A 53,638-nucleotide genomic window follows, 5' to 3' on the forward strand; every position below is an offset into this window, starting at 1 on the left:
GGTTGAAGATAGCCAAGTCTGGTTGGATTAATTTATCTTTAAGATAAAGATTCAATCATTGTCATTGACAAAATGACAAAAAAGAGGCATATTCCCGACCTTTAAAATATCTAACCCTATTTAGGAGTTGCACCTTGGCTAATAGCAAGTCTGCAAAGAAGCGCGCGCTTCAATCTGAAAAACGTCGTCAGCATAACGCTAGTCGTCGTTCAATGTTACGTTCATACGTAAAGAAAGTTATCGCAGCAATTAAAGCTGGCGATCACAAAGCGGCTACTGAAGCATTTAATGCTGCACAACCAATTGTTGACCGTATGGCGACTAAAGGCATTATTCACAAGAATAAAGCTGCTCGTCAGAAGTCTCGCCTAAACACTAAGATCAAAGCACTTGCTGCTTAGTCTTTAAGTTTATGCTTAAAAAAACCGGCCTTGGTCGGTTTTTTTATGTCTAAAATTTGGTGGAATTGATATTAACAAATTTCAGGCATAAAAAAGCAGAGCCTTCAGGCTCTGCCAATTTGATTCCCTTCACTGTTTTTAATGACAGTATATGTTATTAAGCAACTTGATAATCTCCGATACCTCTTTACTCTTCAAAGAGTAAAACACCGTCTGAGCTTCCTTACGGGTCTCAACTAAATTATCTTTTCGTAGCCAGGCTAGATGCTGAGACAGAGCCGATTGACTCAAACCCAGTTTCTTATTCATCTCACCTACACACATCTCTCCTTCACTAAGAAGATAGCATAGGATAAAGAGACGGCGTTCGTTTGCCAAAGCCTTCAACATCACAACGGCTTGATCTGCCCGCTGCTGCATTAATTCAATATTCATTACGAGCAATTTCTCCTAAAACAATCCCCGGGACTAATATAGCGTTGCCTTACAGATATAGTCGGGACATAAAGCACACTTTTTGCTAGATTGTTTTCAAAAATGGGACATGAGTAATAAAAACAAAGGAAACTTATGAAAAACACACTCCGTACCTTGGTCATTGGACTCCTCTTTGGAAGCCTTATTGGTTGTCAGCACACGCCAGCAGAAAAATCCGCAATTCAAATACCTCAGCAATTACAGCAAAAAGCCTTGAACTCAAATTTGGCATATGAGTTAGTCGAATCCCTCACGGTAGAAGTTGGCCCAAGATTGGCTGGCAGTGAGAAAGACCTGATTGCCGTTCAATGGGCGCAGGACAAGCTCAATAGCCTTGGATTCGACAGAGTCTATAAGGAAGCAGTTCAAGTTCCGGTCTGGAGTCGAGGGGAAGCGAAAGCGAAAATCCTATCTCCTTACGGTCAGCCTATCGTGATAACCGCTCTTGGCGGCAGTATTGCGACGCCAAAAGCTGGAATACAAGCCTCCATCGCCCGATTCGATAGTTTAGCGGCATTGAAACTGGCCTCTAAAGCAGAAGTCGAAGGCAAGATAGTCTTTATCGACCACATCACCGAACGCCATATCACAGGCAAAGGTTATGGGAAAACCGTAGGCGGCCGTTCTCGCGGTGCTATCACGGCGGCGGAGAAAGGTGCACTGGCTATCGTGATCCGCTCCATAGGGACAGATCATGACCGCATGGCACACACTGGCATGATGCGCTACAAAGAGGGTGTGACTAAGATCCCTGCCGCGGCTATGTCTAACCCGGATGCAGATCTGATCAAGTTAATGCTCAAGCGCGACCCCAATGTGGTGCTGGACCTGTTCATGTCTCCTAAGCGTTTAGGGTACGCGACCTCCTACAATGTCATCGCTGAAGTCACCGGCAGCAGCAAACCTGATGAGATCGTACTCATAGGGGCTCATTTAGACTCATGGGATGAAGGTACGGGCGCCATCGATGATGGCGCAGGCGTGGCCATTGTCACATCGGCAGGTAAGCTCATTCAAGATTTACCAGTCAAGCCTGCACGTACGGTTAGAGTCGTACTCTATGCCGCCGAAGAAGTAGGCCTGGTCGGTGGTAAAGCTTACGCTAAGGCACACCAAGACGAGCTAGCCAAACATTACATCGCTGCCGAATCTGATTTCGGTGCAGGTCGCATCTATCAGATCGATTATAGGGTCAATGAAAAGGCCTTCACTGCATTACAATCCCTCAGCGCCCCCATGACTCAGAATGGTGTAGTCCTGGGCAGCAATACGGCCTCAGGCGGCCCTGATGTCTCTATGTTGCCAAAGCAAGGCGTTCCTGTGGCATCCCTAAGACAAGATGGCCGTGATTACTTCGATTATCACCACACACCCAACGACACCTTAGATAAGATAGATCCAGCTGCACTACAGCAAAACGTAGCAGCCTACGCTCAGTTTGCGTATCTGATGGCCCAATCAGAAGTTGAGTTAAGACCAATTGAGGTCGCTAAATAGCTGTTAGCAGTTCAGCTGGTTTGGGCCTTGGCTCGATTCAGCCTTCTATTGGTAATCTACTAGGCCACTGTTTATCGTAACAGTGGCCTTTTTGCTTCGAATGAAGCTTGAGTACATTTTAATTTGCTTCATTTGGCTGTTTTGGTGTTGGCTGGTGTATTGAAAGTTTAATCTTCATGGTTATCTATCGCCTGCAGCGTGCTTAAGTGCAGATACTTCTACGGCAAGCTGTGAATATATCCCTATACGCTCTGCGGTTTCATCCCTGAAACCGAAGTCCGCAGCCGCATATATGGACCCATCCCGTTTGCATCTATTTAAACTTCGGCTCACCTTAAAGTGGGGTGAAAGAAAGCGGAACAAAGCACTGATTGGGGCTTTTGATACCACAGTAAACGAGTACCGAAAGCTTCAAGGCTCAGAGTTTGGTGCGTCAAAAAAGATATTCAATATATCGTTATTTTTCCTGTTGGCTGAACGTGACTTACAGGCTATAAAAATCGATGCTTTCTCTCACCCTGATCCTTGGAAAAGAAACCTATCAGTAAGAATTATGCTCCTTATCATTCATGAACGAGATATGAGCAAGGTTGCATCAGGTAAAATCATGAAGGAAATATATGAAGAAGCGAAAATTAGTGGCGAGCTAAGAAGTTCCATGGTTCAAGCCGTTCGGGGAATATCCAAGGCGCAAAAGAGAACTCAAAAAATACTCTCTAAAATAAGAAATAACACTATTGCGCATCGAGATTCAGATGCAATGCTACAGTATGAGCTGATAGATAAAGTAGATATAAATTCAGCCAAGGAAACTATCGAAAAGTATTTTGAAGCATCGCATATTTTTTTCGGTATATTGCCAGCCTTACTACTTGAGGCAAGTACACTTCCGTCACTATTATCACAATATTCAAGCTCAGAGCCTAACAAATCAAGCAAGCAGGATACCGTAACTGGCGCCCCTTCTTGAGGCGTTACGGCATATTCGATTGCCATATATTCCCTAATACCAATGGCTATATTTAGAACATCGACTCTAAACCGTTTCAGTCCAGAAACGAGTTATTAGCCAATAAAGCTCAAATCGAAGAGATGGATAATCTGGTGTGAACGCGGCTGTGACCTTCGACATAAGGGATGATGTCGCAGAGCCCACAGGGATTGTGCTCGCGGCGTGTCACAGAAGTGTTTGCACATACGCCTGCTGCAAGCAATAAACACCAATGATGCCATGGTACTTAGTAAACCACCAAGTACTAAACCAGCTAAATGAAACCATTAAAAAAGCTATTTGAAACTTGCTAGCTGGCAAGTACTCAATGCCTGTTGCAAGCAATAAACACCATTGAAGCCATGGTACTTAGCAAACCACCAAATACCAAACAAGCCCAATGAACCCAATCTACAAAGCTATTTGAAACTTGCTAGCTGGCAAGCACCACATTAGCCAAATAAAACCAATCAAAAAATGTAATCAAGCTTCATTCGAAGTCTTGCCTAAAGCTGTTCTTCGCGGAGGAATACCGGTGCCATAGCTGACGATTCAGCTTCACAGTAATGATATCCAGCGCTGTCAAACTTGATCAGTTCAGCAAGGGTACTCACCTTGTTATCGAGGATATAGCGAACCATCATGCCGCGGGCTTTCTTGGCGAAGAAACTGATCACCTTGTACTGACCGTTTTTACGATCTTTAAACACTGGCGTTATGATACTGCCCTTCACCAGCTTAGGCTTAACCGCCTTGAAGTATTCGTTTGAGGCCAGGTTGACAAGGATGTCGTCTCCCTGCTCATCCAGGGCTAGATTAACCTCATCGGTAATGGTATTGCCCCAGAACTGATACAGGTTAGTGCCTTGCTTATTCGCTAAGCGAGTTCCCATCTCTAAACGATATGCCTGCATGAGATCCAGAGGACGCAAGAGACCGTATAAGCCTGAGAGTATTCTAAGATGCTTCTGAGCACGTGCGATGCCTTCAGCGGGCAAAGAGTCTGCATCTAAGCCAGTATAGACATCACCGCGAAATGCATACAAGGCTTGTTTGGCATTTTCGGTAGTGAAGATCGGGCTCCAGGTCTCGAAACGAGCCGCATTCAAACCAGAAATTTTATCGCTCACCTTCATTAATGAAGCGATTTCTGCTGGCGTCAATTTACGGCACTCTTCGATTAACTGAGCGCTGAAGTCGACAAGCTTAGGCAAGGTATATTCAGCCGTCCCTGCGGGGTTGTCATAGTCTAATGTTTTTGCTGGTGAAACTAAAACTAACATAGCTAATCCTTATTGAACTTTATTGCTTGCTATCATACTGATGCAAACATAAAAAAACCACGCTAATTAGCGTGGTTTTTTAGATAGAGCCGATTCAGTTTACCGAATCAGTTCAACGAAAATTATGCCTTTTCAGCCATTTTCGCCGTTGACCACTCACCTTCCTCAATACCCTCAATCTCAGGGAATTGTTTAGGATCGAACGTTGGGCTAAGCCCTTTTTTCATCTGTTTTTCATAATCTTTAATCACTGCGAATGCCACCTTAGATAACATGGTAATTGCCGCGATATTCACTAGTGCCATCAATCCCATAGAGACATCGGCAAAGTTCCATACTAGCTGTAGTGATGCTACAGAGCCTGCCATAACCATAGCCAAAACCAAGCCACGGAAGATGTAAAGCACCTTCTTGCTCTTAGTTAAGAACATGATGTTGCTTTCTGCATAACTGTAGTTCGCAATGATTGATGTGAAACAGAACAGCAAAATGGCAAAAGAGATGAAATACGCTGACCAGCCACCTAACTCATTCGTCAGAGCCAATTGTAGTAGCCCAATCCCTTTCTGCTCCCCAGGGTTATCTAACACGCCAGATAGCAAGATAATCGCGGCCGATGCAGTACAGATAACTATCGTATCGACAAACACGCCTATCATCTGCACAAAGCCTTGAGATGCCGGATGATTAGGGTTCGGTGTAGCTGAAGCCGCAATATTAGCCGCACTACCCATGCCCGCTTCGTTAGAGAACAGACCACGAGCAATACCCGCCATCATAGCGCCCATTGCGCCACCAGCAGCCTCTTCCCAACCAAATGCGCTCTTAACGATTAAGCTCAGTGCTGCAGGCACTTGTTCAATATTCAATACCAGAACAACCATAGCTATCGCTAAATAAGCCACAGCCATCACAGGCACTATCAGCTCGGAAGCACGAGCGACCTTCTTCAATCCGCCACAGATGATATAGCCTGAAGCGAGTACTATCACGATTCCAACAATCGTCTTATCGAAACCGAAGGCATTATTGAGGGCATCAGTCATGGTATTGGCTTGAGCCGCATTGAAAGCGAAGCCAAACGCTATGATAAGTAAAATGGAGAACAGGGTTCCCATCCAACGCTTACCTAAGCCTTGTTCCATGTAATAGGCTGGGCCCCCACGAAACTGGCCTTCGCTGTCTTTAACTTTATAGACTTGAGCTAAGGTTGACTCAATGAATGCCGTCGCCATACCTAATAATGCGATTAACCACATCCAAAAAATAGCACCCGCACCACCTACAGTAATAGCGACGGCAACACCGGCCATATTTCCTGTACCGACACGAGCAGCCATCGACGTACAGAAGACCTGGAATGACGAAATCCCATCGACCTTTTCACGGCCTTGAATGACCAGCTTGGCACCATGACCAAATAAACGGAACTGAATAAAACTCAGACGAAGTGTAAAAAAGACACCCGCTGCGACCAGTACATATATAAGCACGCTACCCCATAACATGCCATTAATGGCATTCACTACAGATTCAATAGCGCTAATTAATGATTCAAACATAGTTCTTACTCTATCCCCATGATAATCACGGCAGCTTATACAATCAGCTACGAGACTAACGTGTTTTAGTTTTCTTCTATCGATTCAATAAAAATTGGTAATTTTCTTTTAGAATTTTACTTTCGTGAATTTATTACATCACGCCCACCAATTCTCGCTGCGGCAAAATAGCATACCATCAAAAGCATCTCGCGTGATCAAGATCACAGTTAATCATTTACATAACACCATCATCACAGGTTAAAACAAAATTAAGTTAGGCTAGCAACTGATTACACAAGTTTTTCACCTAAACATCGCAACAAAATTGAAATGTTATGACTTTACAAAAACAAGATGCAGGACACATTCTTGTAATAAAATTACAAATATAGTGTCTAGCATGAGCTTTGATTAACTTTTTGCTTACTATAAATGGGGTTATTTATGTCACAACCGCAAGAGATCAGCGCATTAAAGAAATTTGTAAGAGCCACAAACTTTCTAGCGACATCGCAAATTTATCTAAAGAAGAACGTACTGCATAAGCGTGCACTTGCACACACAGACATCAAGCCTAGACTGTTAGGTCACTGGGGTACTTGCCCTGGTATCAACTTTGTCTACGCTAACATCAACCGTCTCATCGTTAAAAACAACCGCTCATTCGTCTACCTTGTAGGCCCAGGTCACGGCTTCCCAGCAGTTCAGGCTAACCTTTTCATGGAAGGTTCTCTAAGTCATTATTACCCTGAAAACATTCCATACAATGAAGAAGGTATCACAGATATCTGTCAGAAGTTCTCAGCAGCTTATGGCTACCCTTCACACGCAAACCCGGAAGCACCTGGACAAATCTTAGAGGGTGGTGAACTAGGTTACTCACTTTCAGTTGCTTGGGGGGCAGTATTAGATAATCCAGATCTTATTGCGGCATGTCTAATTGGTGATGGCGAATCAGAAACAGGGCCTCTTGCCGCTTCTTGGTATGCCAACCGTTTAGTAGACCCTGCCACTAACGGTGCGGTACTACCCATAGTTCATATCAACGGCTACAAGATCTCTGGTCCGACTCGTATGGGCCGTATGAGCCACGAAGAGTTAGATCTTGAATTCCGTGGCCTAGGTTACCACCCAATCATAGTTGACGATGAGCTCGAAGAAGACGTCTATGTGCAGATGGTAAATGCTATGGATAAGTCATATGAGATGATCACAGACATTCAGAAACGCGCGCGCAGCGGTGAAGATGTTGTTAAGCCACGCTGGCCTGTCATCTTGATGCGTACCGCTAAAGGTTGGACAGGTACTGCGCAGTACAACGGCAAGAAGCTTGAAGGTAACTGCGAATCTCATCAGGTAATCGTCAATAAGTGTGCTACCGATAAGGGTCACCTAGACGCACTAAACACTTGGTTAGCCAGTTATAATTTCAATGAACTTTATTCGATTAACGATAAAGGCGAGCTCATCTTCGATGAAGAAATCCAATCTCTACTTCCACCTAAGCAGTTAACTTGTGGTCAGCAACACTTAAGCTACGGTGGTGAGGTGGTTCGTGCACTGACTAACCCTGATCTATCTAAACTAGCCTACGGTCCAGAAACACCTCGTGGTACGCGTGGTCACTCAATGTACAAGATGGGTGAGTGGATGCGTGATGCGATGAAACTCAACCGAGATCAACGTAACCTGCGTATCTTTAGTCCTGATGAAACTTACTCGAACCAGCTTCAAGCCGTATTCGAAGAGACTAACAGAGCATGGCAGTGGCCCATTGAAGAGTGGGATACCGACATGGCCCGTGACGGTCGCGTCATCGAGCTATTATCCGAGAACTTGCTCTTCGGTATGATGCATGGTTACACAGTGACGGGTCGTCACGCCATGTTCCCTACTTATGAAGCATTCTCACAAGTTGTCTCCTCGATGGCTGACCAATACTGTAAGTATGTCTATGCCAGCCAGGGCGTTCACTTCCGTAAGCCAGTACCAGCCTGTAACGTGGTACTCTCTTCGCTTCTAGAACGCCAAGATCACAACGGTTACTCGCATCAGAACCCATCATTCTTAGGCGCCATGCTTGAGAAGCACCCAAAGATTATCTCAGCATATCTGCCTGCAGATGGTAATACCACTCTGGTTTACACAGAACGCGCCTACGCGGATCGTGATAAGTTAAACATCATAGTTGCCGGCAAGAAAGACTTGCCACAATGGTTATCACTCGATGAAGCACGTGAACAGGCTAAAAACGGAGTCATGGTTTGGGACTTCGCTTCCGATGAAAACCCAGATGTGGTTCTGGTTGGTTGTGGTGATTACGTTACCCAAGAAGCCATGGCCTCTTTGGTCTTAATCAGAGAGATCTTACCACGCGTTCGTATCCGTTTCGTCAGCGTTACTGAACTCACCAGCAGCGGTCTTGGTAGCTTAGACTTCCAGAGCAAGCCTTGGTTGATGGATGAAGTTTTCACCTCAGACAAGGGCGTTATCTTTAACTACCATGGCTACCCGAACACCATCAAGAAACTGGTATTCGATTATAAAGGCAGTGACAGATTCAGAATCAAGGGCTATGAAGAGGAAGGATCTACCACAACGCCATTCGATATGGGTGTCAGAAACGGAACCTCGCGTTACCATCTCGTTATCGACATGGCCTACAAGCTGTTCCAGCAAGGTGTTATCGATGAGACACAACATGTCACCATCACCACAGACATGCTTCAGCGTCTGGTGGAACACAGAAATTATATCAAGGCAAACGGTGTCGACCCCATCAGCCTGGACAACTGGATCTGGACTCGCTAGTAAGGATCATTAAAGCAACAAGATAAAAACACGTTAACAACATAACTAAGTGCATTCTTTTAGAATGCACTTTTTTTATGCCTTAAAACTATAAACGTAATGATTTAAATCATATTTACATTGAAAATAGATCGCAATCCCGTAGATAATAGCGACAGCTAGCGATAAAACTAAAGGAATCCCCTCTCAAAGTGCTGGCAGTGTTTCACCTCCAGGTGGAACAGCATTGGGGAAAGATAAATAACAAAGGATTTGAAATGATGAACAATACATTGAAAGCTATTCTGCTGACTTCAATGCTCCCTTTCGCTGCTAACGCGGCACAAGAACTCACTCCTTGGTATGTCGGTGGCGGTCTTGGCGTAAACAATTACGAGCCAAACTGCGACATGAAGACCATGAAGAGCTGTGGCAAAGATGATCCTTACGCATGGGATGTGTTTGGTGGTTACCTTTTCAACGACTATTTCGGCGTTGAATTAGGCTACCGTGATCTTGGACGTGCCGAGTGGGTCGATTACGCCAACAAGATGAATGATGTTGGCGCTAAAGGATTAACCTTAGGTGTTGTCGGCTTCTGGCCAATCGCTGACCGCTGGAGCCTATCGGCTGAAGCCGGTGCGATGAATTACATACTGTCGAACAATAAAGAATATGGCAGTGAGTATTACAGTGACAGCGGTATTGCACCATACATTGGCGCAGGTATCGGATATAACATCACCGAAAACTTGAAACTTCAGGCTAAGTATCGTCGTTATGAGAACTTAGATGAAGACAAGTGGAACACACTGGCCATGGAAAGCAACTACTGGGGCCTTGAGCTTAGCTACCGTTTCGGTACTCCAGCACCCGCCGTTGTTGCTCCATTGGTTCTAGCTCCTATTGACTCAGATAATGATGGCGTCACCGATGATATGGATCAGTGTCCAGACACTCCAGTCAATCACAAGGTTGATGCGAAAGGCTGTACTGTTTACATTGAGACTACCGAGCAGCGTGATGTAGGTTCTATTCAGTTCGCGAATAACTCATCTGTGGTAAAGACTGAGTCTTTTGAGCGCATTGAAAAGCTGGCAACATACATGAACAAGAATCCTAAATCGACAGTGTTGATTTCGGGTCACGCTTCTGATGTAGGTAGAGCCGACTACAACATGACCATATCGGACAAGCGTGCGAACGCCGTTGCTAAGATTCTTGTCGAGAAGTATGGCATTAGCCAAGATCGCGTAGAAGCTAAAGGTTTCGGTATCACACAACCTGTTATCCAAGGTAATAGCGTCGAAGCAAACAAGGCTAACCGTCGTATCGAAGCTCACGTCACTGGCGTAAAAAGAGAAGCACTGATCAAGTAATCACTCTCTCTTGTCGATACATAAAAATCGCTGCCTGGTGCAGCGATTTTTTTATGATGCAAGAACAATCTAAATAATGCCACTCATGATACTAAGGCCAATTGGTATCAGTACGAATTTTTCACTCATTCTGTCCAGAGTGTAATCATGCTGTAATACCATTCCGAGTAAGTATCTGATCATTCAGCGGGAGTTCAAAGCACTGTAGGCAAGGCGGATGTTTGAAGCTAATAGTTATTCTCGGCAACAAGCTCCTGCGTTGCTCTACCTCCTGCATCCATGCAGTCGTATATCGAGAACATTCAACGTAGCATAAAGGGCTTTGAAACCCGCACTGCGTGAGGCCCTCAGAGTTTCCACTTCGCTGTTGCATTGACTTAAAAGGGAATAACCATTTTCTCATCAATGCGCCTTGAATTGAAAAAACTGAGAGTCTCTGAACTGACCAGATACTTATATGGAATGGTATAATGGTAAAGCGGGATTTTACCTATACTCAAAATCACCTGACACGCTATACTCTCCCCTACCTATTTTTGACTAAAATTTAGGGTAAATGGGTTAGTAAAAAGCGCTTTTACTGATATTTTACAACTTTCCTGTAATTTTTTTTCATTTACGGTTGGAAATATCATCAAAATCGCTTCTAATACTCTCAAGCAATCACAAACCTTAAGCTGCTTCTTAAGAAGGATGTTATTTTTATGGCTAATACACTCGAGCAATTGAAATCTTTTACCACCATAGTCGCCGATACTGGTGACATTGAGGCCATCAAGCGTTACCAACCACAAGACGCGACGACCAACCCGTCTCTCATTTTAAAAGCAGCCCAGATCCCAGATTATGGCCATCTAATCGACAACGCTATCACTTGGGCTAAATCACAAAGTGATGTCATTGAGCAACAGATCGAAGATGCAGGTGACAAGCTTGCGGTCAATATTGGCGTAGAGATCTTAAAGATCGTTCCTGGTCGTATCTCCACTGAAGTTGACGCAAGGCTCTCTTTCGACCAAGCCGGTTCGATCGAAAAAGCCCATAAGCTGATTAAACTGTATCAAGAAGCTGGCATAGATAAGTCACGTATTCTGATCAAGCTAGCTTCCACTTGGGAAGGCATATGCGCCGCTAAGCAGCTAGAGCAAGAAGGTATTAACTGTAACCTAACTCTACTATTTTGCTTTGCTCAGGCCCGTGCTTGTGCTGAAGCCGGTGTTTACCTTATCTCACCGTTTGTCGGCAGAATCTTAGACTGGTATAAGAAAGACACAGGTCAGGATTACAGTGCTAGTGAAGACCCAGGTGTAGTTTCGGTTACCGAAATCTACAACTATTACAAAAGCCATGGCTTCAACACTGTCGTCATGGGCGCCAGCTTCCGCAACACAGGCGAAATCCTTGAGCTTGCGGGCTGTGACCGTCTAACAATAGGTCCAGCACTGCTCGAAGATATGGCAAATTCACAGGCTCAAGTTGTGCGTAAACTTGTTCCTGTAGAGTCATCAGTTGCACCAGGTGAGCCACTCACAGAAGCACAATTCCGCTGGGCATTTAACGAAGATCCTATGGCAGTTCAGAAACTTGCCGAAGGCATCAGAAACTTCGCTATCGACCAAGGTAAGCTCGAAGTGATGCTGAAAGAGAAACTGGCCTCTTAAGGAGTAAGACTGGATGACAGAGCTAACCCAGAGTCAGACTTGGTATGAGCTAAAGGCTCATACCAAGACCTTGCCTCATATGAGAGTGCTTTTTGAAGAAGATAGACTCAGATTCGACACTATGTCGACATCAGCTTGTGGCCTGTTTTTGGATTACTCCAAAAACAGGGCGAATAGTGAGACCTTATCTCTACTATTCAAGCTTGCAGACGAGACTAAGCTAGTGTCAAAAATCAAGGCTATGTTTGACGGTGATTTGATCAACACCACCGAAAAACGTGCAGTGCTACATACCGCACTGCGCGCTAAGCCTGAACAAAAGATAATTCTAGACGGTATAAATATCGTCGAAGAAGTTCAGCAGACTCAAGCTCAAATGGCGACATTTGTCACTGCAATCACTTCCGGAAGCTGGAAAGGTTACACTGGCAAGTCGATCACAGATATCGTCAGTATCGGTATCGGCGGTTCCTTCTTAGGTCCTAAGATAGTGTCTCAAGCGCTCAGACCTTACTGGAATAAAGCGCTCAATTGCCACTTCGTGGGTAATGTGGATGGCACATCCATCACCGAGAAACTTAAAATTCTCGATGCTGAAACCACATTGTTTATCATGTCATCTAAGTCTTTCAGTACTCAAGAAACCTTAACTAACACCTTAAGTGCTAAAGATTGGTTTATGAGCAATGGGGCGAGTCAAGAGGATATCGCTCAACATTTTGTTGCCGTCACCTCCAATGTAGCAAAGGCGACAGAGTTCGGTATCGATGCCGATAATATCTTCCCTATGTGGGATTGGGTTGGTGGTCGTTATTCACTCTGGTCAGCCATAGGTTTGCCCATAGCATTGATGATAGGCATGGATAACTTCCGTGAACTGCTTGACGGTGCTCATGAGATGGATAAGCATTTTGCCAACGCGCCGCTATCGGAAAATATGCCTGTGATTATGGGACTATTTTCACTACTGTACGGCAACTTCCATGATGCTCAGTCCCATGTGGTATTGACCTATGATCATTATCTGAGAGGACTTCCCGCATATTTCCAGCAGCTGGACATGGAGAGTAACGGTAAGTCAGTCACCTTAGATGGCACTCGTGCCGATTTCAGCACAGGGCCAGTTATCTGGGGCGGTGAGGGCACTAACGGTCAACACGCCTATCACCAGTTATTGCATCAAGGTACTGCGCTCATTCCTGCCGACTTTATTATGCCTCTCAAGAGTCATAATCCGTTAGGAGAGCACCACATCCAACTCGCATCAAACTGTTTTGGTCAAACCCAAGCACTGATGCAAGGGCGTTCTTATGAAGAAGCCTTAGCAGAACTTGAAGCCAGTGCGCTTTCGAATGATGAAAAGAGTACCATAGCCAAGCATAAAGAGATGCAAGGTAACAAGCCAAGCAATACCCTATTAATGGACAAGCTGACGCCTGGAACTCTAGGCTCCCTAATCGCACTCTATGAACACAGAACCTTCGTTCAGGGCGCAATTTGGAACATCAACTCATTCGATCAATGGGGTGTCGAGCTAGGTAAAACATTAGGCAATGATGTTTTAGCCAGACTCGGAGCAGAGAAAGATGCAAGTGAACTGGACAGTTCAAGTAATGGCCTTATCAATATGTTCAGGCAACAATCTCTCTAGATCACGCTAAAAAGCTCTCACAATAAAAAAAGCCAGTTTACACTGGCTTTTTTTTATTCCGTAGTTCATATCTCTAAATACTGCAAATATTCTTTGTACTTAGCGCAAGATCATCACCTTTCACGCCATAAAAACTTCACCGAACGTTAACAGAAGTGAAACATTTATCTTGCACACTATTTTAAAAGTGTGGTATTTATTTGATTGAACAGAAATACAACAACAGGAGGTCACCATGAATCGACTCGATTATGGTAGTGCGCTAGATACAGTGATAGAAAGACCAAGCCGCTCGAGAAGCTCCAACAAGAAACGCAAATGGCGTGAAATTGAGGCACTGCAAGAGAAGCACCGTTTACTCAAAGAACTGCAAGACATAGATAGCAACTTCGATGGTGAGTTAGACAACCTCCTGATGTAAAATCATCAAATAAAAAGAGCGCATTAGCGCTCTTTTTATCCTAGAACCCTAGGAACAAAAAACTAAGCTTCTACTCATCTCTAGTGATGTATTCTCTTAACTCCTCGAATAACGCATTATCATTATCACTAAATAGCGGGTCATCGATGAGTTTCAGTGAGCATAGGGCTTGTATCTCCTGCCAATCAGTTTGATCTATCACCTCCGCCCATCGAGGAAAAATATCTCTTTCTTCAAACAGCATATGATCTTCTTGCAAGATAACGTATGCCTTAAGATCCAGTACAAGCTGCTCTCTAGACACCACAACATCACTCAAGATGAGATTTAATGATGCCATTAGAGATGCCGAGGCATCAACTAATCCTTGATGTTGTTCAGCAAGCTTTTTAGTCCCCGTCTGAGCTGTTTTCTTTAAATAGTAGCTATAGATGATATCTTCTAAGGGGTGATGGCTATGCTCGGCATAACTCTGCATATACTCAACAACATCCCTGATAAGATTAAAGTTAACCGCTTCCCCCTGAGCTAACCTGTTGTGCTTCACCTTCAGAATATTGAGTAATATCGTGATATGCTTATGATCATGATTAAGCCTTGCAAGCATAGTTGTCTCCATAATCCGAATACCTTATATATACAATAATAGTAAATAGATGAAATTACGCCCAATATATCAAAGGTGATTGTTAAGGAGTTCTGATTAAGATCAACGAAACAAGAACTATTTAAATTAATTAAATCAAAGAGTCATTATTATTTCTCTATGGGGCAACACTGGATTCAACATAATTCTTCACCGTCTTTAACGAGCCTTGTAAACGATAGAAGGCATCTCCAGCCGAATTGGCTTCCTTTAAATTTCGCTCCAGCAAGGTGGCAAAGTAATGCTCCTGCTCCTCTGTCATATCAAGTACATGGAAGCTACTGCGGATCTCGGTTGTCATACCTGTTAATGCTGCACTGAACTTCTCATCATGTTCTAAGATTGCGCCATTGATCTTGCCTAGCAAGCTTTGGATCTCCACAAATACATGCTGCAATGTCTGTTGGCGACCTATATCCATCACTCTCGCCTCTAAGCCCTCGACAATAACCGCAATGATGTCCCTGAGCCGTCCATAGAGAACTTCATCATCCACCGGCATATTCTTTATCAAGAAGGAGACATGTTTATCATTACAGATAGTGCGATTTCCAAAATCATATAAACGACCATGCTTATCGAGTAACTCTAGTATATTTGCCTCAATCGGACTGATTTCGGCATGCTGAGGGGCAAAGTAATGCACCTCATCATCTCTTATTTCCAGACAAGTATTTAGATTGAGTTGTTGCATCAAGTCAAAGAAGGCATCGGCCAGACTCTGATAATCCTGGCATAAGAAACATTGCCTAAAAAACTGTAAAACAGCGCCATATTGAGACGACTCAGTCATAGACTGAAACGCCATATTCCTCGACATAGATTCAGCCTGAACAAGTGAACGCCTCTTTGACTGATAGGAAGCTACAGCCTGCACTTTAGCCAGTAATTCTTTTATCTCAAAAGGCTTGGCAATAAAGTCCACAGCGCTAACGTCGTAGGCTCTCAGCCTCTCCTCTAAGGTATTCATCCCAGAGACAAAGATCACCGCACTGTCTTTGCCTGACTCTGTGAGTTGCTGACAAAGTTCGATACCACTCACATCGGGAAGATTAATATCCATCAACACTAGATCTGGTGTGATATCAATTAAAGATTCGCGATATGTACTCGCCTCATGGAATACTGCAACCTGATAATGATCATTAAGTACTTCCTGAATCAGCTCACAATAATCTTCATCATCATCCACGACCCATACTAATATCTCTTCCATCACAAAATCCCTCTCAAATAGCAGCCAATGTAGGTTGAAATGACGTCAAAGCCATTAACACTAACTTGATCCACTTGATTCATACCTATGCATCCTTGTGTTAGCTCTAAATAGACTCTGATGACCCTGAGTCATTTATCGCTATGTATTGAACTCAATCTATCTCTACTGAGAAAAGTTGATACCAACCTGTTGCAGAGCCTGCACTAAACCATCGATAGCGAAAGGTTTATGCAACACCAGATAGGGCATATCCTCGTTACTGCTAATGCCGATATCACCAATAAACCCAGAGATCAGCAGCACAGGAATATCCTCCTTAGCGCAGAGTTCTTTAGCCAACTCATAACCATTAATCCCCCCTGGCATGAGTACATCGGTGATCAATAATTCAATTCCATTAAGCCCTTCTTTATATTTTTCCCTTACGACTAAAGGATCGGAATACGCTTCAACTTCCATGCCCAAGATCTCGCAATAATCTTGTAGGACACTCAGTAGATCGACTTCATCATCGACAATCAAAACTTTAAGCCTCTGAGCGACCTTAGGCGCCTCGGGTCTCACTACCACGCCTAGCGCCTGCCGCCTCTTCTGTTTAGCAACAGGGAACCAGAGTCTGAATTCAGTGCCATAACAGTCTGATTCTATGACGCTCATATAGCCATTAGAGCGCTTCACAAAACCATAAACCATAGAGAGCCCAAGCCCAGTGCCATTGCTCTTGTCTTTCGTTGTGAAGAAAGGCTCGAAGATTTTATCTAATAGATGGGGAGCAATACCAGTTCCTGTATCTAATACAGACACAGTGATGTATTGGCCCGCTTCCACCATTGGACGACCAGTTAAACCTGGCAGAAACCCAGCCAGTGACTCTCTACCACAACGTATGGTTATCTCCCCCTCTCCTCCCATCGCATCTCTGGCATTTAAAACAAGGTTCAATAGCGCATCTTCCAGATCGCCACGATCGACAAGAATTTCATCCAGCTCTTGCCCAGGCTCTAAGATCAGAGAGATCTGCGTGGTTAAGGATTTACCTATCAGTTCCTCGATACCTTGAATCACATCATTGACCTGATACAAGTTGGCACTGAATTGTTCCTGCCTGGAAAACTGCAGTAAACGTCTGGTCAGGTCTGTCCCTCTTTGGCATGCTTTGAAGGCAGTGGCAAGATAACGGGAAATTTTCTCTTCACTGGTTTTAAGCTCCATTAACTCCAGATTACCCTTCAATACTCCGAGAATATTATTAAAATCATGAGCAATACCACCGACTAACTGTCCCATGGCCTGCATTTTTTGGGTGCGTGCCATGATCTGCTGAAGTTGCTTATGCTCGGTAATATCTCTGCCTACTAGCGCAAACAGGCTACCATGCTCACTGTGCTCCTCCAACGCGACCAGGTGCATATGTAGCACCGCAGTTTCGTTATCGGCCTTACTACAGATGAGCTCTCCATCAAACTCTCGACGCGTATTAATCGCTTGTAGCAGCTCACTATCTTGACCACCAGCAGCGGATTGATTCAGCTCTTCTTGAAATAACAGTGTGATGGGTTTGCCTATAAGCTGGCTGCGTGGGTAGTGGCTGATGCTGGTCGCTGCAGCGTTGGCGTACATGATACTTGGCACTCCAAATGGCGAACGACTAGCGACTAAAATCAGGTCTTCACTGTTACTGACTATTGATTGGAACATCTCACTATCTACAGAGTGAACGCCTCTGTCTCTCGCTCTCTGTTGCCACTCAAGAGTCTGCTGTACCAACATTCCCATAATAATATCGGACAAGAGCTCACTTGAACTTAATAGAAATGACAGCCATTGATCGCTGGATGAATGAAAAAAGATCTGTATATTGACTCGCTTTGCAGGCCAGATAACGAAAGACTGCCAACGATGAACCATAGGTTCCTGATTGAAAAACGGCCAAGCTTTTGCCTCTTTCCATAGGGTTAGATATCGAACGGGATCTCGACACCAGCATGTAGCAGAAGCAGGCATATCGTCACATTGCAGTGAGTCTTTAGGAATAATCAGTACCGCTTGAGATTGGCTGACTTCTGCCAAAATACGGCACAGAGGCAGGAGTATGTCTTCACCATTAATGAAATTTGCTTGTAATTTTCCGAGCTCGGCCAAGAGTCTTGGCCAAAAGGGATTAATATCAGTTTGAGAGAATTCTTTAAACACTGTAGAGTCCGTTCCCCATCATCCATGAAGTTAGTGCTGCTTCATTTTATGAAAATAATTCAAGTAGCAGAATTAAATAAAGCATAGTTAAACTTGGATGATTCGCGACAATATAAGTGACAAAGCTTGTAACTAATTCTTTCTGCTCAACGAAAAGGCCCAGATTTATGACAGATTCAAGGTGGATTGGTGCTCATGTGAGTGCCGCTGGGGGCATACAAAATGCACCTATAAATGCAAAAAAAATAGACGCCAACGCCTTTGCACTATTCACTAAGAACCAACGGAGGTGGCAGGCGGCTCCGCTAACTCAAGATCAGATAGAAACCTTCAAACACAATTGCTTAGAAGCCAATATATCCAGTGACGGTATACTCCCCCACGACAGTTACTTAATCAACCTCGGGCATCCTGATGCAGAGCAATTGGAGAAGTCCAGGCTGGCATTCTTTGAAGAGATGCAAAGATGTGAACAGATGGGGCTGACGCTACTGAACTTCCATCCTGGCAGCCATCTCAGAAAAATCGAGATAGATGAATGTTTATCTCGTATCAGCGACTCTATCAATATGGCACTGGAGAGAAGTAGCAAGGTAACAGCCGTGATTGAAAATACCGCGGGACAAGGGTCAAATTTAGGCCACAGCTTTGAGCAGTTAGCTCGAATTATAGAAGGTGTCGAAGACAAGACTCGGGTGGGGATCTGTCTCGATACCTGTCACATGTTTGCCGCCGGCTATGATCTAACCACAGAAGAGGCCTGCCAACACAGCTTTAAACTGTTCGATGATATTGTGGGCGATAAATACTTAAAGGCTATGCACTTAAATGACAGTAAGACGCCGCTGAACAGTAGAGTCGACAGACATGAGTCGCTGGGATTAGGTCATATTGGCCAAGCCGCCTTTGGCTTTATCATGAACCACCCCGCGACTAAGAGGATCCCTATGGTGTTAGAAACGATTAACGCCGATATTTGGCCTCAGGAGATAAACTGGCTACGCAGTTTAAGCCAAGATTAGCTACTGCAGACATTTATAGATAACAGCCACTACTTTGGTCTCCTCTCCTTCATCGACCTGTAGCCAAACAATATGGGTGCCGCCAATCTTCTCGCCGTAACTCATCGCCTGCTTTTTTGCATCTCTTAATGCAAACTCGCCTCTTCCCTTGCCTCTGGCCATGGCAAAACTATCGCAGTGTGTGACTTCAAAATCGTAAGCTTCATTAATTCGGTAGTAAAACTCTTGTTGATCATCTGAAGTGGCGCAACCAATGAGGAGACAGCTGGCAAGCAAAGCAGTTATAAATTTTAACACCGTAGAAAACCTTTTGGATAAACTGTGGCGCAAGATATAAAAATTCACCCAGCAAAATCGTGATCCAGATCACACTAAAAACCAACGGCTGGTTACAAGGTGATACACGGGTAACTACTAAGGAGTCACGAGTACATAAACGGATCGTTAGCGCATGCTAAAGCACTTAAAAACCACAAGTAACACATGATAAAAACAATTGTAATTCACATAAAAAAAGGGCTAATGCCCTCTTTTAGTTTATGTTTCAGCGAGTCAGGTTTATAACACCTTAAATAGATGAGCCTTCAGATCGGCAAAATTGTCATCTAAGGTGACTGACAAGATCTCTTTATTGGCGACTGCCGCTAACTCGGGGGGCAGAGGTAAATTCATGTCGAGTTCACTATCGACAACATCTTTAAATTTAGCCGGGTGAGCGGTACCTAAAAAGATCCCTTTCTCACCTTCTACCATTGTCATATTCAATGCCTGAGCGGCAATAGCGGCGTGGGGCTCCGACAGGTAACCCGCGTCATTTAACTCTTGTAGTGCTGCCGAAGTATTAGCTTCTGACAATGCCACACCAGAGATATCCGCCAGTGACCAGTTCATCTTCTCTATGATAGCTTCGACTCTGGGCCAGTTACTCGGCTCGGCAACATCCATGGCATTAGACATAGTCCCGACCGTTGCATTAGGTAACCAATCACCCTTATCTAAATAACGCGGCACAGTGTCATTGCTGTTAGTGGCAGCGATGAAACGTTTAACGGGTAAGCCCATGGCTTGGGCAAACAGGCCTGCTGTTAAGTTACCAAAGTTACCACTGGGCACAGAGATAACGGGATCTTGATCATGTTGGCGCTTAAACTGTGCCACGGCTTCGAAGTAGTAACAAATTTGGGCCAGGAGACGACTGATATTGATCGAATTAGCCGAATTAAGGTGCAAGCCATCACGGATATCGCTATCTTCGAATGCTTGCTTTACCAGCGCCTGACAGGCATCGAAATCAGACTCCACTGATACAGTATGTATGTTGTCACCTAAGGTTGTGAACATCTTCTCCTGCAACAGACTTATTTTGCCCTTGGGATAGAGCACAACAACCTTTATCTTGTCTAAGCCAAAGAAAGCATCGGCAACTGCCGCACCGGTATCGCCGGAAGTGGCAGTCAGGATATTAATTTTATCGTCTGAAGCTAGCTCATTTAAGCATTGGGCCATAAACCTGGCGCCAAAGTCTTTGAAGGCTAAGGTAGGTCCATGGAATAACTCTAAACAGTGTCTATTTTCATCAACCTTTGCTAACGAAAGGTCGAAATTAAATGCGTTTTCAACCAGACTATCGACGGTATCTTGTCCAAGTTCAGAGGCTAACCAGGCACCCAGTATTTTTTGACATCGAGCCACGAACGGCAGTGCCAGTAGCGAGTCGACATCATCCAATACCGGAATTGAGGTTGGAAAAAATAGTCCTCTGTCTCTGCCTAAACCTAGCTTAAGTGCCTGAGTAAAACTCACCACCTGAGAAGGGTGTTTTAAATTGTACAGTTCCATAATAGATAACCTTAATCCTGAATCTTAAAATTGTTTAACGAGTCAGTTCTGCGAGTCCCTTGGGCATCGATTTTACAGATATGCGAGAAGCCCCCCTGCTTAACATAGTTTTTATCAAGCCAAGCTTGCGCTTTTTGCGCCGTCTGTAAGTTATCTGTGACAGAGAAAAGCGTCGGACCACTGCCTGAAATCCCACTAGTCAGCATGCCTATCTCAGCCAAGGCTGCTCTGGACTCTTCATAGCCAGGAATCGCCGCGGCGCGGTAGGGCTCGGCCAGCACATCTTTAAGTACCGAGATAGCCAAGTTAGGGTCTTTCTTATAGGAAGCGTGGACAAAAGCACTTAGATACCGACCGAAATCGATCGCCACAGCTTTATCGTATTGCTTTGGCAAGAGATCACGCATCTTAGCCGTCGAGAGTGAGATGCCTGGATAGGCAACAAGCCAATACCAGTTCTCGAATGTGGGGATGGTGTCGCACACTTTAGACGGCGTATCCAGCATCAACTGCATACCACCTAAATAACAGGGCGCGACATTATCATAATGAACTGAGCCGCTGATCTTCCCCTCGAACTCTCCCATCAGACGTAGCAAGGCTTGCTCATCATAGGGCTTATCAAAATATTCATTCAGCGCATAAAGCGCCGCAACCACAGAGCTGGCACTGGAACCTAAACCACTACCCACTGGAAGGTTCTTCTCTAACACCAGTGCCAGACCATCCTTTCTATCTAGCTGCTTTAGAAAGAAGTCGGCACATTGGTAGACGATATTTTCCTGCGGGTCTTGAGGCAGTTTATCGGCCCAGTGACCCGCAAGAGACAGATGTATGCCTGTATCTGCCGAACAGACAGAGACTCTGTCCCCCAGCAAACTGCCGTCTATTGGCGCTAAAGCTGCGCCGAGTAGGTCAAATCCAACACCCACGTTACCCATAGAAGCTGGGGCGTATACAGTTAGAGTCATATAAAACTTCCCATATCAGTGCTCATAATGCCAAGTTTCATATCACAGCTTCTCATTGAAGCTGACGCGCTACAAATATTCACACTCATGCACTCATCTCCCGCGTCCAGTTCAGCGTCCTGAGAAGGTCGGCAAAGACGCCAGCGGCGGTCACGTCTGTCCCCGCGCCATACCCTCTGAGCACAAATGGAATGGGCTGATAATAACGACTGTAGAAAGCCAAGGCATTCTCGCCACCTTTTACGCTATATAAGGGGTCTTGAGCATCCACTTCGGCTATTTTAACCCGGCAACCTTCATCATCTATCTGGCCGACATAACGTAGAACCTTGCCTTCATTCTTGGCTTTCTCAACCCATTGGGCGATCTGCTGATCTAACTTGGGCAGATTAGCCATAAAGGTTTCCACATCGCCGCTGGCATCGAATGACTCAGGTAAAACAGACTCTATCTGAATATCTTCCAGCTCCAGATCCATGCCGACTTCACGAGCCAGAATCAGTACTTTTCTGGCGACATCCATGCCACTAAGATCGTCACGGGGATCAGGCTCAGTGAAACATTTATCTCTGGCGATTCCCGTCGCCTCAGACAGAGACATCCCCTCATCTAACATGCCGAAGATGTATGAAAGAGAGCCGGATAATATGCCGTTAAACTTGAGTAACTTATCGCCGGCAAACAGGAGTTTCTTCAAGTTATCGATAACAGGCAGCCCGGCACCAACCGTTGTTTCATATAGAAACTGTCTACGTTGTTTCAAAGCAGTTTCACGCAGTCCACGGTAATAAGCGATCTCTCGGGTATTCGCTTTCTTATTGGGCGTTACCACGTGCAAGCCCGCATTCATAACATCGATATAGCGATCTGATACACGCTCACTCGAAGTACAGTCGACCAAAACCGGGTTTAACAGCTGCTCCTCTTTGGCCCAGTCAAGCATCTGCTCAATATCCCATTGAGTCTGACTATCAGCGAGCAGTCCCTGCCACTCGTTAAGATTAACGCCTTTGGCATCGAGTAGCATGTGACGCGAGTTGGCAATTCCGCATACTCTGATACTGATATGCTCCTGCTTTAACATCTCTGTTTGCTGCTTAATCTGTTCCAGCAGCCCGGCACCTACATTGCCACAGCCCACGAGGAATACATCCAGATAATGCTGAACATCGAAGAAGCTCTGATGACAGGCACTGATGGCATGCTTAGTCTTACGCTGCTCTATTACGGTTGAGATTGAACGCTCAGAGGAGCCTTGGGCGATAGCTATGATGTTCACCGTCGCCTGAGCGAGAGCCTGGAAGAATTTACCGGCTACACCTTTATGGGTGCGCATGCCGTCACCGATAAGCGACACTATGGCTAAATCATGGCGCATCTCGATAGGCTCAAGAATGTCACTCTTAAGCTCAAGTTCAAACTCAAGCTCTAATGAATCCTTGGCTTTTTCTGCATCCTGGGTATTGATACAGAAGCTGATGCTGTATTCAGATGAGCTTTGGGTGATCAATGAAATTGAAATTCCGGAACGAGAGATAGCTCCTAAGGTACGACTCGCCATACCCACCATGCCTTTCATCCCAGGTCCTGAGATATCAAACATGGTTTGGGCGTCTAAATTAGAGATGGCTTTGACATTTAACCCACTCTTATCGGCTTCATTTGAAACTAAGGTTCCCGGTGCTTTAGGGTTAAAGCTATTACGGATATAGCAAGGGATATGGTACTGAGCGATAGGAGAAATGGTCTTTGGATGCAGCACTTTAGCCCCAAAATAGGATAACTCCATCGCCTCTTGATAACTCAACTGAGAAAGTAGTTTAGCATCGCTGACGACACGGGGATCGGTATTGTAGACACCGTCGACATCTGTCCAGATCTCACAACAGGATGCGTCGATACAAGCGGATAATACCGCTGCGGAGTAGTCAGAGCCGTTACGACCTAAGATCACAGTGCGCCCTAGCTTATCGCCGGCAGTAAAGCCCGGCATCACCCAAACTCTATGTTCATCTAAATTAACTTGACTGAAGCGCGCCTTACTCGACTCGATATCGACCAGTGATTCCAGCGGATCTCCGGTGCCCAAAAGTAAGTCTTGAGGGACGAGTTGCTGTGAGCTAAGACCTTTAGTTTTCATCAGCTGCACCATAAGCGCAGCAGACAGCTTCTCACCACCCACTAAAATCTCAGCCCTCACAAAGTCAGGACACTCTTTAAGTAAGCTAATACCTAATAGTTTGTTATCCCAAAAACTGAGTTGCTGTACCAGCTTCTCCATAAGGGACTCGAGTTGCGATGTTTGTAATACCGCAGAGGCTTCTTGATAGAGACAACTAAACACAGACTCCACATTTCCAAGCGCACCTTTATAGTCTCCACCACTCACGGCAGCTTCGACCATCTCAAGTAAACCGTTAGTCACAGTCGCCGGAGCCGATAACACTACGGCTACCGCTTCTTCCTTTGCAGTATCCGCGACTATGTCTGCAGCTGTGTTAAATCGTTGCCAATTGGCCAGCGAGGTACCACCAAATTTCATCACTTTCATATCTTCTCCTTGTACCACGCTACCTTAAGAAACAAAAAAGCCCGCTCCTTGGTATGGGAGCGGGCTGTTGTTTACATTCTGTTAGAGTATGTTCAGCCTGCCCCCACGATAATAATCGTGGTGGTTGTAATAATGGTCGTTACAACTGAATTCAGGCTCGGCATTATAAAAACGTACTCATCCAAAAAGTTTAAAATCTGTGACTACAGAATTGCTTTTTTTTAAGGTGTGTGTCAACCCTTGATTAACAAGTTAATCAAAAAAATGCTGTTCGATTCTATTCTCTGCTATTACCCACGAGATAAGCCGCGTCTAAGTAGAGTTCTTGCATAATTAAGGTAACAAGCTTAATTAGATAACGTTTACGACAACGTAAACAATTTTGTATTACTTTGTTAAATAAAGATTTAATTATACACTTGAGAATAAATCGTGAGTAAACTAGATAAAACACACCTTAACCAGAACGATTCTGATATAACGAGTGAAATGACCAGTTTTTCCTTATATGCTCACCTGACTTCACTATGAATTTTATCGCATAAAATATAACTAATTAGTCAATTTCGGTTTTTGTCCTCAATAAGACTCACTTTACTCAGGGGAGCCCTGCCTTTTTTAATCGTGAACTTCCTACCATAAGCTGATTCAAATCATCGCTAACTAATAAAAACCACGCTAGAATGCGCGCACATTTTGAATTGGAGGCGATATGAAAATCACCCAACACAGCGCTGTTAGCATCCACTACCGTTTAACCGATGAAAAAGGTGAGTTAATTGAAGATTCCTTCGATGGCGAACCTATGGTCTATCTTCATGGTACCGAAAACATGATCCCCGGCCTAGAGTCTGAACTTGAAGGTAAAGTTGCAGGCGACAAACTGGATGTAACGGTTGGTGCAGAAAATGGTTATGGTCCTTATCATGACGGACTACGCCAGGAAGTGCCCTTAAGTGCATTCGGTGATATAGAAGATATCGTTCCTGGTATGCGTTTCATCGCTGATACAGAAATGGGACAACGTCCGGTTCAAGTCAAAGAAATTAAAGATGATGTCGTCGTTGTCGACGGTAACCATCCCCTAGCCGGTCAGTCACTGCATTTCAGCGTCGAAGTCCTGGAAGTTCGTGAAGCCACAGCCGAAGAGATAGCCCACGGTCATATCCATGCTCACGGTAGCTGCGGCGGTTCTGATCACGGTCATGAACATAGCCACGAAGGCGGTTGCTGTAGCGAGAAAAAAGATGAGCCAGCAAAAGAGGGTTGTGATGGCAATGGTGGTTGCGGCTGTAAGAGCTAACCTCCCTTATCAGTTAAGCAAATACAAAGTTTCGCCCTCATAAGTAATTGATATGAACCTGTTACACTTTAAAAGTGTGTTGCAGGTTTTTTTTACCCTATACTTTCTAATATTCAATTAGCGATGGATTCGCAACCACTCATACAAAGGACTGTTTTAATGTTAACCAAACCCATGTACGAAATTCTCCCCGTTAGCTATATGGCCATAGGCGTTACCAGCATGCTCATGCTAGATCAAGACTATGCGATAGCTTCGGCCCTCGTCATGTTTATCTTAGGAGCAAAAACTTACACTATGCGCTCACAGAACAGACGCACAGATCCCCTGAGAAAACGTAAATCTGGCACACTTCCTAGCTCAATCTATGATGCCACCCCCTTCATCTACCTCTTGCTTGCCACACTGATGTTCAAACTGTTCCCATCTGGTATCGGACCCGCTATAGGTATTGTGCTAATGACTTACTCTCTGTATATCTTAGTCAGACGTTCATCAAACAGACGTCACTGCCTGCCTTCCCGTCAGGAATTTACCAATTTTTAACCGCGACTGACTATTCAAGTATTAATAGCTTAATTTTATCTCTTTGCTCTGCCGTCATGTTCTTCAGATAATTTGAGCAACGAGTGATCGTTGCTATGCTAATCTGAAATTCACCAGCGATCTGACGTTGACTCAACTCACCTTTGAGGAGGGCTTGGAACACCTTGAGTCGACTGGCTATCGCACTACGCTCATCTTCTGTGAGTAACAGCTCAAACAGCTCCAGAAGCGCATTATGATCGTGGTGATTCACCACCTTCTCTAACACCAATCCCCATTCTGCTCTCATAAACTCTCCTACGTACTGGCTTACCATTACAATAGTGTATCAACAAATGCGCCGAAGCCAAACCATTCCAAGTAAATGACACCGAGATTTACTCACAATAGAAGATGAGTCATAACTTGTTGCATCTTTACATGTAAAGCCTTGAATTTTCCCATGTGTCTGGACATAAAAACAGAATACAATACCGAGTGGAACATCACATAATCAGAAAAATTCGTGAGAGCAATACAATGAACAAAAAATTAAAAATGACAGTTTTGGCATTGGTATCTAGTGCCATCTTGTCTACAGCAGTACAGGCAAGTAACTTTAAAGAAGCTGATGATGCTATACATTACCGTCAATCAGCCTTCAGCCTTATGGCACATAACTTCGGTGATATGGGTGCCATGTTAAAAGGCAAGAAGCCGTTTGACTCAGAGGTTTTTGCCATGCGCGCGGAAAATGTTGCCGCCCTGTCTAAGCTTCCTTTGGAAGGTTTTATCCCAGGTTCAGATCAGGGAGAGACCGGAGCCTTAGCAAAGATCTGGACTGAAAAGTCAGACTTTGACTCTAAGATGAAAGCCCTACAGGACAATGCTGCAGCACTACTTCTTGCTTCGGCATCTGACGATAAAAAATTGTTGAAGCAATCTTTTATGCAGGTAGCTAAGAGCTGTAAAGGCTGTCATGACGTCTACAAGAAAGATTAATTGCTAATCTTTTCTAATGTTTAGCAATTAAAAATGCCAGAGTCTGATGAACTCTGGCATTTTTATTGCTGATTTATAAAACTATAATTTGAGTATCACAGCATCTGGACAATCGGCAAGATGAGGTAATTTCCCACTACCCCAGCCAGAAGTGCAAAAAGTAGCAGTGCTATAAAGAAAGATCTGAACGCGAGCGTGCTACCAGATTGCTCCGCTACCTTCTTATAGCCAGTGATCATAGGCAAAATAAGCTTATCACCTTTCAACGTATGTACCAGCACAGCCAATACATGTATCGAGGCTAACAATAAAATGAAATTGAATGTTTGCTTATGTAGCCAAGTCAACCACAAGGCTGTTTCATGTGAGACATAATTATAAAATGGGCCTTCAGTAAAGATATCGTCAGTCGCGAACAGCCCAGTTGATAGCTGAAGCGTCAAAATACCTATTAACGCCAGCACCATATAACCACCTAGCGGGTTATGACCTACGCTAGGCGACACACCATGACGTTTGATATTAGTGATATATTGGAACACTGTTTTTGGATGCTTAATAAAATGGCTGAATCTGGCTGTGTCACTGCCAACGATGCCCCAGATTAGTCGAAATACAATCAGTACCAGCATTGAGTAAGCCATCACCTGATGCCACACCAACTCTCCGGCATCTGCCGACCACCACAAGCCCGCTAACAGGCCTATCATTGTCCAATGGAATACTCTTGTTGGGATATCCCAAACTCTCACTCTATTATTCATTTTTTACCTAGTAAAAACCTAATGACTAAACACCATTGTGGATGTTTAAAAGGATACGCGGCAGATGATATTTGAAGATGGTTTGGGAGGCAAGAATAGATAAGTAACTAAACTTATCCGTTCAAATATGAGCCTGTTTAAATCAGTTTTCAAGGCTTTTTTAACAGATATTTTCTAAAAATGACTGAGTGATCAAATTAAAAGCTAACGGCCAGAAATCACCACGAAAATGTGATCTAGATCACGACTTTTACCGCTGAGCTTGGTAATCTGAATTCAAGGAAACAACAAAAGGTTCAATATATGACAAAGATTACAAGTAAACACCTTGAAGTTACTCCACTTATCCGCGAACGTATTCAGGCACGTTTAGAGAAGCTCTCTAGGCATGACATACAGCTGATCAATCCCCATGTGATCATCACCCAAGAGAAGCAGCAGTTTAAAATCGAAGCATCTGTAGGCATTCCCGGTCATAAGCTTTTCGCCCAAGCCAAACATGAAGATCTTTACTCCGCCATCAATGCCATGGGACAGAAGCTTGAGAAGCAGCTAAACCGCCAGACCCATAAGCCAGAGGCTCAGCGCTATACCGCGCTTAAAAGAGATGAAGCAGCGCTCGACGATGGTCTTGAAGGTGAATTTGAAGAAGAATATGCAGCCTGAGTCGTCAATGATTCAGTGCTTTTCAAACATAAACAACTACTCTTAAAAACGGTCGATTCACATTTCGAAAAACTGACTATAAATCGACCGTAATACAGAGCGAAACCCTTACACCATGCTACTATTAAGGTATGGTGAAGATGAAAAAATGTTCTACACCAATTCGGAGGCCAAAACATTTAACTTGCGCGATAGGCGTAAAAATGTCATCAGGGATGCTTAGTAATTAGCAATAAAGGATGACTGACTAAATTAGTCTAAATTCGCCTAGTCATAAGAGGAGCATCTCCAACAGGGGCTGCACATAAGGCCAAACAGTCTAACTTTCCACAACTTAGGTGGTGAAGTATCACTAAGGTCTACAATCAGATCAAGATAATTGACGAGCTTGGGAAACTTAGCAAATTAGTTTGTAAAAGGGAACGGGCGAACAGATACGCCACAATGCAGCAATAGCTAATCACAATAGCGCCAGCAATGCATTAGGCCAATAAGCTAAAAACAGCTAACACGCCCGATTTTGTAAAGTACGCATCTCACTTACGCTTTTGACTAGGTTAATGGCAGCAGTAAATAGAAAGATGTAAACAAAGAGACCATTGACCGGGATGCGGTGAAATCAAGACTCCACTTTCTATCATAAATGGTAAAGTGAAAGACGAGATTTCCATTAGAAATACAGAAGGTATATTGACAAATAAAACGGTTATACGCGTGATGCTAAACGTAACATGGGTACGGGCGATTTAAAGTGCCACTATGCGGCAAATGCTAATGACAACAGCAACGCATTCGGCCATTGAGCTAAAAACAGCGATAAAGCCTGAACAGTTAACGATATCGGATCCATATTTTCTTTAGAGATATCGAGTGAACCTAAGATCTCGCTTCCCTTATTTGAGGTTAAGAAGCGAAAGATTGAAGATTCAATCACCATTAGGAGGCATTCTCAGTTTGATTTTTTATTCGTTTCATCCCAAAGCGCACCTCAGGTGCGCTTTTTTAATTCTAAGTTTAAATAGGCAAAAACGTTGTCTTTAACTATGAATTTATAAAAATTGCATAGATTTTCATTGACAGTACAGAGCACGGGCTTTAATTTGTACAGATGAAAATATTCAGCGATCACTTTTTTACTTTCTTTTTTATTCCCCCCATCTAGGGAGGCGGAATTTCGGTGTAAAAACGAAAGTGAAAATTCCAAAGCCTCCCTAAGGGAGGCTTTTTTGTAACCGTTTTTTGTAGTAGTAAGATTGAGGGCAACATGAGCAAACCACAAGCTTTGAACCAGACACGTGAACAGATCACCGCTTTAGACAAAGATCTATTATCACTCTTAGCTAAGCGTCGTAATTTAAGTCTGGATGTCGCCCGCAGTAAAGAGGTCGATATTCGGCCTATCCGCGATACTCAAAGAGAAAAAGAGCTACTGGCAAGACTGGTGAAAGAGGGCCGTAATCAAGGGCTCGACGCACATTATGTTATCTCTCTCTATCAGAATATCATCGAAGATTCTGTACTGAACCAGCAAGCTTACCTTCAAGGGAGAGCAAACCCAGACAGTCAAAAGCAACAGTATTGTGTCGCTTATCTTGGTGCGAGGGGCTCATACTCCTATTTAGCGGCGAGCCGCTACTGCGACAGACGTCAAGTCGATATGCAAGACCTAGGCTGTAAGAGTTTCGACGAGATCATTCAATCGGTAGAATCCGGCCACGCCGATTATGGCTTCCTTCCTATCGAAAATACCTCATCGGGTTCAATCAATGAAGTTTATGATGTGCTCCAGCACACCAGCCTTGCCATTGTTGGTGAAACAACCATAGAAGTCGGTCACTGTCTGCTGGCCAAGAACGGCTGCACGACCAAAGAGATAAGAACCGTCTATGCCCACCCGCAGCCTATCAGCCAATGTAGTCGTTATCTAAATTTACACCCTGAATTTAAACTCGAATATTGCTCAAGCAGTGCCGAAGCCATGGACAGAGTGATGGAGAGCGATGATTCGAGTGTTGCCGCAATTGGCAGCGCTGAAGGGGGGGCCCTCTATCAGCTCGAATCCATACAGAATGATTTAGCTAACCAGAAGATTAACCAAAGCCGCTTCATCGTCGTAGCCCGAAAAGCGATTGCCGTGCCAGAGCAACTTCCGGCTAAAACGACGCTCATCATGGCTACCGGCCAGAAACCAGGCGCCTTAGTCGAAGCCTTATTAGTACTCAAGGCACATAACCTCAACATGAGTAAGCTAGAATCCCGCCCCATTCCTGGTACGCCTTGGGAAGAGATGTTTTACTTAGATCTCGATGCCAATTTATCCAGTTCAGAGATGCAATCAGCCCTCAAAGAGCTGGAGCGTATTACCCGCTTCATTAAAGTTTTAGGCTGTTATCCCTGTGAAACGGTTAACCCAACTCAACTCTCAAACAGTCAACTTATGATAGAGCCCGATACCAGCAGAGCACAAAATATAAATAATAATCGGGATATGCAACCCAGCTCACGACACTTACGTTCGGCTAAAGAGGATAAACAAGATGCTTCTCAGATCATTTGTGGCCAGTTGCAAATTGGTGATGGACAATTCGGTGCACTAGCACTCGTGTCATTACCCCAAGAGAGTGAACGCTTCAGTCAAAAAGCCAAATCTCTGAAAGAAGCAGGTTTCCAAGCCGTGATCCTGGAAGGTCTATCACGCCAACACAGCGCCGAACTGTGTATTCTCGCCTTTAAGAAGTCTCTCTATCAATTTGGCTTGGAATGTATCATCTCTGTTGAGCATGAAGTCGAGCTGAAGCTAGCAGCCGAGCATGGCACCATATTATTGATAGCAGGTAAGCAGATGCATAATCACAGCCTGCTGAAACAAGTTGGCTGTCTGCATATGCCTGTCATTCTAGAGCGCAATACCATGGCCAGTGTAGAGGAATATATTGATGCTGCAGAAATTATCTTAAGCCAAGGTAATCAACAGCTAATCTTGTGCGAGTCAGGGATCAGAACCTTCAATGATTCGGTCAAACCCGCACTGGACTTAGCCGCATTGGTGGAGTTAAAGGGACTATCTCACCTGCCGATCTTAGTGAATCCAAGCTACGCATCTACACCAACGACACTGGTAGCACACTCTATAGCCGCCAAGCAACTGGCAGCCGATGGCCTGATACTCAACTTCTCAGCGAATAATGAAGCCTTCGACGCCGAGTTGCAAGTACGCGGTGAGATCCTAAGAAAGCTTTATCAGTAAGCTTCCATAAGAAAGAAAAAATAAAGCTGAGCACAAAAAAGAGGACATTTCTGTCCTCTTTTTTTAGCTAATCTACATATGCCAAGCTACACGGCGGCACCATCGGTGAGATTCAACCAACCTTTGACAATTCTATGGCAAAACCAGAGTATCGCTATCGAGTAGACAATGGAACTCAGCCATATTTGAGTTAACGATAAGCCTATTCCGCCCATCAGCATAAAACCAATAATGGAGTGTCTCTGCCAGCGAAGGTGCGACGATATCATGTCACCGGAACATGAAGTCCTCTGACCTAAATTGATAAAGAGCCCGACTAAGGTTGGCAGAAAGAAGATGGGGAATGCTGACATCAAGGCATAGAGAAGATGCGCCAAGCTTGGATCGTCTATAGATACTCTCTCGGAGGTTGTCGATATCATAGATTGGCTCCACAAACACAAAATTAAAGATAAAGCAGTGAGTTTCATCTTTAACAATACGTTGTCATAGGCTATAGCGCAAATTCAGCCTCATAAAAAATCACAGGTTGTCACTGACTAGCTAGAAAAGACTAGCCTTAAATCTCTATAACTGCAGTAAAACATCACTCTTTAACTTAGTAGAGCAAGCCAGTACATAACCTTGTGCTATCTCGTCCTGGGTCAATGTCATCTCACTGCTCGACTCGGTTTCACCCTCGATAACCTTGCACTTACAAGCACCACAAACACCCGCGCGGCAAGCAGCTATGATAGGCAAGCCTTCGGCTTCGATACCCTCTAGCAGAGTTTCACCCTGACCCATGGCACGTGAATTATCACCGATACGCAGCATAAAGCCAGTTGCAGTATTATCGACGTCAGTGATAACCATTTCATCGTTCCGCGATAGCTCTGTGCCGAAGCTCTCATAATGGTAACGGCTCATATCGAAATTCAATGATTCGAGTAGAGACTCGACTCCCTTCATAAATGGCTCAGGACCACAGACAAAAATGGTTCTCTGTTTATAATCTTCAACGAGTCTGTTGAGCTGTTCAGCATCGATGCGTCCCTCTCCCCAGCTAAGCCCTTGGGGAAGTCGCTCTGCACCTGACTCCAGAATATAACTGAGATTAAAGGCCGAATTATTAAACCTGATTGTGTCCAGCTCAGTCCTAAAAATCATGTCCTCCGGACTCTTAGCGCAATTGAGAAAGGCGATATCGGCACCGACCTGAGTATCGGTTAACCAACGTGACATCGAAAACATGGGCGTTATGCCACTACCGGCACTGAGAAACAGGTATTTATCGGCCTTGATATCGACCAGATTAAATACTCCATCGGGTCCGCTGGCGTTGATAGTGTCACCGACATTTAATGATTCGGCTAAGTAATTCGATACTCGTCCTCCCTCGATGCATTTAACCGTCACAACAATCGAGTAGGGACGAGAAGGAGAGGAGGAGATAGTATAACTGCGATATGTTTTCTTACCGTCGATGTCCATATTAAACGTAAGGAACTGCCCGGGCTTGAACTGAAATTTTACCGGTTCAATCCCCTGAAACCGATAACTGAACACATCATGGGTCTCTTGCCACTTTTCGACACACTGGAGCTCTACTTGCCCATGTTGCCAGTCGTTGGATGCCAGTTGACGTTCATGATTGTGTAGCGAGGGCCGGGAAATAGTGTCAATACTCATGTAAAACCTTAGGGATCGAAAGTAAGGTAACTGACTGGCCAATAAACGAGCCAGTCAGTTATTTCAGGGGCTGATTAAGCGGCGTTTAAGATAGTTTTAAGATCTTCTTCGGCAGTTGTAGTGGTACGCAGACCAAATTTATCCTCTAGAATCTTGATCAGATTATCACTCAAGAAAGCAGGTGGAGTCGGACCGGTACGGATATTCTTAACGCCTAATGACAACAAGGTCAGCAAGACGACAATCGCTTTTTGCTCAAACCATGAAAGCACTATGCTCAAAGGCAGCTCATTGAGTTCGCACTCGAATGCCTCAGATAGCGCTAGCGCCAGTTGGATCGCAGAGTAAGCATCGTTACACTGACCAATATCGAGCAGACGCGGTATACCATTGATTTCACCGAACTCGAGTTTGTTGAACTTATACTTACCACAACCTAAGGTCATGATGATCGAATCGTCGGGAGCCTGAGTCGCTAAATCGGTGAAATAACTACGCTCATTCTTATCGCCGTCACAGCCACCGATAAGGAAGAAATGCTTAATCGAGCCATTCTTCACATTCTCGACTACCGCAGGAGCCGCCGCCATCAATGCATTACGCGCAAAACCTATGGTGATCATATGAGGAATTTCATCATAGGCGAATCCTTCCAGCTCCAACGCTTTGTCTATAACTAGACTAAAGTCTTCACCGGTCAGATGGGTAACACCTGGCCAACCCACGATACTGCGGGTGAAGATACGATCGGAATAGTCACCAACATTAGGATCGATAATACAGTTAGAAGTCATCACCACGGCGCCGGGGAAGTTAGCGAATTCTTTCTGTTGATTCTGCCAAGCGCTGCCGTAGTTCCCCACCAAATGTGGGTATTTCTTAAATTCCGGGTAAGCCAGTGCCGGTAGCATCTCACCATGGGTAAAGACATTGATGCCCTTGCCTTCTGTCTGCTGCAGAATAAGTTCAAGATCGACCATGTCATGGCCCGAGACTAAGATCGCCTTACCTTTCACTGCAACCGTATTAACTAGAGTCGGCTCTGGATGACCGAAAGCCATTGTTTCGCCTTTATCCAACATCTCCATGATGCGATAGTTTAACTGACCTATCTCCATCGCTGTGCCGAATAGCTTATCGCCATCAACCGAATCTTCACCCAAGAAAGCCATGATCTCATGAAACTCACCGGCGACTTCATCATTGGTCTGGCTAAGCACGCGTGCATGCTCCATATAAGCCGCCGCACCTTTGAGCCCGTATAAGCATAATAGGCGCAGGCCAAGAATATCTTCGTGAACATCACCACGGTTTGGCAGTGCAACCACGGCCTGAGCCAACATTTCTGGCTTAGATGCACCTAGGACCAGCTGCGCTGGCGCACTCAACTCGACAGGAGTCTGACCAGACGCCGAACATGCCGCTTCATAGGCAGTTTTTAAACGTGTACGTAATTCATTCGCATGCTCTACATAGCCCACAATCCGATCATCATCGAAGTTGACATTGGTCAGGGTGGCGAAGAAGGCTTTAGGCACGAACGTATCGACTTCGCTGTCTATGATATCGAATTCGCGAGCTTTAACCGCATAGGCCGAGACACCCTGAAGTAGATAAATAAGTAGATCTTGCAAATCCGAAGTCTCGGCAAGCTTGCCACACATGCCCTGGGCATAACTACAGCCATTTCCGACCGGCGTTCTCATTGTTTGTTCACACTGAATACAAAACATTACTACTGCTCCTTTAATCATGCTTTTTATTTGCATGTTTTGAAATAGTCTAAAGCCATAGTCCATATTGAGGTAGGGCTTTCTATTTTAATGAAGATAACTATGCGCTAGATCAATTTAGCTTTCCCGCTATATAGATAGGAGAGCTTCTAGCAATATAACTGCAGTAGAAAACAAAAAAGGAGCCTAAGCTCCCATTTCTGATATAGACATAAAATTGTTTAAATTTAAGTGACTTAGGTGAACATGAAGGTAGAAATGCAAATGAAAACTCTTATCATTTATATCTCTATCGCCCAATTGACTAAATAGGCTTTATTAAAAAGTGAGCCTATTTAAATAAGCATAAATTAATCAGTCTTCATATCATTAACGCTCTGTAGCATGGCGCGACTCTCGCGTTGGAACTGAGGCGCGAAATCACCAAACCACTGCGCAACTTCCTTAAACTGAGCAACAAACGCATCCCTATCGCCAGCCTGTAGAAGAGACAAGGCTTGAGAATAGTTATCCAGGTAATCCCCTATCGCATGCATGCTCTCTTTCTGAGCGAAGATAATATCGGCGTACAGTTCAGGACTCTGAGCAAATAAACGCCCCACCATGGCCAGCTCCAATCGGTAAATTGGCGAGCTAAACTGTAATAAGGAGCCAATGTCGGCTTCTTCCTTGTATAGGTTTAATCCATACACGAAGGATGAAAAATGGCGCATGGCCTGAACCAGCTGCATGGCTTTATCATGCTTTTCAGGCTCGGCTTCGACGAGGCGAGCACCCCAGATCTTGATCTGTTCCAGTAGCCATTGATATTTATCACTATCACGCCCATGACAGACTACAACCACCTGTTTAGCTAAACTGCCAACATCTGGGCCAAACATGGGATGGAGTCCCACGACGGGACCGCTATGAGCCGCAAGCATCGCCTTAACGGGTTCAGTTTTAACTGAGGTCAAATCGGCTAAGATACAATCGCTTGGCAAGGATGATAGCTTATCTCTAATTAGTTCGCAGGTAATAGAGATAGGCACAGTGACGATGACCAGACCTGCGCCTTCGAATGTCTGCGCTGCGCTGGCCCAATCATCTTTATCCAATACTTTAACCTGATAACCTGACAAAGTGAGCATCTGGGAGAACAAGCCACCTAGCTTACCCTCACCACCCACGATCACAACATCACCGAGATCTTCATTTATTTGCTTAAAGCCGACATCTTTCTCATTGAGATAAGATTCACGCATCAGGCGACGTAAAATATCTTCAATCAGCTGGGGAGAGACGTTCATCTTCTGGGCTTCATCTCTTCGTTTGGCCAACATAGCAGCCTCTCGCTGAGGAGCATAGATAGGAAGTCCTGCGCCATGTTTAACCGCTCCGACCTGAGCTACAAGGTCGAGACGCTTTCTTAAAAGGTGGATCAATTGCTGATCCACACCATCGATCAGACCTCTGAGGTTCTCAAGATCCGATGTTGTTTTTTCATTCATCTATATTCTGTCCATCAAGAAAACGTAAAATCGATTGCTCACCGATTAGCTGTCAAAGCAGCTAACCAGTATATTCAGGCATTGACGACTTTTAGCATATCAAATCGAGACGGTAATACGTGAGTTAATAATGCTGAACCTTCACGTAAAATCTGCTCTGTGGTTGCCCAATCCATACAGGCATCGGTAACAGAAACCCCGTAAGCCAGCTCACTCATGGGCTTATCGCTGTTTTGGCGACCTTCATTGAGATGGCTCTCGAGCATAACACCTATGATAGATTGATTGCCCTGCAGGATCTGAGCAAATACATCTTCACAGACCCCCTGCTGTTTTCTATGATCTTTTAAGGAGTTGCCGTGGCTACAATCGACAATCAGACGAGCATTAAGCTTAGCTGCATGTAACTGACGCTCACATTCGGCAACGCTCTGGGCATCATAATTAGGTGTCTTACCGCCACGCAAGATCACGTGACCATCCGGGTTACCCGCCGTTTGCAGTAACGCCACCTGCCCCTTTTGGTTAATTCCCATAAACCTATGCCCACTCGCCGCAGACTCAAGCGCATTGATAGCAACACCAAGCTTGCCATCGGTGCCATTCTTAAAGCCCACCGGCATAGACAAACCCGAAGCCATCTCTCTATGAGTCTGGGACTCGGTCGTACGTGCGCCGATGGCAGACCAAGTGACTAACTCAGACATGTATTGTGGGCTGATAGGGTCTAATGCCTCGGTTGCAACCGGAAGACCTAGTTCCGCAAGCCAGATCATCAACTCTCGAGCCTGCCTAAGGCCTTTCTCCACATCGAATGACTCATCCATATCAGGATCGTTGATCATGCCTTTCCAGCCCACTGTGGTTCTGGGCTTCTCGAAATAGACTCGCATCAGGATGTAGAACTCATCACTTAATTCATCATGTAGCTTCTTGAGCCTGAGGGCATACTCTTTGGCTGACTCGATATCATGGATAGAACAAGGACCGGTCACAATCAAGACTCGGTTATCACGCTTATGTACGATATCGGCAACGGTCTTACGGGCATTAAGCACGTAATGATATGCAGCCTGAGACAGAGGAATTTCAAGCTTCAACTCCTCAGGAGTCACTAATACTTTCTCAGAGCTGATGTGAACGTTGTTAATCGTATCTTGCTGCATACTACCCACCTAAGGTCTATCCGTTATAAATCGATTCAGTTATTAATCAAGAGTGTCTTCAATGCTATTTGTAATGCATGCTACCGATACAACTCGTATCACCGTACTGCTACACCATTACACCTGTGAACTAACTATGCCTGCGGATTAAAATAAGATCAAGCAAGATCTGTAAACTAAAGAAAAAATCATGGAATTAAAAAATGAAGTTCTAAGCTGTAAGTTTGATATGCGATATCAGCCTGTAATACGTCTTTGTTTTTGGCTTATCCCGAGCCCCGAGCCCCGAACTTCGACACTTTCTCAGCCTTGCCTCGAAACTTACAGCTAAAAACTGGATTCCGGCCACAAGCATGCCGGAATGACCTGTGGTTTTTATGTGCTTTGGCCTTACAGCTTTCTCAGCCTAATCTCGAGCCTTACAGCTTAAAACTCGTAACTCGACACTTTCTCAGTTCTATCTCGAGACTTATAACTTTCTCAGCTCTATCTTTAACTCGCAACTCGCAACTCAGAACTTTCTTAGCCTTGTCTTGAGCTCGAAACTTTTCTTTCCCCCAAGATCACAAAAACCCGCCATAAGGCGGGTTATTGTGCGAACACTGCATCTTTTCTTACTGCGTACTACTAAATTACTTAGTAGTTAGCTTCTCACGGATACGTGCAGACTTACCTGAACGCTCACGTAAGTAGTAAAGCTTAGCACGACGAACACGGCCGCGACGCTTAACTTCGATGCTAGAGATGATTGGGCTGTGAATCTGGAACGCACGCTCAACACCTTCACCATTAGAGATCTTACGTACTGTGAATGCAGAGTGAACGCCACGGTTACGCTTAGCGATTACAACGCCTTCGAACGCCTGTAGACGCTCTTTACCGCCTTCTACAACACGTACTTTAACAACTACTGTGTCACCTGCACCAAACTCTGGTACATCTTGCTTCATTTGCTCTTCGTTGAGCATTTTAATGATGTTATTCATGAAATAAACTCCATACTAGAAATAACCGATCGTAACTATCCACTTGGGTTCGTTTATTCAACAAACTCATTTAGTAGCTTCGTTTGTTCGTCAGTCAGAGCTAGATTTTCTAATAAATCTGGTCGTCGTAACAAAGTTCTACCGAGACTTTGTTGCAGACGCCAGCGTCTAATATGTTCGTGGTTGCCACTTAACAAGACTGCCGGTACATCTAAACCATCCAAGCTTTCAGGGCGAGTATAGTGGGGACAATCCAATAATCCGTCAGAGAAGGAATCCTGCTCCGCCGAGGCCTTTTTTCCCAGAACACCGGGAACCAGCCGTGATACTGAATCAATCAAAGCCATCGCAGGAAGTTCACCGCCCGAAAGCACGTAATCTCCGATTGACCACTCTTCATCCACTTCAGTCTGAATAATGCGTTCATCAATACCTTCGTATCGACCACACACTAAAACCAAACTGTCCGATTTAGCTAACTCTTCGACGCCTTGCTGTGTCAGCTTGCGTCCCTGAGGAGAGAGATAAATCACCTTCGCACTGTCACCAATAGCAGCTTTCGCTGCATGGATAGCGTCGCGCAATGGTTGCACCATCATCAACATACCAGGGCCACCACCGTAAGGGCGATCATCCACTGTATTATGTCTATCATGGGTGAAATCACGAGGATTCCACGTTTGCAACTCCAGCAGGCCATTCTTAACGGCCCGACCCGTTACTCCAAAGTCTGTTACGGCGCGAAACATCTCAGGAAACAGGGTTACTACCCCTAACCGCATATGTTCTACCTCGACTTAAAAGTCCGGATCCCAATCCACTGTGATCTGTTTTTCCGGCAAGTTCACCTCTATGATGAACTGTTCGGTGACAAAGGGGATCATACGTTCCGCTTTGCCGAAGCCATCTTTCGCGTTGGCTTTAACTAAGAGCACGTCATTCGATCCTGTTTCCACGATCTCCTGCACCTTGCCCATGTTGTAACCTTTGGTATTAACCACTTCACAACCGATAAGATCTCGCCAGTAGAATTCATCTTCCGGCAAGGTCTCCATCTGCTGCTGAGTAACCGCAATCTCACAATTTGTGAGCATTTGCGCCTGGTCCCGAGTTTCTACACCTTCAAGAGAAGCGACAACTGCCTTACCCTGAAAGCGCCACTGCAGCACCTTAACCTCACGCCATTCACCTTGCTCTTTTATCAACCAAGGAGAATAGTCAAAAATACCTTCAACAGAATCGGTATAGGTAGTGATCTTCAACCAACCCTTAATGCCATGACTGGATCCTAATTTCCCCAGTACGACAGGTTCTTGTTTACTACTCATCAATCTATACCTTAACGCTATTAAGCAGCAGCTTTACGTGCGTCTTTGATCAACTTAGCTACACGTTCAGATGTAGTAGCACCAGTTGCAACCCAGTGCTCAACGCGAGCTAGGTCTAAACGTAGAGTTTCTTCCTGGCCACGAGCCATTGGGTTGAAGAAACCAACACGTTCGATGAAACGACCGTCACGAGCCTTACGGCTATCAGCAACTACGATATTGTAAAATGGACGCTTTTTTGCGCCGCCACGAGCTAAACGAATGGTAACCATGCGTCTTTTATCCTCTAATGATTTGCTTCTCATGAAGCAAAAATAAAAACTGGAACTCCGTGTTCGCGAAGAGTCCCAGATAGAAAGCCGGACGATTTTACCTTACCTGCCGACGAATGCAACCAAATATAGCAATTCTGATTAAATTCCACTCTCTTTAATCAAAATGCCTATTAATAATTTTTACATCACCACTTACTGAAAGCTGATGTAAATAAAAAACCCACAGACACAATATTAGCATCTGTGGGCTATTAAACTGATTAAACAGCGGGTCTTAACGACCCGGCATCTTCATTCCAGGTGGTAGCATACCACTCATACCACGCATCATCTTCTTCATGCCGCCTTTAGCTGACATCTTCTTCATCATCTTCTGCATCTGAGTAAACTGCTTAAGCAAACGGTTCACATCTTGGATCTGCGTACCTGAGCCCAAGGCGATTCTGCGCTTACGTGAACCTTTAATGATATCGGGACGCTTACGCTCACCCGGTGTCATAGAGCTGATGATGGCTTCCATCTGGTTAGTCATCTTACCGCTCTGCACCTGAGCTAGCGCCTCAGGGGGCAGCTGGCCGACGCCAGGCAGTTTTTCAATCATGCCCATCATGCCGCCCATGTTCTTCATCTGCTGCAGCTGCTCACGGAAATCTTCTAGATCGAAGCTACCGCCCTTCTTCACTTTAGCGGCGAGCTTCATCGCCTTGTCTTTATCGACGCCGCGCTCAACTTCTTCGATGAGTGACAGCACATCACCCATACCTAAGATACGTGAAGCGACACGATCTGGATGGAATGCCTCTAGGGCGTCTGTTTTCTCGCCGACACCTAAGAATTTAATTGGCTTGCCGGTAATATGACGAATAGACAGAGCCGCACCACCGCGGGCATCACCGTCGACTTTAGTCAGTACTACACCGGTTAAGGGTAGCGCTTCATTGAAGGCCTTAGCCGTGTTAGCCGCATCCTGACCCGTCATGGCATCGACAACAAACAGAGTCTCGACAGGATTGACCGCTGCATGCAGCGCCTTAATCTCATCCATCATGCTCTCATCGACATGCAGACGACCCGCTGTATCGACAATCACTACATCGATGAACTTAAGCTTGGCATGAGCCAGCGCCGCGTTAACGATATCGATAGGCTTCTGGCTGACGTCAGATGGGAAGAATTGCACATCGACCTCGGTAGCCAAGGTCTCCAGCTGTTTAATCGCTGCCGGACGGTATACGTCGGCGCTCACCACTAATACAGATTTCTTCTCTCGCTCGCGGAGGAACTTACCCAGTTTTGCAACACTGGTGGTTTTACCCGCACCTTGAAGACCCGCCATCATGATCACTGCTGGCGGCTGCGCCGAGAGGTCCAGGCCTTCGTTGGCCTCGCCCATGGCGTTTTCAAGTTCGCTCTGGACAATCTTAATGAATGCTTGCCCCGGACTCAGACTCTTAGAGACCTCTTGACCAACGGCGCGCTCTTTAACGCTGTTGACGAAGGCACGTACAACAGGCAAGGCTACATCGGCCTCAAGCAGTGCCATACGCACTTCTCGTAGAGTGTCCTTAACATTATCTTCTGTTAAGCGACCACGACCACTGATATTTTTCAGCGTGCGTGACAATCTGTCCGTTAGGTTCTCAAACATTATCGCGTTCTTACCATTTAGAATTCATATTAATGGGCAGTATTATAGCGACGCCCAGATAATATGCTACTGCTATGGTGCAAGATAACCAGCTCTTCCCCTATATAAAGCCGGGCTAAAGTGTAAAACTTAGGTCTAACGCTCAGAAAGCACTAATTTTTGTACCTTTATCTACTGCACAACCCACCTTAGCTCGTGTTACTCTAGGAGTAAGATTAAAAAGAAGGCTTTACTTGCTTCTCCCCCTTCGCATTGGTGGTGTGTTAAGCAGTCCATAGCAAACAAAACGATAGGTTAATTACTCAATGGTTTTATTTTCCGCTTCAGCCATGCTCTTTTACTCCATAGCCTTAGTGTTAGTGGCCAGCCGTCTGTTTCATGCCGATGGGCCTAATCGCCGTCTTGTCGCTAGCTTTGCCGCTATTGGCGTGGTACTTCATGCGGCAGCATTATCTCAGGCGATCCTGACAACTGATGGGCAAAACTTTAGCTTGACCAATGTCATCTCTATGGTGAACTGGATCATTGCCTTCAGCTTTACCGTCTTATTATTCAGACTCAAGATGATTGTCGTCGTGCCAGTTGTGTATGCCTGCTCCGTCATCTCAGTCGCACTACTCTGGTTGGTGCCACCGCAATACATCACCCATTTTGAGATCCATCCCGACATATTAGTCCATGTAGTGTTGTCATTGATGGCCTATAGCGCCCTGATGATCGCCGCCCTCTACGCCATACAATTGGCGATAATTCAACATAGATTAAAGAGTAAGAAACTGATGCTAAGCCCATCAATGCCACCTCTGATGACAGTTGAAAAACAACTTTATCATCTGGTGATTGTTGGCGTTATCTTATTGAGTCTCTCTCTCGCCACTGGCTTTATCTTCCTCGATGACATGTTCGAAGATGGCAAGGGCCACAAGGCAGTGCTGTCTATCATGGCCTGGTTTACCTATATCGCCATGCTTGCTCAACAGTATTGGGTAGGCTGTAGAATAAGAACCGCTGTGGTTTATACCCTCACGGGAGCCGTCATGTTGTCACTGGCCTACTTTGGCGCCAGAATAGTAAAAGAGATAATATTATCTTAATCATTTCAATGACTAACTCTCTATATGCGCTGCGATTCCCCCTGCGCATATAGACGGGCTAACTTGACACAAAACTCAAACCGATGTAATTACTATTCTTTGAATAAATTCTAAATACAGACATACCCGAAATTCAGATAAGCTAACAGGTATAGCGATAACTGAATTGCAGATGTCATAGCCAACTAATGGAGCTCCTTTTTGGACGCCATATCAACCAGCGCATTGCTCATCATTCTTGTCGTGTTACTCATCATCTCAGCCTATTTTTCGGGCTCAGAAACCGCCATGATGACCCTTAACCGCTATCGACTTAAGCACTTAGCCTCCAGCGGTCATAAGGGCGCTCAACGCGCAATGAAATTACTGGACCGGCCCGACAGACTCATTGGCCTTATCCTCATCGGCAATAACTTAGTCAACATCCTCGCCTCAGCTATAGCAACTATCATAGGTATGCGGCTGTTTGGCGATATGGGCGTGGCCATCTCAACTGGTGTACTCACCTTAGTGGTGCTGGTCTTCGCCGAGGTGACACCGAAAACAGTAGCCGCGTTACACCCGGAGCGCATCGCCTTCCCATCCAGCTTACTGCTCAAATGGTTGCTGGTTATCCTCTTACCCCTAGTGAAAGCGGTAAACTTATTCACTTCAGGCTTTCTGCACTTACTGGGAATACGTTCAGTTAAAACCTCAGATGCCCTAAGCAAAGAGGAACTAAGAACCGTAGTTCACGAGGCGGGCGCACTCATCCCCAGGCGTCACCAGGAGATGTTACTTTCGATAATGGACCTTGAGAAAGTGACCGTAGAAGACATTATGATCCCCCGCTCAGAGCTGTTCGCCATCAATATCAATGATGACTTCAAGAGCATCACTAAGCAGATGATCCAGAGCCCCCACACTCGGGTCCTATTGTTTAGAGACAATATCGACGATGCCGTCGGCTTCGTGCACCTGCGCGATGCGCTACGTCTACAGTCCAAGAATCAGTTCAGCAAATCTTCCTTACTACGAGCAGTGAAAGAACTTTACTTCATCCCAGAGGGAACCCCTCTCAATGTGCAACTGGGTAACTTCCAGCAGAACAAGGAGCGTATCGGCCTGGTGGTAGATGAATACGGTGATATTCAGGGGTTAGTCACCCTCGAAGACATACTCGAAGAGATAGTGGGCGATTTTACCACCTCATCGGAACCCACCCCGAGTGAAGAGATTAACCAGCAACAAGATGGTAGCTTCCTTATCGAAGCCTGCATCAATATTCGGGAACTCAATAAAGAGATGAAATGGGACTTTCCCACCAATGGACCTAAGACCCTCAACGGTCTTATCATCGAATATCTGGAAGACATTCCCACCCCCAATACCAGCATGCGTATTTCAGGCTACCCCATCGAAGTCATCGACGTGGCCGAAAACATGATTAAAACCGTACGTATCATGCCCCAGCACTATGAACTTCCAAAGAAGGCATCAAGTTAGTAATACTGCTGTACTGACTGTGCTGGTTTAAATAGTGTAGATGTAAAGACACTGATATAAAAAGTACTCACAAAAAAGGCGCATAATGCGCCTTTAACAGATTAATCCGAATTCGCTTAGGATCTCGCCTCGCGGCGCAGTGTCTCCAGAGCGCGACGCTTTGCTACCGCCAAGGGGGTTATCTGCTTATCTAACTCTTTCTCCAGTCCTAACATAAAATACAATTCTGCCATCAGGAAAAATGGCCCAATCAAGAGCTGGTTAAGATCGTCGACAAACGCAGGTTTAGCCTTCTCATATTTATGACCGATAAGCTGGAACACCCAACCCACAACAAACACGGCTATAGCTATCCAAACCGCGCCTTGCACTTCGGCAACCAAGTGAGAGGTATAGAGCACAGGCAGAATAAACAGAGCTAAGCCAATCGCCAAACGAGCGTGCAGTTTGAAATAATAGATAAGCACACCAATAGCGAAAGCCGACGCCACATTGATGCTGATAGCAGGATCATCCCAGGCGAAAAAATTAACCGGGATAAGGTTTAGCAGTAAAAATATAGACCAGATGATCAAAGGAACCCCAACGAAGTGAGTCCTGATATTCTTAGGATTCAGGTGAACACTTTTATAAGTCGATAACTGCTCTTCGGCGGATTTCATCTGCTCTTCTCCCAAGATAATCTTATTTAATTATAGTGATTAAACTTTTCGCTTAGTCTAACGAGGTTCTAGGACCTAGTACCTCGTCAACCCTATGTGTACGTTCGTCTCATTTAACCAAATCTTAACCTAAAGGATTTTGCCCTGTTTTAATAGAGTAAAAGATCAAAAACTTGCTGACTTGTCGAATAACAAGTTTCTGAAATATCTTTGAGTAGGGCTCATTGGACCTAATTGTTATTTGATTAGTTTGCTAAATACCATAGCTTCGCTGGTATTTATTGCTTGCAGCAGGTGCTGTATAGGATATACGAATGTCGTGATCACATGGATGTGAAAGAACGGCCTCATATGCAGATACTTCAGTGGGACGCTGGCTCTTAATTTCATAAGAAGTGTCCCTATACGCTCTGCGGTTTCATCCCTGAAACCGAAGCCCACAGCCGCATCTACATCGGGTTATTAGTTTCTTCGATTGAAGGTATAGAGAAAATGTAACTCATTTAGAATCAAAACGGTTTACTTGTCTGAGAGCAGGTTTTAAATATCTTTTTGATTGGTTCATTGGGCAGGTCTTGTACTTGGCATATTCTGATTACCGATATTGCATTGTTATCTACCGCCTGTCCGGCGATAATTGTGCGCTCTTTTTTTGAGAAGGTTCTGTGACACGGTGAATATGGCGTAGCCATGTGCCTATGAACGAGAAGCATGGAAGCTGAACTGGCCTTTAGATAGGATATCATTCAAGCACAGTCCATATAGCCTCAGCCAAAACATCTGACCTACGCGGACGTAGGGAATGCCGAAAAATGTATGGAACATTTTTGGCCATGTCACGGAAGGTCACAGCCGCGTTCACACCTGAATATTTATTTCTTCCAATTAGAGTTTTCTGGTTGTAACTCATTTTTAGACAGAAGCAAATTAAAGCATTGGGTCTAATTAAGCTGACATTGATTAGAAAAAGTATCTTAGTTTATTCGAAGACTCTAATTCGCTGCGACCCCTTTATCTGCCTTTATCTGACATTGGCCGCCATCACTGTCAATATTTATGAACATAAGTTCGGCAACTGTTTTAGGCCTCAGCTATCAGTTTTCGGCCAGGTCTATATTGCATTAGACCTGGCCTTGCTAGTATTTCGGCAGCTGACAATTAAAAACACCCAGGGAAATATCAATGGCACCAATTGTTTGTACTAGTGCGCTCGAAGCCGTCTCTCTGATCCAGAGTGGCGAAAACCTCTGGACCCATTCCATGGGAGCCACCCCCAGGCTGCTACTGAATGCCCTGGCGGAACATGCCTTGAGTCGACAAGATCTGACTCTGCTGCAACTCCACACCGAGGGCGCCGAGTCACTGAGTAATGACAATCTCAAAGGGCACCTGCGCCATCGCTGCTTCTTCGGCGGCTTGCCGACACGGCGACTGCTGCAACAGGGAGACGCAGATTATGTGCCTATCTTCCTCTCCGAAGTGCCAAAATTGTTCCGTTCGGGGGAACAGAAGATCGATACCGCAATCATTCAGGTCTCACCGCCGGACAAACATGGCATATGCTCGCTGGGGATCTCGGTGGAAGCCACACTGGCGGCCTGTCAGGTGGCGGGCAAGATCATCGCCCATATCAACCCGCAGATGCCCCGTACCCACGGAGACGGTTTCATTCACTACAGTAAATTTTCCGCCGTCTATGAAGAAAGTTCAGCACTGCCACAACATCCGCTAGCCGCCAGCGATGCAGTCAGCTTGGCGATAGGTAATAACGTAGCCGAGCTGGTCAGAGACGGTGATTGTCTGCAGATGGGCATAGGCGCCATTCCCGATGCTGTGCTCAGCTGTTTGGGGGGCCATAAAGACCTAGGGATCCATACCGAGCTCTTCTCCGACGGGGTGCTCAATCTGGTTGAGCTTGGTGCCGTTAACAACAGCAAGAAGAAGGTCTATCCAGGCAAGACAGTGACCGGCTTTGCCCTGGGCAGTCAACGCCTGTATGACTATGTCGATGATAATCCCTCGGTAATATTCATGGATATCGAGCAGGTTAATGACACCGCCATCATTCGCAAGAACCCCAATGTCATGGCGATCAACTCGGCGCTGCAGATCGATATCTCGGGCCAGATTTGTGCCGACTCCCTGGGCACGAAGATCTACTCCGGCGTCGGTGGTCAGATGGACTTTATCCGTGGTGCCGGCCTGTCCGAAGGTGGCCGCTCTGTGATTGCCCTGCCGAGCACCGCATCGGGGGGCAAGGTGTCGAGGATTGCCACCGTACTCTCACCCGGCGCTGGGGTGGTAACCACCCGGGCCCATGTCCACTATATCGTCACCGAATACGGCTGTGTAAACCTGCGGGGGCGTTCACTCATAGAGCGGGCTAGGGCCCTTATCGATATTGCCCATCCTGACTTCAGGGAGCAGCTGTGTCGAGAGACCTTCGACATGTGGGGACTCAGTGTCTAGTGGCCATCTATACATACGAAGTCAAAAATAAAGACAACCTATTATTAATCAATCACTTGCCATGACCCAAGGATGTTATTGGTTAACTATATCTAGGTTTATTTCTCTGCTAGTAATATAAAGGAAATCATCTGTAACAATGAGTTGGTGAAATAGGCTAGGCTGCCTTTACACTGGTTTTTTCCAGAACTGGGCATCGCCATTTTTTATGTTTAATTGATAAGGTTCGAAGCCATACTTTCTGTAGAAAGTAAGTGCAGTTTTATTGCCTTCTTGGACTTTCAAACTAACTTTTCAAGTTTATAAACTGTCACATCTATTGGCCACAGCTCCCTCATCGGCCTGCTGTTTTAGCCAGTTAAGAAAGGCTTGGACTCTCGGGTTTGGCTCTATATCGGCACTATAAACAGCATGATACTGGTAGCTGGCGGGAGTACTTAATGAGGCAAAAGGCGCGATAAGTTCACCGCTTCGTAGACGTTTATCCACCAAGCGTTTACGGCCTATAGCGAGTCCCGCATTATTCATGGCAGCAATAACGGCCAAATCAGAGCGATCGAAGCTTAAGCTGCGACTATTATCTATGCCCATTATTTGATGGTACTTCGCCCACTCTAACCACTCGGCATTAAAGGCCGCTTGTGGCCAAGCTTTGCAATCATGCAGCAAGGTACATTGACTCAAGTTGTGTGGCTTACCGATAAGATCGAATCGCTCGGCATAGTCTAGACTGCATACGGGCGTCACTTCTTCAGACATTAACTTTATACTAGCGAGGCCCGGAAAAGGCCCGCTGGCATAATAGAGGGCCACATCGATAAATTGGGTGCGAAAGTTAACATCTTCGTTACCCGTAAGAATATCGAGCTGAATAGCTGGATAAGCTTGATGAAAATCATGGATCCGCGGCACCAGCCAACACTGAGTAATTGAGGGACGGGCATAAATAGTGAGCCTGCCCGATAATTCATTGGTTCGAATCTCATTAAGCTCTTCATCTAGCTGAGAAAATAATAATGTACAACTGCGAAACAGCCGTGCTCCTTCTTCGGTCAATTTAAGTTGCTTATGTAAACGATGAAACAGCTTAAAGCCAAGCTCTTGCTCCAGCTTGCCAATTCTATGGCTGACCGCACTGGGTGTCAGATACAATACCTGAGCTGTCTGAGTAAAAGACAGGTTCTGCGCCGCATTAACGAAGGTATTAAGATTCGCCAATTGACTCGCGCCCAGTTGTGCGTGCCGGCCTTGATTCATAAGCTATGTGTCCCAATGAAATTACCCAATGCAGTTTACGATACTAGTCTGATTTTTGCATTTGAAAATGAACCAATACCATGCCGTACTTATACCTAATGCAATTGATATAAGTACGACATAAACCCGTTTAGATTTATCCTGCGCTGCATACGCAAGAGCGATTAACTCAGGACAGGCCTACAAGCTCAGCACGCTCGAGATACTTATTCATTTCATCCGTTGGCACCATGCCGCCTCCCGTCGCCCACACCAAGTGAGTCGCGTTGGCCAGCTTACTTTTAAGCTGCATCCTATCGAGGTAAGCATCATTGGCAAGCACATGAACTATGCCAGGTACCCCAGCAAGGGCGGATGGCTCAAGCTTAAGCTGCTCAGTTTTGTACATCATCCCCAATAACTTATACATCTCATCATCTTTAATGGTGATATAACCATCGAGCAGTCGCTCCATCGCTCTACCAACAAATCCTGATGCACGTCCAACTGCTAAACCGTCGGCCGCAGTAATATTATCTATGCCTAAGTCTTGAACCGAAATTTTATCATGTAAACCAGTATGCACACCTAACAACATACAAGGTGACTGAGTCGGCTCGGCGAAGATACAGTGAACATGATCACCAAAGGTTTGCTTAAGGCCAAATGCCACGCCGCCAGGGCCGCCACCAACACCACATGGAAGATACACAAATAGCGGATGCTCAGCATCAACCAATATCCCCTGATCGATAAACTGTTGTTTCAGGCGCTCACCGGCAACGGCGTAACCTAAGAACAAGGACGTAGAGTTTTCATCATCGACAAAGTGGCAGAAGGGATCTTTGAGTGCTTCTTCACGACCACGTTCAACGGCAATGCTATAGTCAAATTCATACTCGACCACATTAACACCATGACTACGCAATTTATCCTTTTTCCACTGTCGAGCGTCAGATGACATATGCACGCTCACCTTAAAGCCTAGCGTTGCACTCATGATACCGATAGATAAACCTAAGTTACCTGTAGAGCCCACGGCTATTTTATATTTTCCAAAGAAGGCTCTAAATTCATCCGAGTCTAACTTGCTGTAATCATCATCAAAACTGAGTAGGCCTGCTGCTAGCGCCAACTTCTCGGCGTGCTGTAGCACCTCATGAATACCACCTCTAGCCTTAATTGAACCAGAAATAGGCAGTAACGCATCAAGCTTGATCATCATTTGACCCGGCAGTTCACACTCATAGCGCTCAGCTAATGCCGATTGCATGGCGGGAATGGCCTGTAGCGGTGACTCTATGATGCCATTCGTCGCACGAGTATCAGGGAAAGTGCGACAAAAGAAAGGTGCAAACCTTTGTAAACGTTCGCTTGCATCTTGCACATCTTTATCGGTCAAACCAACATAAGGGAGTGCCGTGGCATAATCGGTAATATTAGGGTTAAACCAGCTCAGGGGCTTAAGGTTAATTAAGTTCTGCAGTAATGGAAACTCGTTTACCAGCTGTTCTACTTGTTGCTTATTCATAATCTACTCTTTATACAACTTGAGATAATAATAGGATCCCGCCTAGGGAGACAAATGATGCCAATACGGTAGCGGCGGTGAAATACTTGAAAGTGTCTTGAATCGAAGCGCCCAGATACTGCTTAACCAGCCAGAATAAGGAGTCATTCACATGGGTCCAACCAATAGCACCCGCACCGATGGCCAATACGATAATTTCTGGTTTTACATCTGGATATATCCCCAAAAGTGGCAGTACGATACCCGCGGCGCTCAACATGGCAACCGTGGCAGAGCCAATAGCCAAGTGCATAATGGCAGCGACGAGCCAAGCTAAGATAATGGGATTTATCTGCACGCTGCTGTCCCAAACGGTTCAGCATGGTCTTGCCAATGCGCTCAGCACCACCTGACACTTCGAGCATCTTGCCTAGAATAGTACCAAAACCTATGATCAGGGCCAGGAAGCCAAGTGTACCGGCCACGCCCTTTTCGATAGAGCTCATGATCTCCCCAAGCGGCATCCCCATAGTCACACCGACGAAAATACTGGATATGATAAGAGCAATAAACGGATGTAATTTAAGTTTGACGATACAGAATATAATGATGCCGATCGATAAAGCCAGAATCGACAACAGTGCGACGTTAGTCATTTCCGAGTACCTCGAATTGTATAAATTTAAATTGATTAAAGCTAACGGTGATAGCCTAAGTGCCGTGCTCTCTTTGTAGATGGCAAGTATGCGATAGCTTAAAAAAATAGACAAAGTATGAATATTTTTGCATTGGTTGAACCTGATTCACCCTAAACATCGATAAGGTTCACAACAATTAGGCTTGTTTCAAAGTAAAAAATAAAAACCCATTAACAATGGCTGTTTTTAATAGAATAAAAGGTCAAATGACAGGTTTTGTGGATTTACTTAGTATGTTGAGTTTCTTATAAAGGTTAATACTTGCTGGATAACAAAATCGAATGAGTTTGTCAGGGAACAAATCTAAAGTATCTTTTGAATCCATTGGGTTTAGTCGGTATTTGAATGGCTTCTTGATACCAAAGCCCCATTGTTACCAATTGCCTTCGGCAGGTGCCATGGAAGGACGCATCAATGTCGTGACCTCATAGATGTGAATGAACGACCTTAAATGCAAACACTTCTGCGACACGCTGTGACTTTTTTATAAATAGATCGGTCCCTATAGGCTCTGCGGTTTCAAACAACTTCCATGCTTCTCGTTCATGGGTTATGGCGTTGCCATATTCACCCTATCTCTAGCTCAAAGAGCTTCATAGCGTGAGACTGGCTTTTTCCAGAACTGCGGCTTATCATCAATATAACAAATGACACTGAAGGTATAAGGTATTTTTTAAAGCTCAGATGCTAATTTTCAACAACAAACTGCGATATCGGTTCATTGCCTCCCATAGGATCTTTCGCGTACTCATCCATTAAGAACAAAAAATCGCTTACGTGCATTTCATTTGTATAATCAATTACTACCCTTTTAATATTCACATTCTTCTCCGATATATGGCTGGCACTGTACCTTTTTAGTTTCCAGACCTTAACACGATGCATGGATTCACAAATACAGTGATACCAAACCCCGCTGCACCAGCCGCATTTACAATGCGGTAAATGGTTCCAGAACAGATATCCCTTCTCATTAAATATACAAGTAGTACCTAACAAGTTTTGGCTGAAAACAGCTTACCAAAGAAGACAATGCATGATTCTAAATAAAAAATGGCATCTTACTCAATGTAAGATGCCATTTATCTATCAGGTGAAACTAGAGAGTGAGCCTAACTATAGTGTTTGCCAACTCTCTACCAAAATTGGCTGTAACTCATCCTTGGTCGCTTGTGTAACAACACTACCAGCATTACTTGGAACATCGAAACTTGCCATGGCTGAAACAAGTTGTTCCAACTGGTTATTCAATAACACAGAATTGCCAACCTGAATTTGATCAACTTGATAATTAGCGCCGTTATACCAATTATTAACCTCTACCTGATCATCAGTTCCAATGATATTAATCTGCAGATTATTACCATCACGACTAAACCAGAGATCTTCGATTGATACATCATCGAAGCGTGCAACATCAATACTGGATGAACTTGAATCATAATTGTTTATGATATCTTGCCCGCTACCAGAATCAAACTGATAAGTATCACTGCCGCCACCTGCATTTAAAATGTCATTACCTGCTCCGCCTTCAATAACATCGGCAATGCTTGTTCCAGTAATAACATCATCGCTAGCGGTGCCTAACATCAAGGCACCTGCCGCCATGATATCTGCTTCACTCAAGTTGCTTGCACCACTAGTGTCGCCCGCAAACTCTATCGCTTCAATATGCGATGACGCAGAAATGTAGCCATACTTAACCACTATCTGACCATTGTTTGCCGCATTGTTCGGGTCTGTTATCGTGATAACCAAGTCACCCGCCGCATTATGGGTTAACTGCACCATGTCACGGCTAATATCAGCACCAAAGATGATTTTGTCCGGACCTTTATAGGAACTCGATGAAGAGATGTCACCCACGTCGGTTATCTGGTCATGACCATCGCCTAAGTCATAATGGTAAGTGTCCTGACTGTAAGAGCCACTGATGATGTCATCGCCCAGGCCACCGCGGAAGCTGTTGCTATAACTGCGAGCGTATGATGACGCTGAACTCAACTTTAAGGTGTCATCACCTTCGCCGCCATCAAGCAAGTTATTGCTCGTGTAGTGGCCTGATAACGTATCGTTACCCGCTTCACCATAGAGTTCATTACCACCTGAACCACCATTGACCGTGTCATTTCCGCCACCCG

Annotated in this window: 44 protein-coding genes, 1 pseudogene and 1 other annotated feature; of the genes and pseudogenes, 17 read left to right on the forward strand and 28 right to left on the reverse strand. The window is 45.0% G+C overall.

Going from position 1 to position 53,638, the window contains the following annotated elements:
• The first annotated feature begins 134 nt into the window (after window positions 1-134).
• The gene (gene rpsT, locus FS373_RS30415; RefSeq protein WP_144047679.1) at window positions 135-401 is read left to right on the forward strand and encodes a 30S ribosomal protein S20; all 267 of its coding nucleotides are present in this window, start codon (window positions 135-137) and stop codon (window positions 399-401) included.
• A 138-nt stretch (window positions 402-539) separates the two neighbouring features.
• On the opposite strand, the gene FS373_RS30420 is transcribed toward rpsT, so the two are convergent.
• Window positions 540-836 (reverse strand): ArsR/SmtB family transcription factor, encoded by a 297-nt coding sequence (locus tag FS373_RS30420; RefSeq protein WP_077752699.1) that lies wholly within the window; start codon window positions 834-836, stop codon window positions 540-542.
• A 135-nt stretch (window positions 837-971) separates the two neighbouring features.
• On the opposite strand from FS373_RS30420, the gene FS373_RS30425 reads away from it, so the two are divergent.
• Entirely contained in the window at window positions 972-2,375 is a 1,404-nt protein-coding gene (locus FS373_RS30425) for a M20/M25/M40 family metallo-hydrolase (protein ID WP_144047680.1), read from the forward strand.
• A gap of 292 nt (window positions 2,376-2,667) precedes the next feature.
• On the forward strand, window positions 2,668-3,345 hold the full coding sequence (locus FS373_RS30430; protein WP_152831438.1) for a hypothetical protein: 678 nt from the start codon (window positions 2,668-2,670) through the stop codon (window positions 3,343-3,345).
• 527 nt (window positions 3,346-3,872) lie between these two features.
• Here FS373_RS30430 and yaaA read toward each other — a convergent pair.
• On the reverse strand, window positions 3,873-4,649 hold the full coding sequence (yaaA, locus tag FS373_RS30435) for a peroxide stress protein YaaA (RefSeq protein ID WP_144047682.1): 777 nt from the start codon (window positions 4,647-4,649) through the stop codon (window positions 3,873-3,875).
• A 122-nt stretch (window positions 4,650-4,771) separates the two neighbouring features.
• Window positions 4,772-6,211 carry an alanine/glycine:cation symporter family protein gene (locus tag FS373_RS30440; RefSeq protein ID WP_144047683.1) on the reverse strand — a complete coding sequence of 480 codons (1,440 nt, stop codon included), beginning with the start codon at window positions 6,209-6,211 and terminating at the stop codon, window positions 4,772-4,774.
• 426 nt (window positions 6,212-6,637) lie between these two features.
• On the opposite strand from FS373_RS30440, the gene FS373_RS30445 reads away from it, so the two are divergent.
• From FS373_RS30445 to FS373_RS30470, 5 genes are all read left to right on the forward strand, one after another.
• Window positions 6,638-9,004, forward strand: coding sequence for a phosphoketolase family protein (locus FS373_RS30445; protein ID WP_144047684.1), 2,367 nt, complete (start codon window positions 6,638-6,640; stop codon window positions 9,002-9,004).
• 257 nt (window positions 9,005-9,261) lie between these two features.
• On the forward strand, window positions 9,262-10,362 hold the full coding sequence (locus FS373_RS30450) for an OmpA family protein (RefSeq protein ID WP_144047685.1): 1,101 nt from the start codon (window positions 9,262-9,264) through the stop codon (window positions 10,360-10,362).
• A gap of 704 nt (window positions 10,363-11,066) precedes the next feature.
• Window positions 11,067-12,023, forward strand: coding sequence for a transaldolase (gene tal / locus FS373_RS30460; RefSeq protein ID WP_144047686.1), 957 nt, complete (start codon window positions 11,067-11,069; stop codon window positions 12,021-12,023).
• A gap of 13 nt (window positions 12,024-12,036) precedes the next feature.
• Window positions 12,037-13,674: a glucose-6-phosphate isomerase gene (pgi, locus tag FS373_RS30465; protein WP_144047687.1), complete on the forward strand. Its 1,638-nt coding sequence runs from the start codon at window positions 12,037-12,039 to the stop codon at window positions 13,672-13,674.
• A gap of 235 nt (window positions 13,675-13,909) precedes the next feature.
• A complete protein-coding gene (locus tag FS373_RS30470) occupies window positions 13,910-14,095 on the forward strand; it encodes a DUF3545 family protein (protein ID WP_144047688.1) in 186 nt (61 codons plus the stop codon).
• Between the two features lie 70 nt (window positions 14,096-14,165).
• On the opposite strand, the gene FS373_RS30475 is transcribed toward FS373_RS30470, so the two are convergent.
• From FS373_RS30475 to FS373_RS30485, 3 genes are all read right to left on the reverse strand, one after another.
• A complete protein-coding gene (locus FS373_RS30475; protein ID WP_144049077.1) occupies window positions 14,166-14,702 on the reverse strand; it encodes a hemerythrin domain-containing protein in 537 nt (178 codons plus the stop codon).
• A 157-nt stretch (window positions 14,703-14,859) separates the two neighbouring features.
• Window positions 14,860-15,957: a response regulator transcription factor gene (locus FS373_RS30480; protein ID WP_144047689.1), complete on the reverse strand. Its 1,098-nt coding sequence runs from the start codon at window positions 15,955-15,957 to the stop codon at window positions 14,860-14,862.
• A gap of 165 nt (window positions 15,958-16,122) precedes the next feature.
• The gene (locus FS373_RS30485) at window positions 16,123-18,153 is read right to left on the reverse strand and encodes an ATP-binding protein (RefSeq protein ID WP_144047690.1); all 2,031 of its coding nucleotides are present in this window, start codon (window positions 18,151-18,153) and stop codon (window positions 16,123-16,125) included.
• Between the two features lie 167 nt (window positions 18,154-18,320).
• Here FS373_RS30485 and nfo point away from each other — a divergent pair, with 167 nt between their 5' ends.
• Window positions 18,321-19,175 (forward strand): deoxyribonuclease IV, encoded by an 855-nt coding sequence (nfo, locus tag FS373_RS30490; protein WP_144047691.1) that lies wholly within the window; start codon window positions 18,321-18,323, stop codon window positions 19,173-19,175.
• Here nfo and FS373_RS30495 read toward each other — a convergent pair whose 3' ends face one another.
• The 4 genes from FS373_RS30495 to thrA form a co-directional block, all read right to left on the reverse strand.
• Window positions 19,176-19,472: a hypothetical protein gene (locus FS373_RS30495; protein ID WP_144047692.1), complete on the reverse strand. Its 297-nt coding sequence runs from the start codon at window positions 19,470-19,472 to the stop codon at window positions 19,176-19,178.
• 261 nt (window positions 19,473-19,733) lie between these two features.
• Entirely contained in the window at window positions 19,734-21,014 is a 1,281-nt protein-coding gene (thrC, locus tag FS373_RS30500) for a threonine synthase (RefSeq protein ID WP_152831442.1), read from the reverse strand.
• Between the two features lie 11 nt (window positions 21,015-21,025).
• Complete coding sequence (thrB, locus tag FS373_RS30505) at window positions 21,026-21,985, reverse strand: homoserine kinase (protein ID WP_144047694.1); 960 nt, start codon at window positions 21,983-21,985, stop codon at window positions 21,026-21,028.
• Window positions 21,986-22,070: 85 nt separating this feature from the next.
• Window positions 22,071-24,536: a bifunctional aspartate kinase/homoserine dehydrogenase I gene (gene thrA, locus FS373_RS30510; RefSeq protein WP_144047695.1), complete on the reverse strand. Its 2,466-nt coding sequence runs from the start codon at window positions 24,534-24,536 to the stop codon at window positions 22,071-22,073.
• Between the two features lie 712 nt (window positions 24,537-25,248).
• Between thrA and slyD the strand changes: the two genes are divergently transcribed.
• Complete coding sequence (slyD, locus tag FS373_RS30515) at window positions 25,249-25,839, forward strand: peptidylprolyl isomerase (RefSeq protein WP_144047696.1); 591 nt, start codon at window positions 25,249-25,251, stop codon at window positions 25,837-25,839.
• Window positions 25,840-25,998: 159 nt separating this feature from the next.
• Window positions 25,999-26,385 carry a hypothetical protein gene (locus tag FS373_RS30520; protein ID WP_152831444.1) on the forward strand — a complete coding sequence of 129 codons (387 nt, stop codon included), beginning with the start codon at window positions 25,999-26,001 and terminating at the stop codon, window positions 26,383-26,385.
• A gap of 10 nt (window positions 26,386-26,395) precedes the next feature.
• Here the strand turns inward: FS373_RS30520 and trpR are convergent, their stop codons facing one another.
• The gene (trpR, locus tag FS373_RS30525) at window positions 26,396-26,674 is read right to left on the reverse strand and encodes a trp operon repressor (RefSeq protein WP_144047697.1); all 279 of its coding nucleotides are present in this window, start codon (window positions 26,672-26,674) and stop codon (window positions 26,396-26,398) included.
• A 230-nt stretch (window positions 26,675-26,904) separates the two neighbouring features.
• Between trpR and FS373_RS30530 the strand changes: the two genes are divergently transcribed.
• Window positions 26,905-27,366 carry a c-type cytochrome gene (locus tag FS373_RS30530; RefSeq protein ID WP_144047698.1) on the forward strand — a complete coding sequence of 154 codons (462 nt, stop codon included), beginning with the start codon at window positions 26,905-26,907 and terminating at the stop codon, window positions 27,364-27,366.
• Window positions 27,367-27,461: 95 nt separating this feature from the next.
• Here FS373_RS30530 and FS373_RS30535 read toward each other — a convergent pair whose 3' ends face one another.
• Window positions 27,462-28,130, reverse strand: coding sequence for a cytochrome b/b6 domain-containing protein (locus tag FS373_RS30535; protein WP_144047699.1), 669 nt, complete (start codon window positions 28,128-28,130; stop codon window positions 27,462-27,464).
• A 303-nt stretch (window positions 28,131-28,433) separates the two neighbouring features.
• On the opposite strand from FS373_RS30535, the gene hpf reads away from it, so the two are divergent.
• Together hpf and FS373_RS30545 are read left to right on the forward strand one after the other, a co-directional pair.
• Window positions 28,434-28,796, forward strand: a complete 363-nt coding sequence (hpf, locus tag FS373_RS30540; RefSeq protein WP_144047700.1) for a ribosome hibernation-promoting factor, HPF/YfiA family — start codon at window positions 28,434-28,436, stop codon at window positions 28,794-28,796.
• 1,110 nt (window positions 28,797-29,906) lie between these two features.
• Window positions 29,907-30,027, forward strand: a sequence feature (Phe leader region).
• A gap of 33 nt (window positions 30,028-30,060) precedes the next feature.
• Entirely contained in the window at window positions 30,061-32,043 is a 1,983-nt protein-coding gene (locus FS373_RS30545) for a chorismate mutase (RefSeq protein WP_152831445.1), read from the forward strand.
• Window positions 32,044-32,129: 86 nt separating this feature from the next.
• Here the strand turns inward: FS373_RS30545 and FS373_RS30550 are convergent, their stop codons facing one another.
• The 10 genes from FS373_RS30550 to ffh form a co-directional block, all read right to left on the reverse strand.
• Complete coding sequence (locus FS373_RS30550; protein WP_144047701.1) at window positions 32,130-32,465, reverse strand: hypothetical protein; 336 nt, start codon at window positions 32,463-32,465, stop codon at window positions 32,130-32,132.
• A gap of 145 nt (window positions 32,466-32,610) precedes the next feature.
• Window positions 32,611-33,714: a hybrid-cluster NAD(P)-dependent oxidoreductase gene (locus FS373_RS30555; protein ID WP_144047702.1), complete on the reverse strand. Its 1,104-nt coding sequence runs from the start codon at window positions 33,712-33,714 to the stop codon at window positions 32,611-32,613.
• Window positions 33,715-33,788: 74 nt separating this feature from the next.
• The gene (gene hcp, locus FS373_RS30560; RefSeq protein ID WP_152831447.1) at window positions 33,789-35,447 is read right to left on the reverse strand and encodes a hydroxylamine reductase; all 1,659 of its coding nucleotides are present in this window, start codon (window positions 35,445-35,447) and stop codon (window positions 33,789-33,791) included.
• A gap of 350 nt (window positions 35,448-35,797) precedes the next feature.
• Window positions 35,798-36,937 carry a bifunctional chorismate mutase/prephenate dehydrogenase gene (tyrA, locus tag FS373_RS30565; protein ID WP_144047704.1) on the reverse strand — a complete coding sequence of 380 codons (1,140 nt, stop codon included), beginning with the start codon at window positions 36,935-36,937 and terminating at the stop codon, window positions 35,798-35,800.
• A 74-nt stretch (window positions 36,938-37,011) separates the two neighbouring features.
• The gene (locus FS373_RS30570; protein WP_144047705.1) at window positions 37,012-38,103 is read right to left on the reverse strand and encodes a 3-deoxy-7-phosphoheptulonate synthase; all 1,092 of its coding nucleotides are present in this window, start codon (window positions 38,101-38,103) and stop codon (window positions 37,012-37,014) included.
• 632 nt (window positions 38,104-38,735) lie between these two features.
• Entirely contained in the window at window positions 38,736-39,089 is a 354-nt protein-coding gene (gene rplS, locus FS373_RS30575; RefSeq protein ID WP_144047706.1) for a 50S ribosomal protein L19, read from the reverse strand.
• A 53-nt stretch (window positions 39,090-39,142) separates the two neighbouring features.
• The gene (gene trmD, locus FS373_RS30580) at window positions 39,143-39,871 is read right to left on the reverse strand and encodes a tRNA (guanosine(37)-N1)-methyltransferase TrmD (protein WP_152831449.1); all 729 of its coding nucleotides are present in this window, start codon (window positions 39,869-39,871) and stop codon (window positions 39,143-39,145) included.
• Between the two features lie 15 nt (window positions 39,872-39,886).
• Window positions 39,887-40,417, reverse strand: a complete 531-nt coding sequence (gene rimM, locus FS373_RS30585) for a ribosome maturation factor RimM (protein ID WP_144047708.1) — start codon at window positions 40,415-40,417, stop codon at window positions 39,887-39,889.
• Between the two features lie 20 nt (window positions 40,418-40,437).
• The gene (rpsP, locus tag FS373_RS30590; protein WP_077752732.1) at window positions 40,438-40,689 is read right to left on the reverse strand and encodes a 30S ribosomal protein S16; all 252 of its coding nucleotides are present in this window, start codon (window positions 40,687-40,689) and stop codon (window positions 40,438-40,440) included.
• Between the two features lie 277 nt (window positions 40,690-40,966).
• Window positions 40,967-42,340, reverse strand: coding sequence for a signal recognition particle protein (gene ffh / locus FS373_RS30595; protein ID WP_144047709.1), 1,374 nt, complete (start codon window positions 42,338-42,340; stop codon window positions 40,967-40,969).
• Between the two features lie 305 nt (window positions 42,341-42,645).
• On the opposite strand from ffh, the gene FS373_RS30600 reads away from it, so the two are divergent.
• Together FS373_RS30600 and FS373_RS30605 are read left to right on the forward strand one after the other, a co-directional pair.
• Window positions 42,646-43,434 (forward strand): cytochrome C assembly family protein, encoded by a 789-nt coding sequence (locus FS373_RS30600; protein ID WP_144047710.1) that lies wholly within the window; start codon window positions 42,646-42,648, stop codon window positions 43,432-43,434.
• Between the two features lie 201 nt (window positions 43,435-43,635).
• Window positions 43,636-44,919 (forward strand): HlyC/CorC family transporter, encoded by a 1,284-nt coding sequence (locus FS373_RS30605; protein ID WP_144047711.1) that lies wholly within the window; start codon window positions 43,636-43,638, stop codon window positions 44,917-44,919.
• A gap of 116 nt (window positions 44,920-45,035) precedes the next feature.
• Here the strand turns inward: FS373_RS30605 and FS373_RS30610 are convergent, their stop codons facing one another.
• Window positions 45,036-45,581 carry a DUF962 domain-containing protein gene (locus FS373_RS30610; protein ID WP_144047712.1) on the reverse strand — a complete coding sequence of 182 codons (546 nt, stop codon included), beginning with the start codon at window positions 45,579-45,581 and terminating at the stop codon, window positions 45,036-45,038.
• A 1,182-nt stretch (window positions 45,582-46,763) separates the two neighbouring features.
• On the opposite strand from FS373_RS30610, the gene FS373_RS30615 reads away from it, so the two are divergent.
• Window positions 46,764-48,050 carry an acetyl-CoA hydrolase/transferase family protein gene (locus tag FS373_RS30615; protein ID WP_152831450.1) on the forward strand — a complete coding sequence of 429 codons (1,287 nt, stop codon included), beginning with the start codon at window positions 46,764-46,766 and terminating at the stop codon, window positions 48,048-48,050.
• Window positions 48,051-48,350: 300 nt separating this feature from the next.
• On the opposite strand, the gene dsdC is transcribed toward FS373_RS30615, so the two are convergent.
• The 5 genes and pseudogenes from dsdC to FS373_RS30635 all read right to left on the reverse strand — a co-directional run.
• Complete coding sequence (gene dsdC, locus FS373_RS30620) at window positions 48,351-49,307, reverse strand: DNA-binding transcriptional regulator DsdC (RefSeq protein ID WP_152831452.1); 957 nt, start codon at window positions 49,305-49,307, stop codon at window positions 48,351-48,353.
• A 169-nt stretch (window positions 49,308-49,476) separates the two neighbouring features.
• Window positions 49,477-50,817 carry a D-serine ammonia-lyase gene (locus FS373_RS30625; RefSeq protein ID WP_152831454.1) on the reverse strand — a complete coding sequence of 447 codons (1,341 nt, stop codon included), beginning with the start codon at window positions 50,815-50,817 and terminating at the stop codon, window positions 49,477-49,479.
• A gap of 10 nt (window positions 50,818-50,827) precedes the next feature.
• Window positions 50,828-51,154: a hypothetical protein gene (locus tag FS373_RS31750; protein ID WP_322619588.1), complete on the reverse strand. Its 327-nt coding sequence runs from the start codon at window positions 51,152-51,154 to the stop codon at window positions 50,828-50,830.
• 46 nt (window positions 51,155-51,200) lie between these two features.
• Window positions 51,201-51,452, reverse strand: a pseudogene (locus FS373_RS32835) (D-serine transporter DsdX); the annotation flags it as partial.
• A 1,158-nt stretch (window positions 51,453-52,610) separates the two neighbouring features.
• The coding region (locus FS373_RS30635) for a calcium-binding protein (RefSeq protein ID WP_322619589.1) at window positions 52,611-53,638 on the reverse strand (1,028 nt) is incomplete at its 5' end.

It is taken from the genome of Shewanella sp. YLB-07 (assembly GCF_009377275.1).

Excerpts from the sequence above, each read along its gene's own strand:
- dsdC (WP_152831452.1), bottom strand. The coding sequence starts at position 49,307 with ATGAATCAAGGCCGGCACGCACAACTGGGCGCGAGTCAATTGGCGAAT.
- yaaA (WP_144047682.1), bottom strand. The coding sequence starts at position 4,649 with ATGTTAGTTTTAGTTTCACCAGCAAAAACATTAGACTATGACAACCCC.
- FS373_RS30520 (WP_152831444.1), top strand. The coding sequence starts at position 25,999 with ATGTTAACCAAACCCATGTACGAAATTCTCCCCGTTAGCTATATGGCC.
- FS373_RS30600 (WP_144047710.1), top strand. The coding sequence starts at position 42,646 with ATGGTTTTATTTTCCGCTTCAGCCATGCTCTTTTACTCCATAGCCTTA.
- FS373_RS30430 (WP_152831438.1), top strand. The coding sequence starts at position 2,668 with ATGGACCCATCCCGTTTGCATCTATTTAAACTTCGGCTCACCTTAAAG.
- slyD (WP_144047696.1), top strand. The coding sequence starts at position 25,249 with ATGAAAATCACCCAACACAGCGCTGTTAGCATCCACTACCGTTTAACC.
- FS373_RS30545 (WP_152831445.1), top strand. The coding sequence starts at position 30,061 with ATGAGCAAACCACAAGCTTTGAACCAGACACGTGAACAGATCACCGCT.
- FS373_RS30450 (WP_144047685.1), top strand. The coding sequence starts at position 9,262 with ATGATGAACAATACATTGAAAGCTATTCTGCTGACTTCAATGCTCCCT.
- FS373_RS30570 (WP_144047705.1), bottom strand. The coding sequence starts at position 38,103 with ATGCAGCAAGATACGATTAACAACGTTCACATCAGCTCTGAGAAAGTA.
- hcp (WP_152831447.1), bottom strand. The coding sequence starts at position 35,447 with ATGTTTTGTATTCAGTGTGAACAAACAATGAGAACGCCGGTCGGAAAT.
- thrB (WP_144047694.1), bottom strand. The coding sequence starts at position 21,985 with ATGACTCTAACTGTATACGCCCCAGCTTCTATGGGTAACGTGGGTGTT.
- rplS (WP_144047706.1), bottom strand. The coding sequence starts at position 39,089 with ATGAATAACATCATTAAAATGCTCAACGAAGAGCAAATGAAGCAAGAT.
- ffh (WP_144047709.1), bottom strand. The coding sequence starts at position 42,340 with ATGTTTGAGAACCTAACGGACAGATTGTCACGCACGCTGAAAAATATC.
- tyrA (WP_144047704.1), bottom strand. The coding sequence starts at position 36,937 with ATGAATGAAAAAACAACATCGGATCTTGAGAACCTCAGAGGTCTGATC.
- nfo (WP_144047691.1), top strand. The coding sequence starts at position 18,321 with ATGACAGATTCAAGGTGGATTGGTGCTCATGTGAGTGCCGCTGGGGGC.
- trmD (WP_152831449.1), bottom strand. The coding sequence starts at position 39,871 with ATGCGGTTAGGGGTAGTAACCCTGTTTCCTGAGATGTTTCGCGCCGTA.
- FS373_RS30425 (WP_144047680.1), top strand. The coding sequence starts at position 972 with ATGAAAAACACACTCCGTACCTTGGTCATTGGACTCCTCTTTGGAAGC.
- FS373_RS30550 (WP_144047701.1), bottom strand. The coding sequence starts at position 32,465 with ATGATATCGACAACCTCCGAGAGAGTATCTATAGACGATCCAAGCTTG.
- thrA (WP_144047695.1), bottom strand. The coding sequence starts at position 24,536 with ATGAAAGTGATGAAATTTGGTGGTACCTCGCTGGCCAATTGGCAACGA.
- hpf (WP_144047700.1), top strand. The coding sequence starts at position 28,434 with ATGACAAAGATTACAAGTAAACACCTTGAAGTTACTCCACTTATCCGC.
- FS373_RS30420 (WP_077752699.1), bottom strand. The coding sequence starts at position 836 with ATGAATATTGAATTAATGCAGCAGCGGGCAGATCAAGCCGTTGTGATG.
- rpsP (WP_077752732.1), bottom strand. The coding sequence starts at position 40,689 with ATGGTTACCATTCGTTTAGCTCGTGGCGGCGCAAAAAAGCGTCCATTT.
- FS373_RS30475 (WP_144049077.1), bottom strand. The coding sequence starts at position 14,702 with ATGCTTGCAAGGCTTAATCATGATCATAAGCATATCACGATATTACTC.
- FS373_RS30625 (WP_152831454.1), bottom strand. The coding sequence starts at position 50,817 with ATGAATAAGCAACAAGTAGAACAGCTGGTAAACGAGTTTCCATTACTG.
- FS373_RS30535 (WP_144047699.1), bottom strand. The coding sequence starts at position 28,130 with ATGAATAATAGAGTGAGAGTTTGGGATATCCCAACAAGAGTATTCCAT.
- FS373_RS30440 (WP_144047683.1), bottom strand. The coding sequence starts at position 6,211 with ATGTTTGAATCATTAATTAGCGCTATTGAATCTGTAGTGAATGCCATT.
- FS373_RS30445 (WP_144047684.1), top strand. The coding sequence starts at position 6,638 with ATGTCACAACCGCAAGAGATCAGCGCATTAAAGAAATTTGTAAGAGCC.
- FS373_RS30470 (WP_144047688.1), top strand. The coding sequence starts at position 13,910 with ATGAATCGACTCGATTATGGTAGTGCGCTAGATACAGTGATAGAAAGA.
- FS373_RS30555 (WP_144047702.1), bottom strand. The coding sequence starts at position 33,714 with ATGAGTATTGACACTATTTCCCGGCCCTCGCTACACAATCATGAACGT.
- pgi (WP_144047687.1), top strand. The coding sequence starts at position 12,037 with ATGACAGAGCTAACCCAGAGTCAGACTTGGTATGAGCTAAAGGCTCAT.
- tal (WP_144047686.1), top strand. The coding sequence starts at position 11,067 with ATGGCTAATACACTCGAGCAATTGAAATCTTTTACCACCATAGTCGCC.
- trpR (WP_144047697.1), bottom strand. The coding sequence starts at position 26,674 with ATGAGAGCAGAATGGGGATTGGTGTTAGAGAAGGTGGTGAATCACCAC.
- FS373_RS30615 (WP_152831450.1), top strand. The coding sequence starts at position 46,764 with ATGGCACCAATTGTTTGTACTAGTGCGCTCGAAGCCGTCTCTCTGATC.
- thrC (WP_152831442.1), bottom strand. The coding sequence starts at position 21,014 with ATGGAACTGTACAATTTAAAACACCCTTCTCAGGTGGTGAGTTTTACT.
- FS373_RS30480 (WP_144047689.1), bottom strand. The coding sequence starts at position 15,957 with ATGGAAGAGATATTAGTATGGGTCGTGGATGATGATGAAGATTATTGT.
- FS373_RS30610 (WP_144047712.1), bottom strand. The coding sequence starts at position 45,581 with ATGAAATCCGCCGAAGAGCAGTTATCGACTTATAAAAGTGTTCACCTG.
- rimM (WP_144047708.1), bottom strand. The coding sequence starts at position 40,417 with ATGAGTAGTAAACAAGAACCTGTCGTACTGGGGAAATTAGGATCCAGT.
- FS373_RS30530 (WP_144047698.1), top strand. The coding sequence starts at position 26,905 with ATGAACAAAAAATTAAAAATGACAGTTTTGGCATTGGTATCTAGTGCC.